Source organism: Kribbella sp. (assembly GCF_035687465.1).
Classification (GTDB): Bacteria; Actinomycetota; Actinomycetes; order Propionibacteriales; family Kribbellaceae; genus Kribbella.
In genome coordinates, this window is sequence record NZ_DASRXP010000588.1 from 1 (window position 1) to 46,387 (window position 46,387).

A 46,387-nucleotide genomic window follows, 5' to 3' on the forward strand; every position below is an offset into this window, starting at 1 on the left:
CCGGCGAGCAACCGGGGCAGCCGCGAGGCGACCAGCACGTTGGCCGAGTTGTCCGTGCCCTGACCGATCACCAACCGGAGCAGGTCCCCGGCGTTCACCGAGGACGTGCCCTGGGTCAGGTGAATCCCCGCCAGCAGAACCACCGCGACCACCGCGATCAGGAACACACCGGCCACGCGGACCCGGCGTACGGGCTGCTGGGTCGCTGAGAGCTCCGGCCGCGTGGCGGTCAGCTGGGTCAAGAGGTGACTGCCTGCACGGTGGCGTCGATGAACTGCTCGGTCGACAGCGGTCCGCCGAACATCCAGATGCCGTCGGACAGCCGGTGGACCCGGCCGGACTTCACGAAGGGCAGGTTCTTCCAGATGGCGTTCTTGGCCAGATCCTCGCCGAATACGTCACCGCCGTCCGCCTTGGACGCGATGTAGAGGAAGTCGCCGTCCGGCAGCTTGGTCAGACCCTCGATGTCGGTCTGGGCCAGCCCGTAGTCCTTGTCGCCGGCGCCGGTCCAGCTGTTCTTCAGACCGAGCTCGGTGGTGACGGCGCCGAGCAGCGAGCCGGTGGTGAACATCCGGATCGAGATCGTGCTGCCCTGCTTGTAGCCGTCGGCCATGGTGAAGGCTCCGCCGGCCTTGCCCGCGTCGGCGATCTTCTGCTTGCCGTCGGCAAGGGCCTTGTCGAAGTCGGCGAGCACCGTGGTGGCCTTGTCCGACTTGCCGACCGCCTGGGCGATCAGCTCGATGTTCTTCTTCATCTGCGGGATCGCGTTCGCCGCGTCCGCGCCGCGGACGACCAGGACCGGCGCGGCCTTCTCGATCTGCGCGATGGTGCTCGCCGACTCGTCCGTGGTGACGATCACCAGGTCGGGGTTGAGCGCGACGATCGCGTCCACGCTGGCCTCGCCGCGGGTGCCCATGTCCTTGACCGACGGGTCGAGCTTCGCCGCGCTGACCCAGGTGGTGTAGCCCTTGGTGTCGGCGACGCCGACCGGCATCACGCCGAGGGTGATCAGGTTCTCGACCACGCCCCACTCCAGCCCGACCACCTTTGTGGCGGGCGCCGGCAGGTCGAGCTTCTTGTTCCGCGCGTCCGTCAGCGAGACGGGCTGGGCCGCGGCCGAACTGTTCGCCTCCGGGGTGACGTTCTCGCTGCTGCCGCAGGCGGTCAGCACAAGCGCCAGGACGGCGGCCGTCAGGGCGGTGACTCTTCTCATCAGGACCTCAGGTGTTTTGAAGGGTGGGTCGTTGCAGGTGCTTGCCGACCGGCTGGGTGCCGATCCGGCCGGTGCTGGGATCGGTGCTGACGTCGATCCGGATCCCGTAGGTCTCGGACAGCGCGTCCGCGAGCAGGACCTCGGCCGGCGTACCGGTCGCGCGGATCCGGCCGCCGTCCAGCAGCACGATCCGGTCGGCGACGTCGGCGGCCTGGTTCAGGTCGTGCAGGACCACCCCGACGGCGACCCCGTGATCGTCGGCGAGGTCGCGCATCAGGTCGAGGATCTCGATCTGGTAGCGCAGGTCGAGGAAGGTGGTCGGCTCGTCCAGCAGCAGGACGCCGGTGTCCTGGGCCAGGCAGGTGGCGAGCCAGACCCGCTGCAGTTCACCACCGGACAACTCGTCGACGGCCCGGTCGGCCATCGTGGTGACGCCGGTGACGTCCATCGCGTGCGTGATCGCCGCGTTGCCGTCGGGGTCGTCGTTGCGCCAGCGACCGCGGTACGGGTACCGGCCGTAGCCGACGACGTCACGCACGCTGACGCCGTTCGGGGTGGGGCGGGACTGGGAGAGCAGCGTCACCCTGCGGGCGAAGTCCTTCGCGGACAGGTCGAGCGCGGAGGTGCCGTCGGGGAAGGTGATCGCCCCGGCGTCGGCGCTGTGCAGCCGCGCGAGGGCGCGCAGCAGCGTGGACTTACCGCTGCCGTTCGGGCCGACCAGAGCGGTGACGCTCGCCGCCCCGATCTCGAGGGAGGCACCGGTCACCACTTGCTTGCCGTGATACCCGAGGTCCAGATCCTCCCCCGCCAGCCCCACTGACTCTCGCATGGCAGGAGGATAGCCTTACCTAAGCTGGCATGTCAGCCTCACGACTGGCGGTCGACCGCTCACTCCCCGTACTGCGCCTCAGAGGGCCGCGGCCAGCTCTGTGCCCTGGGCGATCGCCCGTTTGGCGTCCAACTCGGTGGCAACGTCGGCACCGCCGATGAGGTGGACCGACCGGCCGGCGGCACGAAGAGCCTCAGCCAGGTCGCGGACCGGCTCCTGGCCGGCGCAGATGACCACGGTGTCGACCTCGAGGACCCGCGCCTTCTCCCGCTTGGGGCCGAAGGTGATGTGCAGACCTTCGTCGTCGATCCGCTCGTAGTTCACCCCGCGCAACTGCTCGACCTGCTTGCTCTTGAGCGCCGCGCGATGCACCCAGCCGGTGGTCTTGCCGAGACCCGCGCCGATCTTGCCGGCCTTGCGCTGCAGCAGATACACCTGCCGCGGCGAGGGCTCCGGACGCGGCTTGGTCAGCGCACCCGGGGCGAGGAGCGGATCCGTCACGCCCCACTCGGCCTTCCAAGCGGCAAGGTCGAGCGTCGGCGACTCATCGGTGGTCAGGAACTCGCTGATATCCACTCCGATCCCGCCCGCGCCGACCACAGCCACCCTGGCTCCGACGGGCCGCCCGTAGCGCACGACCTCGACGTACGAGAGGACCTTCTCGTGGTCGATGCCGGGGATCGCCGGGATCCGCGGTGACACCCCGGTGGCGAGCACGATCTCGTCGAACCCGGTCAGGTCCTCGGCGACCGCCCGGTGACCGAGGTGCACCTTGACGCCGGTGAGCTCGAGCCGGCGGCGGTAGTACCGGATGGTCTCGGCGAACTCCTCCTTGCCGGGGATCCGCCGGGCGATGCCGAACTGCCCGCCGATCTCGCCGTCCGCCTCGAACAGCTCGACCTGGTGTCCACGCTCGGCCGCCGTCACCGCCGCGGACAGTCCCGCGGGCCCGGCGCCGACGACCGCGATCTTCTTCGTACGCCGGGTCGGCAGCAACTGGAGTTCCGTCTCGCGACCGGCCCGGGGATTCACCATGCAACTGGCCTTGCGCTTGGCGAACACATGGTCCAGGCAGGCCTGGTTGCACGCGATGCAGACGTTGATCTCGTCGGCCCGGTCGGTGGTTGCCTTGAGCACCCATTCGGGATCGGCCAGGAACGGCCGGGCCATGCTGACCAGGTCGGCGTCACCGCGGGCCAGCACCTCCTCGGCGACCTGTGGCAGGTTGATCCGGTTCGAGGTGACCACCGGGATCTTCACGTGCGGTCGGAACGAGGCCGTGATCGAGGTGAACGCGGCCCGCGGTACGGAGGTGACGATGGTCGGCACCCTGGCCTCGTGCCAGCCGATCCCGGTGTTGATGACGGAGGCACCCGCGGCTTCGATCTCCTTGCCTAGCGCAACCACCTCCTCCCAGGGCTGGCCGCCTTCGACCAGGTCGGCCATCGACAGCCGGTAGATGATCAGGAAGTCCGGGCCGACGCGTTCCCTGGTTCGCCGCACGATCTCCACAGCCAGCCGGCGCCGGTTCTCCGCGCTGCCGCCCCACCGATCGGTGCGCTTGTTAGTGCGCTCGGCCAGGAACTGGTTGATGAAGTACCCCTCGGAACCCATGATCTCGACCCCGTCGTACCCGCCGACGCGAGCCAGTGCGGCGCACTCGACGTACGCGTCAATCTGGCGAAGAATGCCGCGGTCCGACAGCGCTCGCGGGCGGAACGGGTTGATCGGCGCCTTCAGGGCAGACGCGGAGACGCTGAACGGGTGGTACGCGTAGCGGCCGGCATGCAGGATCTGCAGGGCAATCCGGCCGCCTTCGGCGTGCACGGCATCGGTGACCACGCGATGCTTGAGGGCTTGCCGGCGACTGGTGAGCCGGGAGCTGAACGGGGTCAGCCAGCCGGTGCGATTCGGGGCGTATCCCCCGGTGACGATCAGGCCGACGCCGCCGCGAGCCCGCTCCGCGAAGTGCGCGGCAAGCTTCGGCAGATCCTTGGCCCGATCCTCCAGACCGGTGTGCATCGAGCCCATGATCACCCGGTTCTTCAGAGTGACGTGGCCGAGGTCCAACGGGGCCAGCAGGTTCGGGTAGGGATCGTTCATCGGATGCCCTCCGATCGCAGTGCCTGGATGACTTCTTCACACCAGTCCACGAAGGACTGCTCAGCCCGTACGCCGCCGCGGAGTACGAGGTACTGATGGAGTTCGCGGCCGCTGAGCTTGTCCGGCTTGGGAAAGTCTCGTCGCTGGATCGTCAGATAGACCTCGAGCCGGATGTTGTGCTCGGCGCGGTGGCGCTCGACCTCCCGGAGTACGGCGGAACTGTCGCCGAGGGAGGCGCCGCGGAGCTTGATGCCGAGTTCGTCGCGCAGGGTAATGGGCTCCACCGGTTCGGCGAGCCAGCGGGTGAGCTCCGCCCGGCCGGCCTCGGCGACCCGGTAGACCTTCTTGTCCGGGCGGCCCTCCTGCGCGACCTCCGTGTGGGTGACCCAGCCGGAGTCCTCCATCCGGCGCAGCACCCGGTAGATCTGCTGGTGCGTCGCCGCCCAGAAGAACCCGATCGACCGGTCGAACCGCCGGGCCAGCTCGTAACCGGACCCGGCGCGCTCGGTCAGCGAAACCAGAATCGCGTGCTCCAACGCCATGTCGCAGACTCTACCTATGCAATCAGTTGCACTGCACCTGATTGCAAGCTGGATCACAGTCCAGGCCGTTGGGCCGTCCACGAGAGAATGGACCTGACCCCTTTGAAGTTCGGATCGGAGCACGATGGATTCCCAGGCCCACCCGACCAGGACCACGCTGCCGGGGATCGGGACTCGCTACGACCTCGTCACCGACGACGGCAAGCACATCTCGCTGGTGGCGCACGAGGACGGACGGCGGTTCCTCGGGTTCCACGATCCCGACGACGACGACAACTGCACGAACAGCGTGCCACTGGACCCGGCCGAGGCGAGCGCACTGGCCCAGCTGCTGGTCCCGGCCCCGATCACGCCCCTGCACAGCGGGATCGAGATCGACCTGATCACCGAGCAGATCCCGATCACCGCGCGGTCGCCGTACTCCGGGCGCACGCTCGGCGACACCCAGGCCCGCAGCCGCACCGGGGCCTCGATCGTGGCGGTACTGCGGCGGACCGGCGCGGTGCCGTCGCCGACCCCCGCCTTCCGTTTCGCGACCGGGGACACCCTGGTCGTGGTGGGGACCCGCGAAGGCGTCGGCGCGGTCGCCGACTTGATCGCCGGCGGGTGAGCTGATGCACGAGACCGCCTCGTTGCTGATCGAGCTCGGTGCCGTGCTGCTGGCGCTGGGCATTCTCGGGCGGATCGCCGTCCGGTTCGGCTTCTCCCCGATCCCGCTCTACCTGCTGGCCGGACTCGCCTTCGGGCACGGCGGCCTGCTGCCGTTGGACGCCAGCGAGGAATTCGTTGCCACCGGCGCCGAGATCGGCGTCATCCTGCTGCTGTTGCTGCTGGGTTTGGAGTACACGGCCTCGGATCTGGTCGGCACGCTGAAAACGCAGTACCTGTCGGGCATCGTGGACTTCTTCCTGAACGCGTTGCCGGGCGCGGCGGTGGCCCTGCTGCTCGGCTGGGGACCCGTCGCCGTGGTGGCGCTGGCCGGGGTCACCTGGATCTCGTCCTCCGGCGTGATCGCGAAGGTGGTCGGAGATCTCGGCCGGCTGGGCAACCGGGAGACGCCGGTGGTGCTTGGCATCCTCGTACTGGAAGACCTCTCGATGGCGGTCTACCTGCCGATCCTGTCGGCGCTGCTGGCCGGGGTCGGCCTGGCCGGCGGCAGCATCACCCTGCTGATCTCGCTCGGCACAGTGAGCGTCGTCCTGTTCGCCGCCTTGCGTTATGGGCGGGTGATCAGCCGGGCGGTGTCATCGGACAACCCCGAAATGCTGCTCCTGGTGGTGCTCGGCCTGACGCTGCTGATCGCGGGGATCGCCCAGCGACTGCAGGTCTCGGCCGCCGTCGGCGCGTTCCTGGTCGGGATCGCGTTGTCGGGCGAGGTAGCCAAAGGCGCGCGCAGTCTGCTCAGCCCGCTGCGGGACTTGTTCGCGGCAGTGTTCTTCGTGTTCTTCGGGTTGAGCACCGACCCGGCCGACATCCCGCCCGTACTGGCCGTCGCGCTGGGGCTGGCGGTGCTGACCGCGCTGACGAAGATCGCGACGGGCTGGTACGCCGCTCGCCGGGCCGGTGTGAAAACCGCCGGGCGATGGCGAGCCGGTGGAACGCTGGTGGCGCGCGGCGAGTTCTCGATCGTGATCGCAGGGCTCGCGGTCGGGGTGGAACCACGCCTTGGCCCACTGGCGACGGCGTACGTCCTGATCCTGGTCATCCTCGGCCCGATCGCCGCCCGCTACACCGAGCCGATCGCCCGCAAACTAACCACCCGCACCAAACCAACCACCAGCACAAGCACGATCGCCGACCGAGTAGACGACCCAGCAGACACCCGAACCTAGGGAAGATCCGCGCCTGACGGCGCGGGGTGGGCGGGGTGCACTCGACGCACAACCGCCTCAGGTGGGGTGGTTGGCTCGGCGGTTTTCTGTGGCGAGGGTGACGGTTTGGTGGATGCGGCGGGCGCGGGTTTCGGGGCGTTTGGCCAGGGTGATCCATTCGAGGATCAGGCGCTTCGAGGAGGGTGGGAAGGCCTGGAAGTGGTGGGCGGCGGCCGGGTTGCGGTCCAGCTCCAACTGGAGGTCCGCGGGAATGATGCCGTTCTGGGCTTCGGCTAGGCGGTCCCAGGTGCCGGTTTGTCGAGCACGGTCGACTACCTCTTGGCCGGCCTCCGCCATCAGGCCCTCGGCGATCAGCCGCTCGACCCGATCCCGGTTGCTCTGGCTCCAAGTACTGCGCGGGTTCCGCGGCGTGAAGCACTGGTACGTGCTCTCGGCATCGCGCCTTATCGTCTTGCTGTCCACCCACCCGAAGCACAGCGCATGCTCGACCGCCGCCACGTAGTCCAGCCCCGGCCCGTCATTCCGGTGCCGACGGACGACCACCCAAAGCGACCGCTCCGACTGCCCGTTCGCGGCCAGCCAATCGCGCCACTCCGCGACACCGTCGAACAGGACTGCCTCGTCGTCCGTGATCACCTGCGCGCTCATCCTCAGGCCCTGCTTTCCGTCGTCTCGATCCGTCTGAGCATCAGCATGCACCCGATAAGTGCTCACCAAATGAGCACTTTGTTCAGAAGAGTGACTCAGCCTTCAGAAGAGTGCGTCGGCCCGCTCGTGGTCCAGCAGGTGCTGCTTCCGCTCGAGCCCGCCGCCGTACCCCGTCAGGCTGCCGGTCGAGCCGACCACTCGGTGGCACGGGACGATGATGCTGATCGGGTTCTTGCCGTTCGCGAGACCGACCGCCCGCGAGGCCGCCAGGGACTTGCCCAGACCGACAGCGAGTTCCCCGTACGTCGTGGTCTCGCCGTACGGGATGCTCTTCAACGCGGTCCACACTTCTTGCTGGAAAGGGGTGCCGACCAACTTCAGCGGTACGTCGAAACTGGTGCGCTCGCCGGCGAAGTACTCCTTCAACTGCTGCACGACCTCGGGCAGAACGGAATCGTCGCGCACACCAAAGGTCTCCAGGGCGGGGAGATGGCGTTGCTGCTCCATGTAGAGGCCCATCAGTTCACCGTCGGCGGACGCCACCAGGGTCAGCTCGCCGATCGGGCTGTCGATCACCGCGTAGGGCACGGGGTCACGCCTCCCACTGGGTTCGCTTGATCCGGTAGAGCACGTGACGCTCCAGCCGGTGGCCCTTCTCTATCCGAGGGTGATCGAAGTCGTCCGCCTCGTCGTGCGTCATGCCGATGCGCTGCATCACCCGCTGGGACGGGAGATTGGTGGTCGCGGTGAAGGAGACGATCTCGTCCAGCCCGGCCGGGCCGAAGCCGTACCCGAGCGCCGCCCGGGCCGCCTCGGTCGCAAACCCGTTGCCCCAGGCATCTTTCGCCAGCCGCCAGCCGATCTCGACCCCCGGCAGGCCATTCTCGACCGTAGAGAGGAAGGGGGCCTCGAAGCTCGGCACCGACAGCCCGGTGAAGCCGATGAACTGCCCGGTCTCCCGGACCTCCAGCGCCCAGAATCCGAACCCTCGCTCGGCGATCATCTGGTTGAAGTAGTCGACCTGCTCATAGCTCGCCTCCCGCGCCACGGGCCCCGCGAAGTGCTCCACCACGGCCGGATCCTGGTTCAGGTCCGCGTAAGGCTCAGCATCGCTCTCCTTCCAGGGACGTAACAGCAGGCGGTCGGTGGTCAGCTCAGTCATCTCACTCCGTCGGAATCTTGTTGATGGCATGCTCTCCGGTCGCCCAGAGGTACTGCACGGCATAGGCCCGCCAGGGACGCCAGACGCGCGCGTGCTCGGTCAGTGCTTTGGGGGCCTCCGGCAACCCTAGGTCACGCGCCGCGTACCGGATGCCCAGATCGCTGCCCACAAAGGCGTCCGGGTCACCGAGCGCCCGCATCGCGATCGACTCGACGGTCCACGGGCCGATCCCCGGCAACGCCCCGAGCTGCTCGCGCGCCTTGTCCCAGTCGCTGCCGGCGCCGAGGTCGATCTCCCCGGCCGCGAGGGTGGCGATCAGCGTGGTCAGCGTCGTCCGCCGGGACTTCGGAAAGGCCAGCGATTCCGGATCGAGCTCGGCCAGTGCGTCCATTCGCGGAAACAGATGGGTCAACCCACCCGACGCATCATCGACTGGTTCACCATGCGCCACCACCAACCGGCTGGCGTGGGTCCGCGCCGCCGCCGTGGAGACCTGCTGCCCCAACACAGCCCGTACTGCGAACTCGGCGCCATCCACGGTCCGCGGAACCCGCCGGCCCGGCGACTTCTCGATCAGCGGCGCGAGCACGGCATCGGTCCGGAGTTGGTCGTCCACGGCGATCGGGTCAGCATCGAGATCGAGCATCCGCCGGCAGCGGCTGATCGCGATCGACAGGTCCCGCTGGTCCGTCAGCGAAAGCTGGCAGGCGATGTGGTCCGGCATCGGCCTGAGCGCGACCACGCCGTGCCCGTGCGGCAGCCGTAGGGTCCGCCTGTACGCGCCGTCACGCCACTCCTCGACCCCAGGCACCCCGGTCGCGATGAGATGGCCGAACAGGTTGTCCGGAGTCAGCGGCGCCCGGAACGGCAGCCGCAACGAGATCGTCCCTGGGACGGTCGCCTGCGTGCCGCGCTTGGCACGGCTTCGCAACTCGGTCGGCGAGAGCGCGAACACCTCCTGCACGGTCTCGTTGAAGGCCCGCACACTGGAGAACCCGGCCGCGAACGCGACATCCGCCATCTGGAGCGAACTGGTCTCGATCAACAACCGCGCGGTCTGGGCCCGCTGAGCCCGCGCCAACGCCAATGGCCCTGCCCCGAGCTCTGCCAGCAACTGCCGCTGCACCTGCCGCACGCTGTACCCGAGCTGGGTCGCGAGCCCCGGTACGCCGTCGCGGTCGACCACGCCGTCCCCGATCAGCCGCATCGCGCGAGCGACCAGATCGGCCCGCTGATTCCACTCGGGCGAGCCCGGGCTGGAGTCGGGCCTGCACCGCTTGCAGGCGCGGAACCCGGCCTGCTGGGCGGCCGCCGCGCTCGGGTAGAACCACATGTTCTCAACCTTCGGCGGCACCACCGGGCAGCTCGGACGGCAGTAGATCTTGGTGGTCAGGACAGCCGTGAAGAACCAGCCGTCGAACCTGGCGTCCTTCGACTGGACCGCCCGCACACACCGCTCGACACATTCGTACACGTGACCAGCATCCCTGCCTCCGCCGACACTTACTAGCGGATTTGCGACATGGTGATGGCGCCGGCGTCCGGACCGGGCGGCGCTGCGGTCGCGGGAATACGACGGCAGGATCCCGGGTCGCATTTCCGCCGGTAGCCGGTCGCGGTGACTGCTGAACTGAGGTCTCGGCCTCAGCACACCAAGAAGAACGGAACTTCTGATGACGTCAGACCTGACAGGCAACTCAGCCCTGGTGACCGGCGGCAGCCGCGGTATCGGTGCGGCGGTGGCGATCGCCCTCGCCGTACAGGGCGCTGATGTCGCCTTCACCTACAACAACGCAGCGGACGAAGCAGCCCGCGTGGCCAAGGAGATCGAGGCGGCCGGTCGGCGGGCGATCCCGATCAAGGCCAATGCGGCTGACGCGGACGCGATCAAGGCGGCGGTGAGCCAGGCCGCGGACGAGTTCGGCGGGCTGAACATCTTCGTGAACAACGCCGGGATCGGTGCGGTCGGCATGATCAGCGAGGTCGCGCTCGAGGACCTGGATCAGGTGCTCGCGATCAACGTGCGCGGCGTGTACCTGGCGGCGCAGGCGGCCGCGGCGCGCCTGTCCGACGGTGGGCGGATGATTCACATCGGCAGCTGCATCTCGGACCGCAACGCCGGTCCGGGGATGACGCTGTACGCGATGAGCAAGTCGGCGATGGTCGGGCTGAACAAGGGTCTGGCCCGCGATCTCGGCAGCCGCGGGATCACGTCGAACGTCGTACAGCCTGGTCCGACGGACACGTCGATGAACCCGGCAGACGGTCCGTTCGCAGCCCAGCAGCGGTCGTTCCTCGCACTGGATCGCTTCGGAACCGTCGACGACGTAGCCGCCGCAGTTCTCTACTTGGCCGGCCCGGGTGGCTCGTACGTCACCGGCACAGAACTGAACGTCGACGGCGGCCACGCCGCCTGACCTCCGCCAGGCGGATCTTGTCGGTAGGGCCGGGTAGCTTCTGGCTATGCGGTTCTCGGTGACGGTGGGGGCGGTGGGGCCGGGGCGGGATCCGCGCGGGCTGGCGGAGCTTGCCCGGGTGGCGGAGGACTCCGGCTGGGATGCCGTGTTCCTGGAGGACTATCTCGTCTACCAGGGCGACACCTCGATGCCGACCTACGACCCGTGGATCTGCCTGGCCGCGATGGCGGCGGCCACGTCGACGATCAAACTCGGTACGACGGTGACGCCGGTGCCGCGGCGGAGACCGTGGAAGCTGGCGGCGGAGGCGGTCGCGCTGGATCACCTGTCCGGCGGCCGCCTCATTCTTGGCGTCGGGATCGGCGATCCAGGCGATCCGTTCCTGGCCGGCGCCGGGCAACCGTCCGACCCCCGCGTGCTGGCCGGGAAGCTCGACGAGTCCCTGGAGATCATCGACGCGCTGTGGACCGGGGAACCTGTTCACTACCGGGGCGCCCACTACTCCCTCGACGGTGCCCAGCTGACAGCTTGCCCTGTGCAACGACCCCGGATCCCGATCTGGGTCGGCGGCAACCTCCTGGTCCCGGCGGTCCGGCGCCGCATCCTCCGCTGGGACGGCTCCTGCGCCTACAAAGGTCCCACTGACGCACCTCAGCAGCTGACCCCGGACGACGTCCGCGCCCTCGTCGCCGATCACGCTGGGGCGAGCACCGACGCCGGCCGGGACCCCGCAGTACGGGCCTTTGACATCAAAGTGAGGTTTGGTGACGGGGATCCGGCGGAGTTCGCCGAGGCTGGTGCGACCTGGTGCGGCCGGTGGCTTCCGCCCGGGCCGGCGGCCACCACCTACGAAGCGATCCGGCCCGGCCCACTCCGCCTCGCCTGACCTACCGCCAGCCGTTGACAGGTGCCCGGAGGGCGGGTGAGACTGCGAGGAGTTTTAACGTTCAAACGGGCGTCCCGGGAGCGAGGAGGTCGTGGTGGCTACGCTGAAGCAGGTTGCCGCTCATGCGGAGGTCTCGGTCCAGACCGTCTCGAACGCGCTGAACGCACCGCACCGCCTCCGGCCGGACACGTTGCAACGAGTCACCCGGTCGATCGAGCTCCTCAACTACCGCCCCAATCGTAACGCCCGCAGCCTCCGCACCAGCGCGGTCGAACTGATCGGCTACTGCGTACCGAGTCTGCCGAGCGGCCAGGCGCACCTGGTGATGGACCAGTTCCTGCACGCGCTCTGCACCGCGGCCGAGGCCACCGGCCAGCACATCCTGCTGTTCACCGCGCCCCCTGGGGTCGAGGGCATGCCGGTGTACGACGATCTGCACGCGCGCCGGATGGTCGACGGGTTCGTGCTCTCGCAGACGCAGACCCACGATCCACGGCACGGCTGGCTGAAGGAACAGGACATCCCGTTCGTGTCGTTCGGCCGGGTTTGGAAGGAGACCACCCAGCCCGGCCCGTACGTCGACGTCGATGGCGCGGCTGGTTGCGCGGACGCGGTGCAGCACCTCCACCAGACCGGGCGGCGGCGGATCGGCTTCCTCAGCTGGCCGAAGACGTCCGGCCTCGCGGAGGACAGGTTGAGTGGCTGGCGCACTGCCTGCAAGGAGCTCGATCTCCCGACCGGAAGCCTGGCGATCCGCTGCCGCGAGGACACGATGGACGAAGGCGCCCGCGCGACCGCCGAACTCCTGGACGCAGGCGAAGGTGTCGACGGGATTGTTGCCATCAGCGACATCCTCGCGCTCGGCGCCCTCCGTGAGCTCAGCCGTCGCGGTCTGACTGCCGGCGCGCAAGTAGGGGTCGTCGGCTTCGACGACTCCCCTCTCGCCTCGGTCGTCTCCCCCGCCCTCACCAGCATCCGCCAGCCGATCGACCAGATCGCCACCCAACTCATCAACATTCTCACCGGTCTGCCGGCCGGTCCGGAGACCGCCGAGCAGGCAGACGTCTCGACCGAGCGTCTGCTGTTACCCGAATTGGTGATCAGGGGTAGTTCGGCCCCTGGCTGATGTGGTGTGCCGCACCACGAGAAGGAGGTAACCCGTCATGACATCCCGCCCTGTCGGACGAACCACCAGACGGACCGCTGGTCCACCCGGATCGCGGTTCCGCTCCCGTCGAAGTAAGGCGAGTGGAGCCGGCCTCCTCGCCGCCGCCACAGTGCTCGCTCTCGCCGGCGCCGGCTCCACCGCAGTCGCGGGCCCCACCGCAGTCGCAGGACCGAACGCAGTCGCGGGGTCGAACGCGGGGGCAACTGCCTCGACAGCGGTCGGGACCGGCGGCGGCGCGAGCGGAGTACCGGCTGAACTGTCGGAGACTCGGCGGTTGAGTGAGCGGCGGTCGCTGGTGGTCGGCGACCGGGCTTATGCGATGGGTGACGAGAGCGGCCTGTATCCGGCGACCGGCTGGCATATCCGTGGCGAGATGGGCGGCTTCTGGACGCAGCCGGTGAAGTTGCTCGACGGTCTGTGGTTCGGTCTCGACGGCGCCTGGCTCGGCAAGGACGTGGCGGCGGCGAAGTACACCAGCGGCCAGGGCTACCAGCGGATCGACTACGGCGGTGACGTCACCGTACGCCGGACCGACTTCGTGCCCGACGACATCCGCGCGACCCTGGTCGGAGTGACGCTGCAGTCGAGCACAGCCAAGACCGTCAAGCTCGACGTGGACGCCCACTCCGAGCTGATGGCGTCGTACCCGTGGGGCTCGACCACCCCGAACGCGGGGCAGGCCAACCTCCCCGACACTGGTTCCTACAGCGACGGCACCCTGCAGTTCAGAGATCAGGGCACACCGCCGATCACCAACGCCGCGGCGCACGACTACACCGCACTCGTCGGATCGTCCCTGCGTCCGACGAGCCACGCCCTCGGCGCGAACTACCGCGGCCCGCAGGACCCGGCCGTCATCTGCCCGGCAGACGGTACGCCGCCACCGCGCTGCGACGACTCCGCCTTCGGCAAGGGCACCGGTGGCCGCGTCAGCTACGACGTTGCCCTGAAGGCGGGTCGGCCGACCACCATCTGGTTCGCGGTCGCGGGCTCGGACCAGAGTGGCAACGAAGCCCAGCGCGAGTACCGCAAAGCGCTCAGCAACCCCGAGAAGTTGCTGAAGGCAAAGATGAACGACCGCGCGGACGTCGCCGCGATGAGCGCAGTGGACCTGCCTGGTGACCGGCTACTGCAGCAGAGCGTCGAGTGGAGCAAGCAGAACCTCGCGGACTCGGTCCAGGAGGCGCACGACCTGCAGATCCGCGACGTCAACGAAGGCAAGGCCTACCCGGCCCCGGTCGGCACGGTCGACACCGCCCGCTGGTTCGGCGCCGGCTTCCCGGACTACCCGTGGCTGTTCGCCACCGACGGCGAGTACACCTCGTACGCCGCGGTCGCGGCCGGGCAGTTCGACACGGCGAAGGCACACCTGCGGGCGCTCCGCGACGTCAGCGACCTCCTCAACGCCCGGAGCGGCAAGGTTGCCCACGAGGTCGTCCACACGGGCGACGTGTACTTCGGTTCCAACACGAGCGCGGGCAACACCGACGAGACGGTGAAGTTCCCGAGCATCGTGGCGCTGCTGTGGCGATGGACCGGCGACGACCGGTTCCGTGACGAGATGTACGACTTCAGCGTGCGCAACCTGCAGTACGTCTACCGCGAACTGGACGCCGACGGCGACGGCTGGCTCGAGGGACTCGCGAACGTCGAGCGCAGCGGCATGGGCAGCGAGAAGCTCGACAGCACGGTGTACCTCGCTCGCGGTCTGCGCGATCTCGCCGACCTGGCCGGGTCTCGCAAGGACAAGCCGATCCAGCAGTGGGCGACCGCGAAGGCCGACGACCTCGAGAAGCGGTTCGAAAGCCAGTGGTGGGTCACCCAGGCCGTCGGCTACGCCGACTCGATCGACGACCCGGCGAACCCCGCCAACGACAACACGCCGATCTTTCAACGGCACTGGACCGGCGTCACCCCGATGGAGGCCGAGCTGGTCCGCCCAGGACAGCTAGTGTCTCCGCTGGCGAGTCGGGAGCACGCAGCAACGGCTCTTACGCAACGTGAGAAGGCTTGCTACACAGGCGAATTCGGCTTGTTCCACACAGGCACGGGCCCGACCGCCGACGCAGCCGGCAACCCCGGTCCGTCCTGCGACACCGTGGTCTCAGCGGTGAAGAGCGAACGCAGCATCTTCTCGCTGAACACCTCGATCATGGCCGTTGCTGAAGGCAACTTCGGTCGCCTGGGCCAGAACCAGCAGCAGGTCTACACCACCGGCAACGCGCGGATCCAGCTCGACCCGTCGGTCTGGGAGACCCCGGGCGCGATGCCGGAGATCGCACCGTCGCCGGACTCGCCGGCGAACATCGACCGGCCGTTCACCGACCGCTCGATGACACTGCAGGCGTGGGGCGCGTACGGCGTTCTGTGGCCGGTGGTGCACCAGCAACTGGGTGTGAGTCCGGATCTCGGACATGGTCGGCTGTCGATCGTGCCGCAGATTCCGGGCGGTCAGCAGAAGGTGGCCGGTAGCAACATCCGACTCGGCCGTGGCGCTGCCGATGTCTCCGCACGCCTTGTGGGTAAGGAGTTGCGGACCGATGTGAAGGTGAAGGGGATCAAGGCAACAGTCACGGTCGGCGCGGTTCTGCCGGTCGGCGCGAAGGTTGCCGGGGTATCACTCGACGGCCGCGGCACGGCGTACAAGCTGGTGTCGACGGCCCGCGGTACGGAGGTGCAGGTGACAGCGCGCGACTCTTCGTCGTCGCTGAAGATCACTCTGCGCTGACAGCTCGGACGGACGGCCCCGGTGCAGATAGTGGTCTGCACCGGGGCCGTCCGTGCTGAATGCGAGCCCCCCGCCCCACCGCCCCGATCTGGCTGCGCTGGAAAGACCTGGAAAGAGCAGAGCCCCTCCGAGTATGAGTCGGAGGGGCCCCACAAGTAGCTGAAGGAAAGTGACGTCTCCAGCCTCCCGAACGGGTCCGGGGGTCCGGCAGACCCCGTCACCGGTCTACCTCGGTGGGGATCCCCACCGCTAGGGGCCTCGGATTCCGCTCGACCCGCCGCTCCTAGTGGAACAGCGTGTCGACATTTCTACAGCCCGGGCAGGGCACCGCACAACCCTTTCCAGCCAACAGATCCCGGCAATTGCTCAGGTTCCGCGTGTCGTCCACAGTGTGTGCGCGACCATCCACAGAAACGGCCCGGGTTATGCACACCCCCTGTGCATAACAACGCTCATCTGTCGTCACGGACAACGAGAGCAAACCATTGACTCGCAGCTCACTCCCAGCGGAAGTAGCGGGCAGCCAGGGCGAGGCAGGCGGCGGTGACGGCGACCATAGCCACCAGGTGGACGGTGCCCGGCCAGTTGCCGGCCCACGCGTCTTGCATCGAGCTCATGCCGGCACCCATCGGGGTGATGTCGCGCAGCCAGCGCAGCGACTCCGGCATCACGTCGCCCGGGGTCCAGACGCCCGCGAAGAACATGCTCGGGAAGAACAGGATGTTGCCGACGACGCTCGCACCCTTGGCCGTCGAGACCAGGCCGGCGATGAGCAGACCGATGGACAGCTGCGAGACGCAGTACAGCAGAGCAGCGAGAGTGAACATCAGCGGCGAACCAGGCAATGCTGCACCGAAGGCGACCTTGCCGACGAAGAGGATCAGCAGGATCACCGCGACGGCAGCGGCTACGTGCAGCAGCAACTGGGCGATCAGCAGCTTGACCGGACGAACCGGAGTGGTCGACATCCGGCGCAGTACGCCTTTCTCGCGGTAGCCGGCCAGGATCATCGGCAGCGACGCCAGCCCGAGGATGCCGACCCCGATGCCGATCGCCATCGTCGGCAGGAAGCTGACCGGGATGCCGTCCGAGCCGTCGTTGCCGAGCAGCGAGAAGATGGTCAGCAGCCCGAGCGGCAGCGCGAACACGAAGAACAGTCCGGACCATTCGCGGACGAACAGCTTGGTCTCGATCCGGGTCAGGGTCAGGGTCTGGCTCATCGCTCCGCTCCTTCGAAGTTGCGGCCCGCCAACGCGAGGAACGCGTCGTCGAGAGTGGTCTGTTCGGTGTGCAGGTCGACCGGCGCGAGCCCGCGGCCGGCCAGTTCGGTGACGACGGCGACCAGCAGGTCGTCGTTGCCGGTGACAACGACCCGGTCGCCGTCGTGGTGCACGGAGGTGACCGCCGGGAGTCCCTTCAGGATCGCGTCGTCGAGCTCGCCGGCGACCCGGAAGGTGATCCGTTGCCCGGAGCTGGCCGCCTCGACCAGGCCGGCCGGGGTGTCCAGCGCGACCACCCGGCCGGCGTCGATGATGGCGAGCCGGTCGCAGAGGTACTCGGCCTCCTCCATGAAGTGGGTGACCAGGATGATCGTCACGCCGGAGTCGCGGATCTGCTTGACCAGCTCCCAGGTGCCTCGGCGCGCCTGCGGGTCCAGGCCGGTGGTGAGCTCGTCGAGGATGGCGATCTTCGGGTTGCCGACCAGCGCCAGCGCGATCGACAGGCGTTGCTTCTGGCCGCCGGACAACTTGGCGAAGGCCGTGTTCCGCACCTTGGTCAGCCCGAGCCGCTCCAGCAGCTCGGCCGGATCCGCGGGGTTCGGGTAGAAGGACGCGTACAGCTCGAGAGCCTCGTGCGCCTTGATCCGCTCCGGCAACTCGCTCGCCTGGAGCTGCACCCCGACCAGCGAGGTGATCTCGGTACGCCGCTTGCGGGGGTCCAGGCCGGCCACCCGGACCGTGCCGGCGTCCGGCGTACGGAGTCCGGCGATCGACTCGACGGTGGTGGTCTTGCCGGCCCCGTTCGGGCCGAGGATGCCGAAGATCTCGCCCGCACGGACGGTCAGCGAGACATCCTCGACGGCGACGGTCGTGCCGTAGCTCTTGCGGAGGTGGTTGACGACGACAAGGTCGTCTTCGGGCCTGTTTTCGGGCATGGCAGAGCCTCCCTAGAGACTGCAGGGTGTTGGGTTCGGGTGGACTCAGCCCTTGGCGGGTTTGAGCCCCATCGGACGGAGCAGCAGGTAACCGAAGTACAGGCCGAGTGCACTGATTACGAGCACTCCCGGTACGCCGATCGCGAGCGGTGGACGGTGGTAGCCGGTGTTGCGCAGGGCCTCGGCAAGCCACTGTGCGACCAGCAGGAACTCCGCGGCGACAGCCGGCAGGAGGCCGAGCGGCAGCAACAGGAGTCCTTTCCAGAAGCCGAACCGGAAGAAGCTGATGCCGATCAGCCAGCCGGCCGCCTCGTGCGACAGGATCAGCAGGAAGAACTCGGTGAAGATCAGTCCGGCCTGCGAGGTCTTGGTGAACAGATGCGGGTTGTCCAACAACTGGGTCAGCCCGGCCAGGTCGTAGAGCCCGCGCTCCGCCTGGTAGGCGAGCACCCAGATCACCGCGGTGGCGGCCGCCGCGCCGACCAGAAGGATGCTGCTGGCAACGGCGAACATCCGCCGGGTCACCCCGTGCGCCACCATCAGGGCGAACAGTGCCGGGGTCAGCGTGATGCCGACCGCCGCGGAGAAGTACTTCGGCGACTGGGTCCCGTAGTCCCAGACACTGTGGCCGTTCCCACCGGTGACGAGCTGCGTGATCAGCCCACCCACCAGGAAGGCCACCAACATCACCAGCCAGTAGCCACCGATCATCGGACGCAGCCCGAGCGCCATGGCCTGCAGTACCTTTCCGAGCCGCTGCGTCGCGGTCACTCCGCGCGGCAGCGTCGCGGGGCCAGGTCGGGTCAGGACGGCGGTCATCGGTCACTCTCCTTCACGTGGGCCGAGCCGGTCAGGTGGACGAACAGCTCCTGCAGACCGACCGGACCGATCTCCAGTCCGGCCGACCGCGCCTTGGCCAGCAGCGGCTCGTCCAGATCGCCGAGCACGGTGCTGGACTTGGTCCCGCCGAGCCGCTGCTCGGCGAGCACGGTCAGGCCGGCGGTCAGCTCGTCGACGGCCGCGGCCGGGCCGACGATCGAGGCACCGCGGCCGCGCAGCGCGTCGACCGGCGACTGGGTGATCAACTTGCCGTTGTCGAGGATGACGACCTCTTCCAACAGCGCGCTGACCTCGCTGACCAGGTGGGTGGACATCACGATCGTGCGAGGCACCTCGGTGTAGTCGGCGAGCAGTGCGTCGTAGAAGAGCTCCCGCGACGGCACGTCCATCCCCAGGTAGGTCTCGTCGAAGATCGTCAGCGGCGCGCGACTGGCCAGCCCCAGCACGACACCGAGCGCAGACTTCTTCCCCCGCGACAGTTTCTGCACCTTCTTGCGGACCGGCACCTCGAACTTGTCCAGCAGTTCGCCGGCCAGCTCCGCATTCCAGTACGGCCGCAGGCTGCTCGCCAGCGCGAGGATGTTCCGGACCGGCTCGGAGCCGACCAGGTCGCCGCCGGACTCGCGGATCAGGCAGACGCGGCTCGTCACGACCGCGTCCTCGTACGGCTCGCGCGCCTCGCCCAGGTCGCCGCCTTCCAGCAGCACCCGGCCTTCGTCGGCCTGGCGGAAACCGGCCAGCACCGCGGCGAGCGTGCTCTTGCCGGAGCCGTTCCGCCCGAGCAGTCCGTGGATCTTGCCCGGCGTGAGCAGCAGGTCCAGGCCGTCCAGCGCGGGGGCTCCCCCGAACCGCACCGTCAGGTTCTCGATCCGCACTCCCAGCCCGTTCACTGTGCCTCCTTCTGGATGTGCCGGACGATGTCCTGCAGCGGTACGCCGATCGCCTCCGCCTCGCGGAGCATCGGATCCACCACGTCGGCGAAGAACGAGTCCCGCCGGCCGGTGCGGAGCAGGTCGCGGGCGTTCGGGGCGACGAACATGCCGATCCCGCGCTTCTTGTAGAGCACGCCCTCGTCGACCAGCTGGGCGAAGCCCTTGGCCGCGGTGGCGGGGTTGATCCGGTAGAACGCCGCGTACTGGTTCGTCGACATGACCTGTTCGTCCTCGGCGAGGGCACCCGTGACGATGTCGTGCTTGATCTGCTCCGCGATCTGCAGATAGATCGGGCTGCGATCGTCGAACACGGGTCCCTCCTGACTCGGTGGTGGGCGGTGCTTCCTGGGCGGTGCTGCCTGGGCACTGCGAGGTTCTTCGGTTCGTAGGTTCATTACTTGACTAACGAACCGTAGCACCGACTGGCCGGGGGCCGTCAAGTGCGGACCTGCTGGGAACCGGACCACTAGCCTCGGCAGCACCTCACAGGCACGGGACAAGGCGGAACCAATGACTTCAATTCACGACGAGGCCCTGCAGGCAGCTCGCCAGTACGCCGCTCAGGCGGCCGATGTGGCCGGAAAGCTCAAGCCCGGCACCTACGACTCGGTCGCCGCACTGGCACTCACCTCGATCGCCCACAGCCTGAGCGTGCTCGCCTCCCGGTCGGCCGGGGACCCGGACCGCCCCAACGGCTGACCCGATCAGCCCCCGCCGGCCGCAGCCGCGGCCGAGGCCTGGACCGACTTGCGAAGCGCCGGTACTACGGGTCCTACGCGGACAGCGAGTTGCGCCAGGCGATCCTTGTGGCGATCTCGCTGGTCCTTGCTGACCACCGTGCGGAGATCACCGGTCGCCGCCAGTACGACGAGGGCGGCGTCGCGGAGGTCGATCCGGGTGACCAGTCGGGCCGGCCGCAAGGTATCCGTTGCCGCCTGCAACAACTGACGGCGTACCAGCGGTTGGCGAAGGGTGATCCGCTCGGCCGGGAAGAGACCGAACCGGCGATGGGGTTCGACCTTGATCAACCTGGCGCGCTCGAGTTCGTCGCGGACCTCCCGAAGGATCCCGCGATGATGCCGGTCGATCCAGTACCGCCACTTGCGTGGTGACGACGCACTGATGTCGTCCAGCATGCTCGCGGCGATCGGATCGTGCGGACGCCCACGCTGGACCTTCACCTGCGCACGATCATCGTCGTCGCCGAGATGACCGCTCAGCTGAAGATCGATCAACGCGGCCGCGCGCAGCATCTGGCCGAGCCTGGACCGCGACGCCAACCGCCCGGTCGCGGGATCGTAGGCCAGCAGGAAAAGCCTTGCAGGCAACGCATCCGGAAGCTTGCTGGAGGCAACAGGCCGTACTGCGGGTCTGCGGGTGAGGCGTGGTGGCATGACTACTCCTCCTCTTTGGGCGGACGGCCCTGGGGGCGCATCTTGCCGACGTTGCCCGGCAGGCGGCCGGCATCGGCGAGGGCCCGCCGGAGCAGGAACTCGATCTGGGCGTTGGTGCTCCGCAACTCGTCAGCCGCCCAGCGGGCGAGCGCGTCGTGCACCACGGGATCCAGCCGGAGCAGGATCTTCTTCCGCTCGGTCGCCACGGGTCAGCTCACTGGTACAGCGAGCCGGCGTTGACGACCGGCTGCGCGTCACGGTCGCCGCACAGCACCACCAGCAGGTTGCTCACCATCGTCGCCTTGCGCTCCTCGTCCAACTCCACCACGTTGTGCTCGGACAGCCGCTCCAGGGCCAGTTCGACCATGCCGACCGCGCCTTCGACGATCCGCTGCCGGGCCGCCACGATCGCGCCCGCCTGCTGCCGGCGCAACATCGCCTGGGCGATCTCCGGGGCATAGGCGAGGTGGGTGATCCGGGACTCGATCACGTGCACGCCCGCGGCCTGGACCCGGACACCGATCTCGGTGGACAGCGTCCCGGTGATCTCGTCGGTGCTGTCGCGCAGGGACAGCCCGCCCTCTTCGGTGTGCACGTCGTACGGGTAGCTGTTCGCGATGTGGCGGACGGCGGTCTCGGTCTGGATCGCGACGAACTCGACGAAGTCGTCCACCTCGAACGTCGCCTGGGCGGTGTCCTCGACCTGCCAGACGACCACCGCGGCGATCTCGATCGGGTTGCCGTCGGCATCGTTCACCTTGGCGACAGCCGTTTCGTGGTTGCGGATCCGGGTGGAGATCTCCTTGCGGGTGGAGATCGGGTTCACCCAGCGGAGTCCGTCGGTGCGGATCGTCCCGGCGTACCGGCCGAGGATCTGCAGGACCCGGGCCCGGCCGGGCGAGACCGGCGTGAGGCCGCCGGCGAGGATCACGCCGGCGACGAAGAGGACGATCGCGACGACCACGAGGGCCGTGTTCTCGCCGTCGAGACCGACGATGAAGAGCACGACGGCTGCCGCCACCGCGACGACCGCCAGTCCGAGGACCGGCCAGCCGTTGAGGTCACGCGCGGACCGCTCGACGACCTTCGGCTTGGGCATCTCGACCATCACATCGACATCGGCACTCATGGTTCTGCTCCTTCGCTGGACTAATAGCCCGAAGGTAGCATAGTGATATCAGTTTTTGAAAGCTGACGTCCGAAGAACTGGAGGGACGTCCCGCCAGTTCTTCGGACGCAAGGGGGAACTAGAGGGGGTGGGAGAGGGCGAGGAGGGCGTGTTGCCAGTCGGTGGAGTGGGAGGCGGGCAGGGGGTCGATCGGGCCGTCGTTCCAGGCATGGATCGGGCGGATGCCGTGCAGGGCGTTGAGGAGCCAGACCTCGCGGTCCATCAGGTCGGCGGGAGTGCGGGAACGTTCGGCGGACTCGATGCCGCGGGTGGTGGCGAGGTCGCGGAGGAGCGCGACGGTGACGGACGGGAGGAGGGGGCGGTCGGCGGGTGGCGTGCAGAGGGTGTCGTCCTCCCACCAGACCACGGCGGAGTAGGCCGCTTCGAGCACCGTGCCGTCGGCATCGAGCAGGAGGATCTCGTCGGCGTGCTGGGTCGCGGCCGCCTCGGCCTTCAGGGCTCCGAGCATTTCCAGGTCGGGACCTTTGACGCGCGGACTGGTACGAGGGTCCGGTTCCTCATGGACGGCGACCCGCACCCGTCCACCTTGCGGCGGCGCAGGACGGGCTTGCAACGCCAATCGCCGCCCGTCATCCGTCAACCCGTCGGACCAGAGTTCGAAGCGGGGGAACCAGCGGCCGAAGCCGGGGAGGCGGGTGACGTGGTCGTCCCAGTAGTCGCCCGCGCCCTCGAAGCCGAGCGCCTTGCAGGAGGTGGTGAAGCGATGCCGGTGCAGGTCCAGGCCGCGGACGGTGCCGTTGGCAACGAGGAAGGAATCAGCGACCAGCAAGGAGTTCACGATGACCTGCCGTGGAGAGTAGCGGTTGCCTTGAGCACCATTTCGTCGTACTCGTCGGCCGGGTCGGAGTCGAGCACGATCGCGCCGCCGGCGCCGACCACGGTCTGGTCCGGCGTCATCACCGCGGTCCGGATCACCACGCTGAGGTCGGCCCGGCCGTCGACGGTCAGATAGCCGAGCGCACCCGAATAGACCCCGCGCGCACTCCACTCCAGCTCGTCGAGCAATTCCATCGTGCGGATCTTCGGCGCTCCCGTCATCGATCCGGGCGGGAAGCAGGCGCGGACCGCATCCAGCGCATCCACCCCTGCGCGCAACCGGCCGCGGATGGTGCTGACCAGCTGATGCACGGTCCGGTAGCTCTCGACTTTCATCAGTTGCGGGACCTGGATCGTGCCGGGTTCGCTGACCCGGCCGAGGTCGTTGCGGATCAGGTCGACGATCATCAGGTTCTCCGCGCGGGTCTTCTCGTCCTCGGCCAGCCCCTTCGCGATCAGCTCGTCCTGGTCGGCATCCTCGGAACGCGGTGCCGTGCCCTTGATCGGACGGCACTCGGCCCAGCCGTCGGCGTCCACGGTCAGGAACCGCTCGGGTGACGAGCTGGCCACCGCGAGCGGGCCGTACCGGAGGAAGGCTGAGTACGGCGCGGGGTTGCGTTCGCGTTGCCACAGGTAGAACTCGAACGGGTCGGCGACGGCCGGCAGCCGGACCCGGTTCGTCAGGCAGACCTCATACGTCTCGCCGGCCTCCAGCGCGAGCCGGCAGGCGTCGATCCCGGCCAGGTAGGTCTCCCGGTCCTGCTCCAGCAGCGCCTCGAGCTCGAGCTCGGCGATCGCGGGCCGCGCGGCCGAACCCATCGACCAGGAGGCCGCGGAGTTCTCGGCGCGGTCCAGCCAGGCCGCGGCCTCGGGATCGCCGGGCGAGTGGACTGCCACCAGGAAGGACAGACCCCGGTCATGGTCGACGACGGCGAAACGATTCGCCCAGATCCACAAGGCATCCGGCGTCGGCGCCTCGTGCGCGACCGAACCACCGGTCAGCGCCTTCAACTCATAGCCGAAGTACCCGACATAGCCACCGCTGAAGACATCCCGCAACGACTCCGGCACCTCGCCCAGATCCTTGCCGGCGAGGAGCTCCCGCAGCTCACCGAAGACATCACCATCGGCCACATCCCGTACGACGACCTCCGCGCCGGCGCCGGTCGTCGTACCGAGGACCGAGACCCGGCGGTCGCTGGGGGGATGGGTTCCGCCGGGCCGGCCGCGGTCGGCGAGGCTGCCGTCCAGCCAGAAGGCCGCGGGCTCGTCGGCGAGCAGTTCGCGGTAGAGCGACTGGCCGTCCAGCTCGTGATCCAGCAGGCGGATCGACCAGGTCAGGGCAGGCACACCAGAACCGTACCTACTCGCCGCCCCGGTTACTCCCCCCAACCACCCACCGAACGGTCGGGTCAGGCGAGGGCGAGGTTGGTGCGCATGGCGGTGATTCGGCGGACTGGGATGGCGACCTCGAGGCCGTCGCGGGCTTCGGCTCGTTCTGCCAGCCAGTGGGCAGCCGACTCGCGGCGGCGGTCCGGGGTGCCGGGGAGGTAGAGGGCGCCGACCATCAGGCGGGCATCGTCGATCGACCGCACGGTGTAGGCGTACCGCTCGCGCTGGCTCTCCATCACGTCGAATCCGGCGCCGCGCAGTTGTTCCTTGAGCCCGGTGATCTCACCGCTGGCCGGGAACTGTGGCGCCGACCTCAGCCGTGTCGTCAGACCGGTGAGCGTGCGGATATCGCCCCGGCGGAGTGGACGGACGGCGGGGATGGTCGCGGCGAGCACCCCGCCGCGGCGCAGTACGCGGGCGGCCTCGGCGAGCACCTCCGGCAGCGGCTGCAACACCATCAGCCCCATCGAGCAGGTGACGACGTCGAAGGCTTCGTTCGCGAACGGCAGGTGCCGGGCGTCGGCCTGCACTCGCGGCCCGGGCGCGCCCGCCAGCTGGACCGGGTTGTTGTCCACCCCGATCACGTGGCGGCCGGACAGTTCGCGCGCGACCGGCCCGTTCCCGCAGGCGAGGTCGAGCACCCGGCGAGCCTCTCCGGACACGGCTCGCACCAGCCAGCGGTAGGGGGTGTGATCCCCCGCCACGGCTCGGGACAACAACGCTGATGTACTACCCGGGGTCGCGGTGTGGAACTCTCGCAGGTAGCAGGGCCAGTCGATCTCGTTCTCAGACATCGTGGACAGACGTTACTGCCTGACCACAGCGAGTACAGCATCGAGAGCTGGCTGTGGCCGTTCTTAATGCAGCTCTGAACAACCGGAAGCCAATCGGTGGCCCCGGGCTCAGGCGGAATCAGACCACGCTGACGAAGATGTGGCCCGCGGTCTCGTCGCTGATCACACCGCCGGCCTCGCGGCTGCCGAGCAGCACACCCTCCGCGTCCAGCGTGGAGTCGACCTCGCGGCCCGGCAACGCACCGGCCCGACGGAGCACCGCCATCGCGCTGTCGTCGGTCTGCACCGGCTCGGCGATCCGCCGTACCAGCACCCGGACCGCCACACCGGTCGCCTGGTCCAGCACCTGGTCGAGCGGCTCGACGCCGATCCGGAAGTCTCCGATCGCGGTCGCCTGGCCCTCCTTCTGCAGCTCCTCCAGGCCCGGGATCGGGTTGCCGTATGGCGACTCGGTCGGGTTGTCGAGGATCTTCATCAGCCGGAGCTCGACCGCGTCGCTCATCACGTGCTCCCAGCGGCAGGCCTCGGCGTGCACGTCCTCCCACTCCAGCCCGATCACGTCCACCAGCAGCCGCTCGGCGAGCCGGTGCTTGCGCATCACCCGGACCGCCTGCATCCGGCCGACAGCGGTCAGCTCGAGGTGCCGGTCGCCCTCCACCGTGACGAGCCCGTCGCGCTCCATCCGCGCCACCGTCTGGCTCACCGTCGGGCCGGACTGGTGCAGTCGTTCGGCGATCCGGGCGCGCAGCGGCAGGATGCCTTCTTCTTCCAGCTCATAGACGGTCCGCAGGTACATCTCGGTGGTATCGATCAGCTCGCTCACGCCACCCATTCTCACCTATGTAGGCAACCCTTACCCAATCTCCTCTGCCAGCACCTCAAGCGAGGTTCAAATTCGGTGCGACGGCGGTACTTGACCATCACCCCCATCAGCGGCGTATTGTGCTAGTTAACTAGATGAATGGGGTTGACGATGATCGAGTTCCATCTGGACGGCCGGTCGGGGGTGTCGCCGTACCAGCAGATCGTTCAGCAGGTGCGGAACGCGTTGCGGCTCGGACTGCTGCGCGAGGGCGACCAGCTGCCCACGGTGAAGGACGTCGTCGCGTCCCTGGCGATCAACCCGAACACCGTGCTCAAGGCCTACCGCGAGCTCGAACACGAGGGTCTCGTCGCGGCCCGTCCGGGGCGCGGCACCTTCGTCACCCGAACGCTGACCGACTCCACGCTCGCCGCGCACGGTCCGCTCCGGCAGGACCTCCGCCGCTGGCTGATCAAGGCCCGTAAGGCCGGCCTCGACGAAGAGAGCATCGAGGCACTCTTCCAGACAACCTTTCGGTCCGCCGCTCAGGAGGAAATAGCATGACCGACGCTCTGCGAGCCCAGGGACTGGGCAAGAAGTACGGCCGTCGCTGGGCGCTGACCGACTGCAGCATCGAGGTGCCGACGGGGCGAGTGGTCGGCCTGGTCGGCCCGAACGGCGCCGGCAAGAGCACCCTGCTGAACCTGGCCGTCGGCCTGCTCACCCCGACCACCGGTTCGGTCGAGGTCCTCGGCGGGCCGGCCGGCACCCAGATGACGAAGATCGGCTTCGTCGCGCAGGACACACCCACCTACAGCAGGCTGAGCATCTCCGACCACCTCAAGCTCGGCGCCCGGCTGAACCCCGGGTGGGACGAATCGATCGCGAGCGACCGGATCACCAAGCTCGGGCTCGACCCGCAGCAGCGGGCCGGGAAGCTTTCCGGCGGCCAGCGCGCCCAGCTCGCCCTCACCCTCGGGATCGCCAAGCGGCCCGAACTGCTGATCCTCGACGAACCGGTCGCCTCCCTCGACCCGCTGGCCCGCAGGGAGTTCCTGCAGGATCTGATGCAGGCGGTCGCCGAGCAGGAGCTCAGCGTCGTGCTGTCCTCGCACCTGGTGTCCGACGTGGAGCGGTCCTGTGACTACCTGATCGTGCTGGTCGACTCCCGGGTCCAGGTCAGCGGCGAGATCGACACCCTGCTGGCTACGCACCACCGGCTGGTCGGCCCTCGCCGCGACGAGAAGAGCCTGCCCGCCGACCAGTTCGTCATCTCGGCCAGCCACACCGACCGGCAGTCGACCCTGCTGATCCGGACCGACCAGCCGATCCTCGATCCGGCCTGGACGGTCACCCAACTCACCCTGGAAGACCTGGTCCTGGCCTACATGGGCCGCCGCCCGACGACGACCGAGCAGAACGGCCGCCCGCTGCTGGAGGTACAACGATGATCTGGCTGACCTGGCGGCAGTTCCGCCTGCAGGCACTGGTGGTCCTCGGTGTCGTCGCCGCGCTCGCCATCATTCTGGCGATCACCGGCCCCGGCCTGCTCGACAACTACCAGTCCAACAAGACCGACTTCCTCAGCCGGGCCGCCTACGACCAGATCAACCAGATCCTCTACCTGGCCGGCATTGCTCTGCTGTACGCCGCTCCGCCGGTGATCGGCGCGTTCTGGGGCGCGCCGCTGATCGCGCGTGAACTGGAAGCGGGCACCCACCGGCTGGTCTGGAGCCAGAGCATCAGCCGGTCCCGCTGGCTCGCGATCAAGGTGGGTCTGACCGGACTCACCGCGGTCGCCGTCACGGGTCTGCTCAGCCTTGCGGTCACCTGGTGGAGCGACCCGATCGACGACGCGGTCGGCAGCGGCGAGGAGTCCGGCATCTTCAGCATGCCCCGGCTGCTGCCGACGATCTTCGGCGGCCGTGGCGTCGTCCCGATCGGGTACGCCGCCTTCGCCTTCGCGCTGGGCGTCACGATCGGGCTCCTGGTCCGCCGCAGTGTGGTCGCGATCGCCATCACCCTGGCGGCCGTCGTCCTCGTCCAGATCCTCTCGCCCTTCTTCCTCCGTCCGCACCTCATCACGCCGGCCGAGACCACCGTGATCGTGACGATGGAGAACATGAGGGGACTGCAGATGTCGGGTCCGGAGGACGACGCAACGGTGATGCGCGTCGAGGCGAAGCTTCCGGGCAGCGGCTTCTGGAAGCTCTCCGAGAACACGGTGAACGCTTCCGGCCAGGTGCAGTCGACCCTGCCGGGCTATCTCGCGAGCTGCGGCTCACCTCCACCGGGTCTTCCCGCGGCCGAGGCAGCGAAGCCACGGCCGAGCATGGACTCCTGCTTCAAGCGGCTGGCGGATGAGGGCTATCGGCAACTGATCACCTACCACCCGGCCAGCCGGTTCTGGGGTCTGCAGTGGCGCGAGGCAGGGATCTTCTTCGCCCTGGCCTTCGCTCTGACCGGCTTCTGCTTCTGGCGGATCCGCCGCGATCTGTCCTAGACAGCCTTCAGCACAGTCAGCAGGCGAGCCACCTCGGCCCCGACCGCAGTACGGGCGGGGCCGAGGTACTTGCGGGTGTCGACCAGGGCGGGCTGATCGGCGAGCACCTGGCGGACCACCTCGGTGAAGACGTTGTTGAGGTGGGTGGCGATGTTGACCTTGGTCATGCCGGCCTCGACCGCACGGGTGAGGTCCTCGTCCGCCACCCCGGACGACCCGTGCAGAACCAGCGGCACCGGTACTACGGACCGCAGCCGCGCGATCAACTCGAAGTCCAGCTCTGCGGTCCGTTCCGTCATCGCATGCGAGGAACCGACGGCCACGGCCAACGCATCCACACCGGTCGCCTCGGCAAAGGCGAGCGCCTCGTCCGGACGGGTGCGGGCACCGGGTGCGTGGACACCGTCCTTGCCGCCGACCTCGCCGATCTCGGCCTCGACGAAGACGCCGTGCTCGTGGCAGAAGGCGGTCACCTCGGTGGTGGACGCGACGTTGTCCGCGTAGTCGAGCTTGGAGGCGTCATACATCACCGACGTGAAGCCGAGCGACACTGCCTCGGTGACCAGGTCCCGGTCCATCGCGTGATCCAGGTGGACCACGACCGGGACGGTGGCGGCCGACGCCGCGGCGAGGGTGGCCACCCCGATCGGCTTGAGCGCGCCGTGGTACTTCACGGCGTTCTCGCTGATCTGCAGGATGACTGGTGCGCCCACCTGCTCGGCCCCGGCGATCAACGCGGTCGCGTGCTCCAGTTGGATCACGTTGAACGCACCGACGCCACGACCGGCCTTGGCGGCGGCCAGCACGACCTCGGCTCCGGAAACCAACGGCATGAGCGAATTCCTCCTACTTGACGGTGACGTGGGGCTGCCAGCGCCGATAGGCGGCCAGATCGATGTCACCGGCAACCGGTGTCAGCACGGCCGCGGCTGACGCAGCCACAGCACTCTTCAGTACTTCGGACCAGTCGGGCTCAGGTGATTCCGCGACGGCCGCGGCGACAACCGCAGTACAGGCGTCTCCGGCTCCGGTCGGGTTTCCGGCCACTTGTTCCACAGGCGATGCGCGCCAGACGCCCTTATTGCTAGCGGCAACCATTCCGCGTGGTCCGTCGGTGATCACGGCGGCCGTGGCGCCGGTGTCGATCAGTTGCCTTGCGCCCTCTTCCACGTCGACCTCACCCAACGCCTCGCGCAACTCGGCCGCGTTGGCGCGAACTACGGCACCCGCTCTTGCTGCGACCAGCAGCGCATCACCGCCGACATCGATCACCGACAGGACGTCGTGATGGCGAGCCCGAACCGCCAGTTCCGCATACGCATCCGCGGGAAGCCCGGGCGGCAGGCTGCCCGAACAGACGAGCACACCCAACCTCGCCCACGGCATCCGGTCGTTGAACGCACGCCACTCGTCGGCCGAGACGGCAGGGCCCTGCTCGTTGAAGATGGTCGCGTCGCCGTCGGCACCGTTGACGATGGCAACGGTCCGGCGGGTCTCCCCCGCGATCGGGGTCAGCAACGCGGTCAGGCCCGCGTCGAACAACTCTTCCGCGACGATCTCACCGGTCAGGCCGCCGACGAACCCGAGTGCGACCACCTGATGTCCCAGCGTGGCCGCCACCCGGGCGACGTTGACGCCCTTGCCGCCGGCCCGCTGCCGGACCTCGGTGACCCGATGGCTGCCGCCGACCAGCAGTTCATCCACGGCGTAGGTGACGTCCAGCGCGAGGTTGAGGGTGACCGCCCCGATCAGTCCAGCCATGCGCCGGCCCGCATCACCTTGCGGACGGCGTACTCCTCGTCCAGCAGGACCAGGTCAGCGCGCCGGCCGGTCTCGATGCCACCGACGTTGTACCAGCCGAACGCGTCGGCAGGAGTGCCGGAAGCCATCCGGGACGCGTCGACGAGCGAGACCCCGGCCTTTACCGCGTTGGCGAAGGCGACGTCCATCGTCAAGGTGCTGCCGGCAATCGAATGGGTGCCGTGGGCAAGCGTTGCCAGACCGTCCTTGACGTCGACCTCAAGGGTGCCGAGCATGTACCGCCCGTTGGGCATACCGGTGGCAACCATCGCGTCAGTGATCAGGGCGATCCGGTTGACCCCGGCCGCGGCCAGCGCGACCCGGACCACCTGGGGGTCCAGGTGCATGCCGTCGTTGATCACCTCGAGCAGCAACCGCGAATCGTTCAGGGCCGCACCGACCGGGCCTGGGTCGCGGTGGTGGAACGGCCGCATCCCGTTGAAGAGATGGGTTGCCACGGTCGCTCCCGCGTCGGCTCCGGCGATCATCTGGTCGTACGTCGCGTCGGTGTGCCCGAGCGCCGCGACCACGCCGGCGTCGACCACCTGGCGAATCGCATCGAGCCCACTGGGCAGCTCCGGCGCGATCGTCACCATCTTCACGGCATCGCTCAGTACCTTCGCCACATCGTCCTCGACCGGGTCGCGCAGCAGCGAGGGCTCATGCGCACCGCAGCGGGCCGCGGACAGGAACGGCCCTTCGAGATGGACTCCGGCGATCACCCCGTCGGTGACGAGATCGGCGAGGCAGGCAGTCTGCGAGACGAGGTCGTCCAGCGGCGCGGTGACCAGGCTGGCCAGGGTCGTCGTGGTGCCGTGCTTCGCATGGAAGGCCGCGACCTTGCGCGCCTCCTCCGGATCAGTCGTCGAGTACGTCGCGCCGCCGCCACCGTGCGTGTGGATGTCCACGAAGCCGGGCACCACCGTGACGTCGCCGAGGTCCTCGGGGCGCTGCCCGTCCGCGGGCATCCCGTCCGACCGGCGCCCGAACGCGAGGATGTCCTCGTCCACCACCTGGATCCAGGCGTTCTCCAGTACGTCGTCCGGCGTGACCAGTCGGCCCACGCGATACGTCGTCATCCCGGCGTCCCTCCGCTCTGGTCAGCAGTCACCCGGTCCCAGGCCATCAGCGCGGCACCGAGACAGCCGGCCTCCTCGCCCAGCACGGCGGCCACGATCTCCGGGCCGCGCTGGAAGGTCAACCTGGCAGCAACACCTTCGCGCAGCGGTGCCAGCAAGGTCTCACCGGCTCCCACCAGACCGCCGCCGATAGCGATTCGGGTCGGGGCAACCAGCGTCGTGTAGAGGACCAGCGCGTCGACCAGAGCGGCCAGTGCTTCGTCCCAAACGGCTGCTGCATCGGGATCCCCTGCAGCAAGCAGTTCGAGCACCTCCCGTGACCCGTCCACACTCCTGCCGGTCCGTACGCCGTACCGTCGCGCCAGGGCGGCAGCAGAAGCCACAGTCTCGAGGCAACCCCATTGCCCGCAGGCACAGAGCTCGGCCGAGTCCCCGTGGACGAACCGGGTGTGCCCGAGCTCCCCGGCATACCCGTCGCCGCTCACCAGCGAGCCGTCGACCACCATCGCTGCGGCGATACCTGTACCCAACGGGAGGAACAGCGAGTTCGTCGTGCCCTGCAGACTGCCCTGACGGAGCTCCGCGTAGCCACCTGCGCGGACGTCGTGGGCGAGCACGATGGGCTGGTCCTCCCCGATGGCCGCCTTCAGTTCGGCGAGCACCGGTGTACGGACCCATTCGAGATTCTCAGCGCTTGCGGTGCCGTGATCGGCGTCGATGATGCCGGGCACGACGACGCCGACCGCGCGGACCCGGTGACCGTCCGCGGCGGCCTTCTGACCGAGTTCGACCACGGTCTCGATCAGTGCGTCGAGTACGGCGCGGCCGCCGCCCCCTGAAGCAGACACAGCCCGGGGTGTCGGCCTGGTCTCCCGGTGCAGCACGGCACCGTCCGCGGCGACCAGGCCGCACTTCATCCGGGTTCCACCGAGATCGACGGCAACCACGACTTCACAGGGGTCCACGGAGCGCCATTATGCAGCGTTACCCGGCAGTCCGAACATCCGTGAGCATTTTCTGGACGCCTTCAGGCAGGCGCCCGGCCGCCTTCAGGCCCGCAGCCCCCGGTCGAACGCCGCCACCAGGAAGGCGATCAGGTTCTCCGCGAGTTTGCCCGGATCATCGAGGTCCTCCGTCCCTGGTGCCCGGGTCAGTGCCTGCGACTGGTGCAGCGCGAGCAGCCCCAGCATGTTGACGTAGCCGAAGGCGACCGACTCCGGCGCCGCTTCCGGTAACGCCGCCTGCAATGCGGCCAGGTAGCGCGCCTCGACCGGATCCGACTCCGCCGCGTACAACTCCCGGATCCGAGGGCTCGGGTCGAACGCGACCCGGCCGATGAATCTCGCTGCGATCGCGCCGCGATCGCCACGTCGCAGTACGAGATCGAGGCCTGGCTCGATGAAGGCCCTGATCAACTGCTCGGCGCTCGGCCGGCCCTTGGCCTCCAGTTGGTCCAGTCGACGACGACGCTCGGTGTTGACCGGCGCCATCGCGCGGGCCACCGCGGCCCGCAACAACGCTTCCTTCGAACCGAAGTGATAGTTCACCGCCGCGATATTCGCGGCCGCCGCGACCGTGATGGCCCGCAGCGAGGTTCCTTCGTAACCCCCCTCGCCGAACCTCTGCTCGGCGACGTTGAGCAACCTCTCCCGGGTCGATTCCACGGGTGTGTCCACAGAGTTCTCCTTCCCCCCAGCCACCACCCGTTCAGGCACCCCACCTGCTTACGCGCCGTAGCCTGAGGTCAGCATAGTTCAAACGGTCGTTTGAACAGGAGTGATCAGCGCAGTAAATCTCCAGACTTCAGGGAAAACCCTCCGAATTGCCCGAATTCGGGGCGACTGGTGCCCTGCGAGCGCTGTTGTCGACGCGCCACTAAGGTCGTTGCCTATGAGCGCGCGTGAGGTGCTGCGGATCGAACGGCGGTTCCGGGGACCGGAGCAGTCGGGCAATGGTGGCTACACGGCGGGGCTGGTCGGAGCGGCATTGGCCAAGCTCGCGCCGGACGGCACAGTGCCGCGAGTGACCTTGCGGTTACCTCCGCCGATGGACGTGGACCTCGACCTGCTGGTGGACGGCGACCACGCCAACTTGTCGGCAGCGGATGCTCTTGTTGCCGAGGGCGTGACCGTTGCCGCGGACAGCCTGGCCGACGCCACGATCGACGCTGTCTCGCCGGCTGAGGCGCGGGCGGCGGAAGCGTCGTACCGGGGGCTTGTGGACCATCCCTTCCCTAACTGCTTCGGCTGCGGTCCGATGAACGCCGAGGGTCTGCGGCTCCGCCCCGGCGCGCTCGGCGACGGCCGAACGGCATGCACCTGGCATCCCGCCGCGGACCTGGTCGGTGCCGACGGCCGTATCGATCCCGTCTACATCTGGACGGCGCTGGACTGTCCGGGCGGCTGGACGCTCGACCAGGAGGGACGGCCGTCGGTCCTCGGCCAGATGACTGCCTGCATCGACGCCCGTCCGCCGGCCGGCGAGTCCTGCGTGATCATGGGCCGACTGCTGGCCGAGGACGGCCGCAAGACCCACACCGCCACCACCCTGTACGACGCCGACGGCCGCGTCCTCGCGCGTGCCGTCCACACCTGGATCAGCGTGGACCCTGCCCTCTTCAACTGAGCTGGATCCTGAGGGCCACACTGGGAGAGACCACACCCAGACGGACTGCTGGAGGGCAGCGATGACACAGGAACCGTTCGACCCCACCGAAGACGCCCACCGCGACCGGCGCGAACACGGTGGCGCCCCGTCCCTGCACCCGGACGACGACGCCCTGGCCCGCCGTACCGAAGAGGAGCGGGTCGAGGCCGGCGTGGACGACTACGACCCGGACGAGGTCCCACCCGCCACCGACGACCCGGTCCCCACCGACCTGACCCAAACCGAGGACTACGCCGAAGAACAGGCCGAGATCAAACGCGAAACCGAGGAAAGCGAGCTCTACCCCCTCACCGAGAAACACCCCTTCCCCCCAAGCCACTACGACCGCGACTGACCCGAGGGCTTCGGCTCAGCGCGGGGCCTGGGGCGGGGTTGTGGGCAGGGTTGGGGCGGGGATGGTGACGTTGCCGTTTTGGGGGATCACCATGAACTGGATCTTGCCTGACTCGATGGCGGATTTCAGTAGGTAGCCCTGGGCGCCCAGCATCGCGACCTGTTGCTTGACCGACTGCAGTTCCACGTTGACCTGTTGGTTCTTCTGCTCCTGCGCCTGCTTGGCGAGCTCGGCGCGCTGCTTGGCTTCGAGCCCGTCGATGATGCCCTTGTCGAGCGGCGTCGGCTTCTGGATCGTGAAGGACAACTCACCGCAGGCGTTGCCGCCCGTGTACGACGGACCGCAGAAGTAGTCGCCACCGACGGCGGCCGGCAGCAACCGGGTGAACTCCTTGGCCGCGGCGGTCTGGAACTGCGACTTCTTCGCCTCGTTGTTGTAGAGCTCGGCCCAGTTGTAGTTCGTCCCGACGGCGGCCAGCGCGCGGTCGATCTGCGGCCGGAAGTAGGACTGCAGCATGTCGTCCCAGCCGGATGCCGTGTAGGCGTCCGTCTTCAGGCCGATCCGCTCATGGAAGGACTGGATCACCGGCTGTTCACGGTTCAGCGTGAAGTAGACCTGCACGCGGACGCCGAGCCGGACGTTGTCCTTGCTGACCACGGTGACCTCGTCGGCGTCCTCTGTGTCCGCGCCGGCGCCGCCGATGATGTAGGACCGCTGGTCGATCGGGTAGCTGTAGACCGTGTCGCCGGGGCCGATCAGCTTGTTCGTCGAGCCGGGCGGGATGATCGACTTGAACTTCTTGTCCTCGATCACGCCGCCGCCGTAGTGCAGTCCGATCTTGTTCGCGTCGGTGTCGGCGAAGTTGAAGAGATTGGCGAGCACGATGATCACCACGACCAGCAGGACCACCCCGCCGATCACCTTCGCCTTCACACTGCCGCCCTTCGCGACCGCTGCCGCAGTCCCCAGCTTTGCCATCAGTGGTCGAGCTCCTTGCCTTCGGTGAGTCGCCGGACATCGGCGAGGGTCAGGTCCGCGGTCAGCGCGACGTCGCGCGGCACCGACGGATGGGAGCTGAGCGTACGCAGCCCCTGCTCCGCAGCCGCGACCGCCTTCTCGAGCGACCGGACCTGCTGGAGCAGCGCTTTCGTCTCCGCTGTCAGCTCGGTCACGGCCCGCTCGGCGTCGGCGGCCCGGCGGTACGACGACCACGCGACCCAGGCGGTTCCGACGAGCAGGATCAGGACGGGCAGGCCAAGTCTGAGAACCATGTCCCCAGGGGATCACGAGCGGGCGTTCATCTGTCGGCGAAAAGTGGTTGAACGTGGAACGCCCGCGACGTAGGTTCTGAGTACACGCGAAGGGAGGTGGTCCAACGCATGAATTGCAATCGGACTCGTGAGGTGGCGGCGGGCTAACCCGCCAACCACTAGTTAGTGGGCACGTGGTCGGCCAGTTCAGCGCCGCCACCGGACCCGCGGGCAGTCAGGTCAGTCCGCCTGACCCAGAGTTCGGCCACCCGGTCGTGTCCCTGGAAGCGCTCGCGGGTTTTTTTATGCCCTGGTTCTTCTGCGCTGGTTGCCTGCGGGCCGATCAGGGCTGGAGCCGGACCAGCTCCCATTTCGAGGTCGCGTCGGTACGCCGGTACGCCAGCCGGTCGTGCAACCGGCCGGTGCGGCCCTGCCAGAACTCGAAAGCCTGGGGCTCGATGCGGTAGCCACCCCAGAAGTACGGCGTGGAGATCTCGGTGCCCTCCGGCCACTGCCGCTCGTACGACGCGTACTGCAGGTCCAGCTCTTCCCTGGAGTCCACCGGCTGGGACTGTTGCGACGCCCATGCACCCAGCTGGGAACCACGGGGCCGGGAGGCGAAGTACGCGTCGACCTCGTCCTGCGGGAGTTTGGTGGCGCTGCCTTCGACCCGGACCTGGCGTTCCATCGCGTGCCACGGGAAGACCAGAGCGCAGTACGGGTTGGCGGCGAGGTCGTCGGCCTTGCGGGACTGCTGGTTGGTGAAGAAGACGAAGCCTCTGGTGTCGAGGCCCTTCAGCAGCACGGTTCTGGCCGAGGGCTTCCCGTCGGCGTCCGCAGTGGCGAGCACCATCGCATTGGGCTCGGCCAGGCCGGCCTCGGTGGCCTGGGCCAGCCAGGAACCGAACTGCACGATCGGGTCGGGGTCGACCTGGCTCTCCAGCAGTTCACCGAGCCCGTAGGTCTGCCGCATCTCTCCTAGGTCCACCCCCGAAACCCTAGTCGCCAGCGGCACGCTCAGCCGGGGAAGGTCCCGCCGGGCTGCTGCGGATAGGTCGGCGGCTGACCCTGCGGCGGCCAAGTCGGCTGCCCCGGCGGCGGGCCTTGCGGCCGCTGGCCCTGCGGCGGGTAGCCCTGCGGTGGGTAGCCCGACGGTGGGCCCTGCGGTGGGTAGCCCGACGGCTGGCCGTCCTGTGGTCCGGGGGCTTGCCGGCCCGGGTAGTCGCCCCACGGACCGGGCTGTTGCTGGGGTGGGTAACCAGGCTGGTAACCCTGCGTCTGTGGTCGAGTCTGCTTCGCGTCAGCGATCCAGCGGCGTACGCCGAGCACCAACAGGATCGCGCCGACGAACAGCGCCGAGCCGTCCCACACCAGGTAGCCGCCGACTCGATCCGCGCCAGGCATCTCGAAGACCTTGGCCAGGTCGAAGGCCTGACGGATCGGCAGCAGTTGCACAGCGAGTCCCACGCCGGTCAGCAGCGCGCCCGCCCCGACCAGAGCCCCGGCGGAGATCACCGGCAGCGACAGGATGATGCCGAACGCCACTGCGACACCCAGTACCAACAGAGCCCAGGGCAGGCTGTCCGAGAGACGATCGTCGAGCCTGACCATGAGGATCACATTCAGCTTGGTCCCGGCGTGCGAGACCAGGACGGTGCTGATCCACGCTGCCAGAGCGCCGACGAACAGTCCGATCCAGGGGTTCGGCTTCGATGCCATGCCCGCGAGGGTAATGGCCCAAGCGGTCACCCTCACAGTCCTGGCAACTGTTCCGGGCGGAGGCGCGGGGCCTATGCTGCCTGGGCGCCGAAAACCTGACAAAGGAGTCACGGACAGATGTCGTCAGATCCGAAGACCGAGGTCCAGCATGGTCTGGAGGGAGTCGTCGCGTTCGACACCCAGATCGCCGAGCCGGACAAGGAGGGGTCGGCGCTGCGCTACCGCGGGGTCGACATCGAGGATCTGGTCGGCCGGGTGCCGTTCGAGAACGTCTGGGGCCTGCTCGTCGACGGGGCCTTCATCCCGGGCCTGCCGCCGGCCGAACCGTTCCCGCTCCCCGTCCACAGCGGTGACGTCCGGGTCGACGTCCAGTCCGCGCTGGCGATGCTGGCCCCGGCCTGGGGACTGCGGCCGCTGTACGACATCGACGAAATCCAGGCTCGCGACGACCTGTCCCGCGCCGCCGTGATGGCACTCTCGTACGTCGCCCAGGCAGCTCGTGGCATCGGGCAACCAATGGTGCCGCAACGCGAAGTGGACAAGGCGACCACGATCACCGAGCGGTTCATGATCCGCTGGCGTGGCGAGCCCGATCCGAAGCACGTCAAGGCGGTCGACGCGTACTGGACCTCCGCGGCCGAGCACGGCATGAACGCGTCCACCTTCACCGCCCGGGTGATCGCCTCCACCGGCGCTGACGTCGCCGCGGCGTTGTCGGGTGCGGTCGGCGCGATGTCGGGTCCGCTGCACGGTGGTGCCCCGGCCCGGGTGCTGACGATGATCGAGGGTGTCGAGAAGAGCGGTGACGCCCGGGCTTACGTCAAGGGACTGCTCGATGCCGGCGACCGCCTGATGGGGTTCGGGCACCGCGTGTACCGGGCGGAGGACCCGCGCGCCCGTGTTCTCCGGCGTACTGCCCGCGAGCTCGACGCCCCGCGGTACGAGGTCGCCGAGGCGCTGGAGAAGGCCGCCCTGGCCGAGCTCCGCGAACGCCGGCCGGACCGGGTCCTGGAGACGAACGTGGAGTTCTGGGCCGCGATCGTGCTCGACTTCGCCGAGGTCCCGCCGCCGATGTTCACCTCGATGTTCACCTGCGCCCGTACTGCGGGCTGGAGCGCCCACGTCCTCGAGCAGAAGCGCACCGGCCGCCTGATCCGCCCCTCCGCCATCTACTCCGGCCCGGCGTCCCGCCCCGCCACCGCCATCGAAGGCTGGAACGACTCCTGGGCTTGACCCTCCTTACGTCCGAAGAACTGAGGGGCCTGCCCCCCGGCTCTTCGGACGTAAGCTCTGTGGGGTGAGTCCTCATCCGAAGCAGGAGTCCGATGAGCTGCTGGTGATCTCGCCGCTGAAGGCGTTCACCTGTGCGGATTGCGGGACGGCCGAGGCGGAGCTGCTGCGGCTCGAGGACGATGCCCCGCACTGCCTTTCCTGTGTTGATCTCGACCACCTCGTGTTCCTGCCGTCGGGCAACACCGCGTTGACCCGGCGGGCGCGGAAGGCGAGCACGTTGTCGGCTGTCGTCATCCGGTGGAGCCCTCGGCGTAAGCGGTACGAGCGGCAAGGCGTGCTGGTCGAGCAGCCTGCGCTGGAGGTCGCCGAGGAGCAGTGCCTCGCCGACGAGGACGTCCGTGAGCGTCAGCGGGAGCGCGCTCGTGCGAGGCGCGCGGTCGAAGATGTCGAGTTCCAGCAGCGGATGGCGGCCGAGATCGCGCGGCTGTTCCCGCGCTGTCCGGCCGATCGGGCTGAAGCGATCGCGCGGCATGCCGGGACGCGGAGCAGTGGACGGGTCGGCCGATCAGCCGCGGGCCGCGCTCTCGAGGAGAACGCGGTGACCCTGGCGGTGGTGGCATCCATTCGCCACGAGGACACGCCGTACGACGAACTGCTGATGGCGGGCGTATCCCGCGTCGACGCTCGCGAACGGATCCGCGCGGAGCTCGACGAGGTGCTCGAGCAGTGGCGCGGGTGATCAGGAGCGACTGTTGCTGGGTGAGTGGCCGGTGTGTTGTTTGTACTGGCGGCTGAAGTAGGGGACGTCGGTGTAGCCGAGGGCCGCGGCGATCTGGGTGACGGTCATGCCGGTCTCGGTCAGTAGTTGGTGTGCGCGGTCGATCCTTGCCTTGATCACGTACTGCGCGGGCGCGGTGCCGTGCTGGGCCACGAACCTCCTGGTGAACTGGGCTCGCGACAGGGCAGCCGCCGCGGCCATCTGCTGGACGGTCCACTCGCGCCCGGGGTCCTGACGGATGCTCTGGGCAACTTCCTCGATCGCTGTGTCGGACGCAGTCTTCCGCGGGCTGTCGGCCGCCTCCCAGATCAGGCAGAGCAACTGCTCCAGGCACAGCTCGGCCTGCCGCTCCCCCAACGGATCCCCTCGCCTGTACGCCGTGTCCGAGCTGCGGGCCAGCGCGTCGAGCAGTACCCGGTCCGGCAGGTCACACCACCGCTGCTCCGGTACTACGTCTGAGGGGGTCGCCTGGAAGTGCATGCCGAACACCAGGAGGCGCCGGCGTGGATCGTGACTGGCGGTGGGTGCATCGCCGGGGGCGAAGACCGCGCAGGTCCCGGGGGCCAGGTCGCAGGTGTCGCCGTTGAGTTCGAGCCGGCCGATTCCGTCTAGCACGCACCAGAGGAGGTAGTTCGGCAGCGGGCGGGAAACCCAGGACCAGCTGGGCTCACACCGCCAGAAGGTCGGCGGGGACAGCAACTCAAGGTGCAAGGGGGCGCCTCGAGCCAGGGATGCGCCTTCCGTCAGGGGAGCGTCTGTTGTCAGAGCTGGGCTATGCGTCAAAAGCTCAACTCCTTGCGTCGATCGTCTGTGGCTCCGCGGGGTCGTTGGCTCGGAGAATTGCCTTGCCAGGGAAATGGTAGGCGGTGGCGCCAGGTTGGCGTCGAGTCAAGGGTGAGGACAACGGATGAGCGTTTCGTTCAAGGACGAGTTCGAGGTGAACGGCTATGCGTTGGCGCATGGCCTGTTCGGCGCGGACGAGGTCGAGCGGCTTCGGGAGCACTACATGGCGCTGCGCCGCCGTGGTTCGTACCCGGGCGACGTGGTCGGCGTACAGGCTGACAGCCGGGATCCGTTGCGGCGGTACCCGCGGATGGCCCAGATGCATCGGTGGGATGACCTTTCGTTGCAGTGGCTGATCGACGAGCGCCTGGACGACGTGATGATCACCTTGCTCGGCAGGTCGCCGTACGCGGTGCAGACGATGATCTACTTCAAGCCGCCTGGGTCGCGGGGGCAGGCGCTGCATCAGGACAACTTCTATCTGAAGGCGGAGCCCGGTACGTGCGTAGCGGCGTGGATGGCGCTGGACCGAGTGGACCGGGAGAACGGGTGCCTGGAAGTGGTGCCGGGCAGTCACCGGTGGCCGATTCTGTGTACGGAGAAGGCGGATACGAAGGTGAGCTTCACCGATGTGACAGTGCCGCTGCCGGATCCGGAGGCCGCAGTACCGGTAGAGATGGAGCCGGGCGACGTGCTGTTCTTCCATGGCGCTCTTGTGCATGGCAGTGCGCCTAATGTGACTACGGACCGCTTCCGGCGCGCGCTGATCGGGCACTACATCGAGGGCGAGGCACAACAGGTCGCGGAGTACTACCACCCTGCACTGCGGATGGACGGCAGCCCGCTGGAACTCGGCGTCGCGGAAGGTGGCGGTGCTTGCGGCGAATGGGTCAGCACTGAGGGCGGACCGATTGCTGTGATGACAGGTCGGCAGACGATCACTCGCAAGCACGAGTAGACGAAGCTGGCCGGGGTCCGGGGTTTGGGCCTGCTGGGGTGGTGTGTCGGGCGTGTGGAAGACTGGGGTTGCTGACAGCGTCGTCGGCGAGGATCCAGCCAGACGACGAAGGGAACACGCTGGTGACCAGCGCCATTCAGATCCCCGCAGAACTCAAGCCCGCCGACGGCCGGTTCGGTGCCGGTCCGTCGAAGGTGCGCCCCGAGGCTGTCGCGGCCCTGGCGACCGAGGGCGCCAAGCTGCTCGGCACCTCGCACCGCCAGGCCCCGGTGAAGAACCTGGTCGGCCGGGTGCAGCAGGGTGTGGCCGACCTGTTCCAGCTGCCGGACGGGTACCAGGTGGTGCTCGGCAACGGCGGCTCGACCGCCTTCTGGGACATCGCGACCTTCGCGCTGATCCGGGAGAAGAGCCAGCACCTGAGCTTCGGTGAGTTCTCCTCCAAGTTCGCCAAGGCCGCGCAACTCGCGCCGCACCTGGGCGAGCCGAGCGTGATCAAGTCCGAGCCGGGCAGCCGTCCGGTCGCGGTCGCCGAGGCCGGCGTGGACCTCTACGCGTGGCCGCACAACGAGACCTCCACCGGGGTAATGGCACCGGTCAAGCGGGTCGAGGGAGCTGACGCGGGTGCTCTGGTGGCGATCGACGCCACCTCCGGCGCGGGCGGTCTGCCGGTCGACATCAGCGAGACCGACGTCTACTACTTCGCGCCGCAGAAGTGCTTCGCCTCCGACGGCGGGCTGTGGATCGCGATCCTGTCGCCGGCGGCGCTGGCGCGGGTCGAGGAGATCACCGCGTCCGGACGGTGGATCCCGGCCTTCCTGGACCTGGCGACCGCGATCGACAACTCCAGCAAGAACCAGACGTACAACACGCCGTCGCTTGCCACGCTGTTCCTGATGGCGGAGCAGACCGACTGGATCAACAGCCAGGGCGGGCTGGAGTGGAGCGTCGCGCGCACCACGGACTCCAGCAACCGGCTGTACAACTGGGCCGAGAAGTCCGACTACGCCACGCCGTACGTCGAGGACGCGGACGCCAGGTCGCTCGTCATCGGCACCATCGACCTGGACGAGTCGATCGACGCCGCCGCGGTCGCCAAGACGCTGCGCGCGAACGGCATCGTCGACACCGAGCCCTACCGCAAACTCGGCCGCAACCAGCTCCGCGTCGCGATGTTCCCCGCGGTAGACCCGGACGACGTAGAGAAGCTCACCCAGGCCATCGACTTCACGGTCGACGCCCTCCGCTAACACCCCCGACAGCCGCCGACCAAGCAAACCGGTCGGCGGCTGTCGCATGTCCAAGCGGGGCGTGCCCGGCAGGGCGGGCGCGGTGGTCTCACCGGGCGTCAAGCGACGGAACCGCGCGGCGCCTGCGCGGGTCCGCGACGCCTGCGCGAGTCCGCGGCGCCTGCGCGGGTCCGCGACGCCTGCGCGAGTCCGCGGCGCCCGGGCAGGTCGGCCGAGCGGTGGGCGGCGAAGCCGGGTGCCGGCTAGACGGAGGTTCTGCGGCGGTGGCGGTCGGGGGGTGGTTGGCCGGTCAGGCGGGCGTTTTCTGCCATTCGGTCGTGGCGTTCGCGGCGGCCGGCGGGGAAGGTGACGATGGTGATGATCAGGGCGAAGAGGGCTGCGCCGATCAGGATCCAGCGGAGGTTGTGGTTCGACTTGGGCTCGCTGCTGCTGTCCGAGGCCGGTGCCGGTTTGGGGGTCGAGGTCGGAGTAGCTGCGGCCTTACGTGGCGGGACCTGGACCTGGTAGACGACCGAGTTCGACCCTTCGCTACCGACCAGCAGGTCGCTGCCCGAAGGACCGACCGCCACTGACTCACCTTGGGCGAGCGGCACGGCACCGCGGCCCACCACATTCGGCTTCTCGCCCCAGGCGACCGTGGCGACGTCCACGTAGCTGCGCAGTACCACCTGCTTACCGTCCGGCATGAACGTGCCGTCGGTCACTCCGGCCGGTGCGTCCGCCATCTTGGTGAGCGGGTTCGTCCCTTCCCGGGACGATTCCTCGGGCGCCGAGTAGAAGCCGGCCTTGCCCTTCGCCACCTTGGTGACGAAGTACAGCCGGTTGGTGGTCGGCTCGACCAGCAGGGTCTCCGCGTCGTGTGCCCCGTCCGGGTACTCGAAGTCGTACCGGTGGAACTTCACGCTGTCCTCGTCGGCCAACTCCTCCGGCTCGGGGATCGTGTAGACCTCGATCATGTCGCGGTTGGACTTGTTGTCACCGATGTCCGCGATGTAGATCGTCCCGTCGCGATCCACCGCGATCGCCTCGACGTCCTTCACCGGCGCACTGAAGCTGAGCACCGCCTGGACCTTGCCCTTGGTGTCGATGCCGAACACCCGGGCAGTGTCACCCGAGTCGTTCACCGTCCACCAGATGCCCTCGTACTTCTGGCTCTTGGCCAGCCCCGAGGACTCGTCCACCCGATCGTCGGTGATGGTGAACATCTTCTTCGGCGCCGGCGGGTCGGCTGCCGGCGGCTGACCTGCCGCAGAAGCGCCGCGAACAGGGACAGCGGTGCCCGCCAGACTGAGCAGGGCCACCGCGGTCACGGTCAGGACTTTCCCCAGCTTGCTCAAGACACCGCCTCGCGGTCGGGTTCAAGGACCAGCGCCGCCAGCCGTGGCTTGACCTGCCACTCGCCGACCAGCGCGTCGTACTCCGCCCGGACCTCGGGCCCCGCGGCTGCTCCGGTCCGGGCAGCTCGCAGCAGCAAGTTGCGCGGCGTGTGTTCGCTGTCCACGAACTGCACCACCTCCACCCGGTATCCGACCTGCCGTAGTACTGCCGCGCGCAACGAATCCGTCAACACGTCGGCGAACCGCTCCCGAACGATGCCATATCTGGTCAGAAGCCCGTAAGGCGGCGGTGGTTCGACGCTCTTGAGCTGTTTCTGGATGTCGTGATGGCAGCAAGGGGCCGCAAGGATCAACGGCGCCTCCCAGCCGACCGCCCGGGCCAGCGCGTCATCGGTGGCGGTGTCGCAGGCGTGCAGGGCCAGCACGACGTCCGGCTGGAACTCCAGCTGGGCGTCCGCGATGGTCGCATCGACGAACCGCAGGTGGTCCTGCCAGCCCAGCGCCGCCACTCTCTTGGAGTTCCGAGACCGCGCCGCGGGGGTGCGATCGATACCAGTCATTCGTACGTCATGCCCGGCCGCCGTGAGCAGGTGGTACGCCGCCAAAGTCAGGTACGCGTTCCCACAGCCGAGATCGACCACCTGCAGCGGTCGGCCCGACTCGATCCGCCCAGCCGCGAGCGCCTCGTCCAGCGCAGGCGCGAGCAGCTTGCAGAACTCGTCGATCTGCTTGTACTTCGACTGCCGCGACGGCTTCACCCGGCCGAGGTGGTCGCTGATGCCCAGCTCGATCAGGAACGGAGCCGCCGGATCCAGTGCCCGCTGCTTCGTCCGGTCGTGGTCCGTCTGCTGCTCCCGGCTGTCACTCTGCCGGTGCAGCAGCAGCTTGCCCTTCTTGGTGTACCGCAGCCGCAGCGTCTCCGCCGTGGTCTCCACATGCCAGTTCCCGTACGACGCCCCCAGCAGCTCATCCGCCGCCCGCCCGACCGCCGGATCGTCGGCGGGGACGTTGCGGGTGTGGGCCTGGCGGTCGTCGTACTCGGTGATCTGCAGGTGCCGGCCGCCCTTCAGGTCGACGTAGCGCAACTCGACCCGCTGGTACGCAGGTGGCTCCGCACCCCGGCGCCGACCTGATCCGACTGCCCTGACCAGCGACTTCTCGTCCAGCAGCACAGCCCGCACCGACTCCAGCGCCCCGGACTCGTCGGCCTCGTCGGGCCGGCCCGGCTGCTCCGCGGGGCCCGCCTGGTTCGGCTGGGGCGCGGGCCGGCGCGGGGCCGTGTTTGACTGCATCGCGCCATTGTCGCCGACTGCTCCACCGCATCACAAAACGGTCTCGCTGGATCACCCTCCGTTCCCACCTCGCCCGGACTGCAGTCGAGCGCGGATCATCTGAGTTTCTCGTCCTCCGACAGCAGCCCGAGGCTGCGGAGGCGGGTCTCGATACCGCCCGGCTGGCGACCGAGTGCGTTGACCAGCTCACCCTTGGTGGCGTTGTTCTTGTAGAGCTCGGTGAGCAGGTCCTCCTGCTCCTGGGTCCAGCCGCGATACGCGTTCGGGTAGTTCTTGCGGGCCTCCTCGATCCGGCGGCCCGTCGAGCGGGATCCCAGCACCTCGAGGGCGCGGATCCTGGCCTGGCGGTGCCGGCCCACCTCCTCGCCGTCGCGCCAGAAGACGACGATGCCGTCGTCGAACGTCATCAGATCGGCTGGGACGTCGCAGTAGTCGGCGTCCTCGAGCATCACCCGCACCATGGTCCATACCTCCGTCTCAGAGCGGGCCGCCCGGCCACCGTGGCCGCATCCGGTTCCCTTCTCACCAGAGAAGATGCCGCTCTTCCCCGCCGCTCCCGACGACGACTTCAGATCTGTGGACAACTCACAAGAACCACAAAGGCAGTTTGCAAAATCTCTTTGCAAACTGTCTTTGCAGTCGTAGCATCGTTGGCATGAGCGAGGAACAGAGCCAGGCGGAACAGGCGCAGGCAGAGCAGGCAGAGGGCCTGGCCGTAGGTGGCGGAACGGTTCGAATGGATGCGCGAGTACTGCGAGCGCTGTCGCATCCGATGCGGAACCGGATGGTGGGGTTGCTGCGGGTCTACGGACCGCAGACCGCGACGAGTCTCGCCACCCGACTCGGGGTGAACAGCGGGGCCACCAGCTACCACCTGAGGCAGCTGGCTGAGGCCGGACTCGTGGTCGAGGACGACCAGCGCGGCAACGCGCGGGACCGGTGGTGGAAGGCAGCTCACCAGGGGACCGAGTTCGACGCTGCCGAGATGCTCGAGACCGAGCCGGATCTGGCGATGGGCTTCCTGCACGGCCTCGCCCAGACCTACGCCGAGAACACGTTCCGCGCGATCGACAGCCTGCAGACGCTGTCCCCGGAGTGGCGCGACGCCACCCTGCTGTCGGACTACATCTTTCACCTCACCGCGGCCGAGCTCAAAACGATGATGACCGAGGTGACGGACGTCCTGGAGAAGTACCGCACCACGGACCTGACCGCCCCGCTGCCCGAGGGCACCGAGCAGGTCTCCGTCCAGCTTCATGCCTACCCCCGCGAAACCCGGACCTGACCACCGAGAGGAGCAGCAAGATGATGATCAGCGAGAACGAAGAGGTCGCCCGGTGCCGAGTTGCCGACCGCCTCCGCGCCGCCGAGACAGACGCCCTGCGCCGACAGGACAAGGCAACCCGTCGCGCGGCTGGTTCGACCGGCCCCCGGCACCACCTCGCCGCAGTACTACGGCACCTCGCGAACCACCTCGAACCGCAACCACGCCGTCGCAGTACCGGGTTGTCCGGCATCCTGCGGAGCTAGACGGGATCCGACGGGTCCTCGGGGAACGGCGGGCC

The 46,387-nt window shown here is 68.4% G+C and carries 51 protein-coding genes and 1 pseudogene; 18 read left to right on the plus strand and 34 right to left on the minus strand.

Annotated elements, in window-relative coordinates:
- The 5 genes and pseudogenes from VFG33_RS31030 to VFG33_RS31050 form a co-directional block, all read right to left on the minus strand.
- A pseudogene (locus VFG33_RS31030) lies at positions 1-242 on the minus strand (ABC transporter permease); the annotation flags it as partial.
- Positions 239-1,213, minus strand: coding sequence for an ABC transporter substrate-binding protein (locus VFG33_RS31035; RefSeq protein WP_325056541.1), 975 nt, complete (start codon positions 1,211-1,213; stop codon positions 239-241). The pseudogene VFG33_RS31030 and the gene VFG33_RS31035, both read right to left, overlap by 4 nt.
- Before the next feature lie 7 nt (positions 1,214-1,220).
- Complete coding sequence (locus VFG33_RS31040) at positions 1,221-2,042, minus strand: ABC transporter ATP-binding protein (protein ID WP_325056542.1); 822 nt, start codon at positions 2,040-2,042, stop codon at positions 1,221-1,223.
- Positions 2,043-2,120: 78 nt separating this feature from the next.
- Positions 2,121-4,145, minus strand: coding sequence for an oxidoreductase (locus VFG33_RS31045; protein WP_325056543.1), 2,025 nt, complete (start codon positions 4,143-4,145; stop codon positions 2,121-2,123).
- Complete coding sequence (locus VFG33_RS31050) at positions 4,142-4,687, minus strand: PadR family transcriptional regulator (protein ID WP_325056544.1); 546 nt, start codon at positions 4,685-4,687, stop codon at positions 4,142-4,144. Before VFG33_RS31050 ends, VFG33_RS31045 begins: the two co-directional genes overlap by 4 nt.
- A gap of 124 nt (positions 4,688-4,811) precedes the next feature.
- Here VFG33_RS31050 and VFG33_RS31055 point away from each other — a divergent pair, with 124 nt between their 5' ends.
- Both VFG33_RS31055 and VFG33_RS31060 read left to right on the plus strand, forming a co-directional pair.
- Positions 4,812-5,297, plus strand: coding sequence for a cation:proton antiporter regulatory subunit (locus VFG33_RS31055; protein WP_325056545.1), 486 nt, complete (start codon positions 4,812-4,814; stop codon positions 5,295-5,297).
- Between the two features lie 4 nt (positions 5,298-5,301).
- Positions 5,302-6,519 carry a cation:proton antiporter gene (locus tag VFG33_RS31060; RefSeq protein ID WP_325056546.1) on the plus strand — a complete coding sequence of 406 codons (1,218 nt, stop codon included), beginning with the start codon at positions 5,302-5,304 and terminating at the stop codon, positions 6,517-6,519.
- Between the two features lie 57 nt (positions 6,520-6,576).
- Here the strand turns inward: VFG33_RS31060 and VFG33_RS31065 are convergent, their stop codons facing one another.
- From VFG33_RS31065 to VFG33_RS31080, 4 genes are all read right to left on the minus strand, one after another.
- Positions 6,577-7,167, minus strand: coding sequence for a YdeI/OmpD-associated family protein (locus VFG33_RS31065; RefSeq protein WP_325056547.1), 591 nt, complete (start codon positions 7,165-7,167; stop codon positions 6,577-6,579).
- Positions 7,168-7,269: 102 nt separating this feature from the next.
- A complete protein-coding gene (locus tag VFG33_RS31070) occupies positions 7,270-7,755 on the minus strand; it encodes a methylated-DNA--[protein]-cysteine S-methyltransferase (RefSeq protein WP_325056548.1) in 486 nt (161 codons plus the stop codon).
- Positions 7,756-7,759: 4 nt separating this feature from the next.
- On the minus strand, positions 7,760-8,329 hold the full coding sequence (locus VFG33_RS31075) for a GNAT family N-acetyltransferase (protein ID WP_325056549.1): 570 nt from the start codon (positions 8,327-8,329) through the stop codon (positions 7,760-7,762).
- Position 8,330: 1 nt separating this feature from the next.
- Positions 8,331-9,803, minus strand: a complete 1,473-nt coding sequence (locus tag VFG33_RS31080) for an AlkA N-terminal domain-containing protein (RefSeq protein WP_325056550.1) — start codon at positions 9,801-9,803, stop codon at positions 8,331-8,333.
- A gap of 199 nt (positions 9,804-10,002) precedes the next feature.
- Between VFG33_RS31080 and VFG33_RS31085 the strand changes: the two genes are divergently transcribed.
- From VFG33_RS31085 to VFG33_RS31100, 4 genes are all read left to right on the plus strand, one after another.
- Entirely contained in the window at positions 10,003-10,746 is a 744-nt protein-coding gene (locus VFG33_RS31085; RefSeq protein WP_325056551.1) for an SDR family NAD(P)-dependent oxidoreductase, read from the plus strand.
- Positions 10,747-10,792: 46 nt separating this feature from the next.
- Positions 10,793-11,632: an LLM class flavin-dependent oxidoreductase gene (locus VFG33_RS31090; RefSeq protein ID WP_325056552.1), complete on the plus strand. Its 840-nt coding sequence runs from the start codon at positions 10,793-10,795 to the stop codon at positions 11,630-11,632.
- Between the two features lie 94 nt (positions 11,633-11,726).
- A complete protein-coding gene (locus tag VFG33_RS31095) occupies positions 11,727-12,758 on the plus strand; it encodes a LacI family DNA-binding transcriptional regulator (protein WP_325056553.1) in 1,032 nt (343 codons plus the stop codon).
- A gap of 37 nt (positions 12,759-12,795) precedes the next feature.
- Positions 12,796-15,528 (plus strand): glycogen debranching protein, encoded by a 2,733-nt coding sequence (locus VFG33_RS31100; RefSeq protein ID WP_325056554.1) that lies wholly within the window; start codon positions 12,796-12,798, stop codon positions 15,526-15,528.
- 497 nt (positions 15,529-16,025) lie between these two features.
- Here VFG33_RS31100 and VFG33_RS31105 read toward each other — a convergent pair whose 3' ends face one another.
- From VFG33_RS31105 to VFG33_RS31125, 5 genes are read right to left on the minus strand one after another with little or no spacing between them, the layout of a single operon-like run.
- A complete protein-coding gene (locus VFG33_RS31105; protein WP_325056555.1) occupies positions 16,026-16,748 on the minus strand; it encodes an ABC transporter permease in 723 nt (240 codons plus the stop codon).
- Entirely contained in the window at positions 16,745-17,683 is a 939-nt protein-coding gene (locus tag VFG33_RS31110; RefSeq protein ID WP_325056556.1) for an ABC transporter ATP-binding protein, read from the minus strand. Before VFG33_RS31110 ends, VFG33_RS31105 begins: the two co-directional genes overlap by 4 nt.
- Positions 17,684-17,728: 45 nt before the next feature.
- Positions 17,729-18,502 (minus strand): hypothetical protein, encoded by a 774-nt coding sequence (locus VFG33_RS31115; protein WP_325056557.1) that lies wholly within the window; start codon positions 18,500-18,502, stop codon positions 17,729-17,731.
- Positions 18,499-19,413, minus strand: a complete 915-nt coding sequence (locus tag VFG33_RS31120) for an ATP-binding cassette domain-containing protein (protein ID WP_325056558.1) — start codon at positions 19,411-19,413, stop codon at positions 18,499-18,501. The genes VFG33_RS31115 and VFG33_RS31120 overlap by 4 nt, the downstream gene beginning before the upstream one ends.
- Complete coding sequence (locus VFG33_RS31125) at positions 19,410-19,766, minus strand: GntR family transcriptional regulator (protein ID WP_325056559.1); 357 nt, start codon at positions 19,764-19,766, stop codon at positions 19,410-19,412. The genes VFG33_RS31120 and VFG33_RS31125 overlap by 4 nt, the downstream gene beginning before the upstream one ends.
- Positions 19,767-19,965: 199 nt before the next feature.
- Here VFG33_RS31125 and VFG33_RS31130 point away from each other — a divergent pair, with 199 nt between their 5' ends.
- Positions 19,966-20,154: a hypothetical protein gene (locus tag VFG33_RS31130; RefSeq protein ID WP_325056560.1), complete on the plus strand. Its 189-nt coding sequence runs from the start codon at positions 19,966-19,968 to the stop codon at positions 20,152-20,154.
- Positions 20,155-20,159: 5 nt separating this feature from the next.
- Here the strand turns inward: VFG33_RS31130 and VFG33_RS31135 are convergent, their stop codons facing one another.
- The 7 genes from VFG33_RS31135 to VFG33_RS31165 all read right to left on the minus strand — a co-directional run bounded on the left by VFG33_RS31135 (position 20,160) and on the right by VFG33_RS31165 (position 25,872).
- On the minus strand, positions 20,160-20,849 hold the full coding sequence (locus VFG33_RS31135) for a GOLPH3/VPS74 family protein (RefSeq protein ID WP_325056561.1): 690 nt from the start codon (positions 20,847-20,849) through the stop codon (positions 20,160-20,162).
- Positions 20,850-20,851: 2 nt separating this feature from the next.
- Positions 20,852-21,055 (minus strand): type II toxin-antitoxin system antitoxin, encoded by a 204-nt coding sequence (locus tag VFG33_RS31140; RefSeq protein ID WP_325056562.1) that lies wholly within the window; start codon positions 21,053-21,055, stop codon positions 20,852-20,854.
- A gap of 8 nt (positions 21,056-21,063) precedes the next feature.
- Positions 21,064-21,978, minus strand: a complete 915-nt coding sequence (locus tag VFG33_RS31145) for an SPFH domain-containing protein (RefSeq protein WP_325056563.1) — start codon at positions 21,976-21,978, stop codon at positions 21,064-21,066.
- 118 nt (positions 21,979-22,096) lie between these two features.
- Positions 22,097-22,816, minus strand: a complete 720-nt coding sequence (locus VFG33_RS31150) for an aminotransferase class IV (protein ID WP_325056564.1) — start codon at positions 22,814-22,816, stop codon at positions 22,097-22,099.
- A complete protein-coding gene (gene pabB, locus VFG33_RS31155) occupies positions 22,813-24,204 on the minus strand; it encodes an aminodeoxychorismate synthase component I (protein WP_325056565.1) in 1,392 nt (463 codons plus the stop codon). Before pabB ends, VFG33_RS31150 begins: the two co-directional genes overlap by 4 nt.
- Positions 24,205-24,266: 62 nt before the next feature.
- Positions 24,267-25,040 carry a class I SAM-dependent methyltransferase gene (locus VFG33_RS31160; protein WP_325056566.1) on the minus strand — a complete coding sequence of 258 codons (774 nt, stop codon included), beginning with the start codon at positions 25,038-25,040 and terminating at the stop codon, positions 24,267-24,269.
- 118 nt (positions 25,041-25,158) lie between these two features.
- The gene (locus VFG33_RS31165) at positions 25,159-25,872 is read right to left on the minus strand and encodes an iron-dependent transcriptional repressor DtxR (protein ID WP_524538159.1); all 714 of its coding nucleotides are present in this window, start codon (positions 25,870-25,872) and stop codon (positions 25,159-25,161) included.
- Between the two features lie 141 nt (positions 25,873-26,013).
- Between VFG33_RS31165 and VFG33_RS31170 the strand changes: the two genes are divergently transcribed.
- From VFG33_RS31170 to VFG33_RS31180, 3 genes are read left to right on the plus strand one after another with little or no spacing between them, the layout of a single operon-like run.
- Positions 26,014-26,406 (plus strand): GntR family transcriptional regulator, encoded by a 393-nt coding sequence (locus tag VFG33_RS31170; protein WP_325056568.1) that lies wholly within the window; start codon positions 26,014-26,016, stop codon positions 26,404-26,406.
- Complete coding sequence (locus VFG33_RS31175) at positions 26,403-27,293, plus strand: ABC transporter ATP-binding protein (protein WP_325056569.1); 891 nt, start codon at positions 26,403-26,405, stop codon at positions 27,291-27,293. The genes VFG33_RS31170 and VFG33_RS31175 overlap by 4 nt, the downstream gene beginning before the upstream one ends.
- A complete protein-coding gene (locus VFG33_RS31180; RefSeq protein ID WP_325056570.1) occupies positions 27,290-28,345 on the plus strand; it encodes an ABC-2 membrane transporter-related protein in 1,056 nt (351 codons plus the stop codon). The genes VFG33_RS31175 and VFG33_RS31180 overlap by 4 nt, the downstream gene beginning before the upstream one ends.
- Here VFG33_RS31180 and VFG33_RS31185 read toward each other — a convergent pair.
- From VFG33_RS31185 to VFG33_RS31205, 5 genes are all read right to left on the minus strand, one after another.
- Positions 28,342-29,178, minus strand: coding sequence for a class II fructose-bisphosphate aldolase (locus VFG33_RS31185; RefSeq protein WP_325056571.1), 837 nt, complete (start codon positions 29,176-29,178; stop codon positions 28,342-28,344). The two genes, VFG33_RS31180 and VFG33_RS31185, sit on opposite strands and share 4 nt — an antisense overlap.
- 13 nt (positions 29,179-29,191) lie before the next feature.
- Positions 29,192-30,106 (minus strand): 1-phosphofructokinase family hexose kinase, encoded by a 915-nt coding sequence (locus VFG33_RS31190; RefSeq protein WP_325056572.1) that lies wholly within the window; start codon positions 30,104-30,106, stop codon positions 29,192-29,194.
- A complete protein-coding gene (nagA, locus tag VFG33_RS31195) occupies positions 30,094-31,224 on the minus strand; it encodes an N-acetylglucosamine-6-phosphate deacetylase (RefSeq protein ID WP_325056573.1) in 1,131 nt (376 codons plus the stop codon). The genes VFG33_RS31190 and nagA overlap by 13 nt, the downstream gene beginning before the upstream one ends.
- Positions 31,221-32,189: an ROK family protein gene (locus tag VFG33_RS31200; protein WP_325056574.1), complete on the minus strand. Its 969-nt coding sequence runs from the start codon at positions 32,187-32,189 to the stop codon at positions 31,221-31,223. The genes nagA and VFG33_RS31200 overlap by 4 nt, the downstream gene beginning before the upstream one ends.
- An 84-nt stretch (positions 32,190-32,273) precedes the next feature.
- A complete protein-coding gene (locus tag VFG33_RS31205; RefSeq protein WP_325056575.1) occupies positions 32,274-32,900 on the minus strand; it encodes a TetR/AcrR family transcriptional regulator in 627 nt (208 codons plus the stop codon).
- 214 nt (positions 32,901-33,114) lie between these two features.
- On the opposite strand from VFG33_RS31205, the gene VFG33_RS31210 reads away from it, so the two are divergent.
- Positions 33,115-33,849, plus strand: coding sequence for a hotdog fold domain-containing protein (locus tag VFG33_RS31210; protein ID WP_325056576.1), 735 nt, complete (start codon positions 33,115-33,117; stop codon positions 33,847-33,849).
- Positions 33,850-33,910: 61 nt separating this feature from the next.
- Complete coding sequence (locus VFG33_RS31215) at positions 33,911-34,225, plus strand: hypothetical protein (RefSeq protein WP_325056577.1); 315 nt, start codon at positions 33,911-33,913, stop codon at positions 34,223-34,225.
- Between the two features lie 15 nt (positions 34,226-34,240).
- On the opposite strand, the gene VFG33_RS31220 is transcribed toward VFG33_RS31215, so the two are convergent.
- The 4 genes from VFG33_RS31220 to VFG33_RS31235 form a co-directional block, all read right to left on the minus strand.
- A complete protein-coding gene (locus VFG33_RS31220) occupies positions 34,241-35,203 on the minus strand; it encodes an SPFH domain-containing protein (protein WP_325056578.1) in 963 nt (320 codons plus the stop codon).
- Positions 35,203-35,496, minus strand: coding sequence for a hypothetical protein (locus tag VFG33_RS31225; protein WP_325056579.1), 294 nt, complete (start codon positions 35,494-35,496; stop codon positions 35,203-35,205). Before VFG33_RS31225 ends, VFG33_RS31220 begins: the two co-directional genes overlap by 1 nt.
- Positions 35,497-35,818: 322 nt before the next feature.
- The gene (gene pdxH, locus VFG33_RS31230; protein WP_325056580.1) at positions 35,819-36,448 is read right to left on the minus strand and encodes a pyridoxamine 5'-phosphate oxidase; all 630 of its coding nucleotides are present in this window, start codon (positions 36,446-36,448) and stop codon (positions 35,819-35,821) included.
- A gap of 44 nt (positions 36,449-36,492) precedes the next feature.
- Complete coding sequence (locus tag VFG33_RS31235; RefSeq protein WP_325056581.1) at positions 36,493-37,194, minus strand: hypothetical protein; 702 nt, start codon at positions 37,192-37,194, stop codon at positions 36,493-36,495.
- Positions 37,195-37,311: 117 nt separating this feature from the next.
- Here VFG33_RS31235 and VFG33_RS31240 point away from each other — a divergent pair, with 117 nt between their 5' ends.
- Together VFG33_RS31240 and VFG33_RS31245 are read left to right on the plus strand one after the other, a co-directional pair.
- The gene (locus VFG33_RS31240; protein WP_325056582.1) at positions 37,312-38,427 is read left to right on the plus strand and encodes a citrate synthase 2; all 1,116 of its coding nucleotides are present in this window, start codon (positions 37,312-37,314) and stop codon (positions 38,425-38,427) included.
- Between the two features lie 64 nt (positions 38,428-38,491).
- On the plus strand, positions 38,492-39,166 hold the full coding sequence (locus VFG33_RS31245) for a DUF2293 domain-containing protein (RefSeq protein ID WP_325056583.1): 675 nt from the start codon (positions 38,492-38,494) through the stop codon (positions 39,164-39,166).
- Here the strand turns inward: VFG33_RS31245 and VFG33_RS31250 are convergent, their stop codons facing one another.
- The gene (locus VFG33_RS31250) at positions 39,167-39,916 is read right to left on the minus strand and encodes a helix-turn-helix domain-containing protein (RefSeq protein ID WP_325056584.1); all 750 of its coding nucleotides are present in this window, start codon (positions 39,914-39,916) and stop codon (positions 39,167-39,169) included.
- A 196-nt stretch (positions 39,917-40,112) separates the two neighbouring features.
- Here VFG33_RS31250 and VFG33_RS31255 point away from each other — a divergent pair, with 196 nt between their 5' ends.
- Together VFG33_RS31255 and serC are read left to right on the plus strand one after the other, a co-directional pair.
- Positions 40,113-40,946 carry a phytanoyl-CoA dioxygenase family protein gene (locus VFG33_RS31255; protein ID WP_325056585.1) on the plus strand — a complete coding sequence of 278 codons (834 nt, stop codon included), beginning with the start codon at positions 40,113-40,115 and terminating at the stop codon, positions 40,944-40,946.
- A gap of 122 nt (positions 40,947-41,068) precedes the next feature.
- Positions 41,069-42,193, plus strand: a complete 1,125-nt coding sequence (serC, locus tag VFG33_RS31260; RefSeq protein WP_325056586.1) for a phosphoserine transaminase — start codon at positions 41,069-41,071, stop codon at positions 42,191-42,193.
- Positions 42,194-42,435: 242 nt separating this feature from the next.
- Here the strand turns inward: serC and VFG33_RS31265 are convergent, their stop codons facing one another.
- The 3 genes from VFG33_RS31265 to VFG33_RS31275 form a co-directional block, all read right to left on the minus strand.
- Complete coding sequence (locus VFG33_RS31265) at positions 42,436-43,530, minus strand: YjiK family protein (protein ID WP_325056587.1); 1,095 nt, start codon at positions 43,528-43,530, stop codon at positions 42,436-42,438.
- Positions 43,527-44,822: a methyltransferase gene (locus VFG33_RS31270; RefSeq protein ID WP_325056588.1), complete on the minus strand. Its 1,296-nt coding sequence runs from the start codon at positions 44,820-44,822 to the stop codon at positions 43,527-43,529. The genes VFG33_RS31265 and VFG33_RS31270 overlap by 4 nt, the downstream gene beginning before the upstream one ends.
- 95 nt (positions 44,823-44,917) lie before the next feature.
- Positions 44,918-45,283, minus strand: a complete 366-nt coding sequence (locus VFG33_RS31275; RefSeq protein WP_325056589.1) for a hypothetical protein — start codon at positions 45,281-45,283, stop codon at positions 44,918-44,920.
- Between the two features lie 194 nt (positions 45,284-45,477).
- Here VFG33_RS31275 and VFG33_RS31280 point away from each other — a divergent pair, with 194 nt between their 5' ends.
- A complete protein-coding gene (locus VFG33_RS31280) occupies positions 45,478-46,107 on the plus strand; it encodes a helix-turn-helix domain-containing protein (protein WP_325056590.1) in 630 nt (209 codons plus the stop codon).
- Positions 46,108-46,127: 20 nt separating this feature from the next.
- A complete protein-coding gene (locus VFG33_RS31285; RefSeq protein ID WP_325056591.1) occupies positions 46,128-46,352 on the plus strand; it encodes a hypothetical protein in 225 nt (74 codons plus the stop codon).
- Positions 46,353-46,387: the final 35 nt, after the last annotated feature.

Coding starts and splice junctions, on each gene's coding strand:
- VFG33_RS31270 (WP_325056588.1), bottom strand. CDS start 44,822: ATGCAGTCAAACACGGCCCCGCGCCGGCCCGCGCCCCAGCCGAACCAG.
- VFG33_RS31090 (WP_325056552.1), top strand. CDS start 10,793: ATGCGGTTCTCGGTGACGGTGGGGGCGGTGGGGCCGGGGCGGGATCCG.
- VFG33_RS31085 (WP_325056551.1), top strand. CDS start 10,003: ATGACGTCAGACCTGACAGGCAACTCAGCCCTGGTGACCGGCGGCAGC.
- VFG33_RS31190 (WP_325056572.1), bottom strand. CDS start 30,106: ATGGCTGGACTGATCGGGGCGGTCACCCTCAACCTCGCGCTGGACGTC.
- VFG33_RS31175 (WP_325056569.1), top strand. CDS start 26,403: ATGACCGACGCTCTGCGAGCCCAGGGACTGGGCAAGAAGTACGGCCGT.
- VFG33_RS31180 (WP_325056570.1), top strand. CDS start 27,290: ATGATCTGGCTGACCTGGCGGCAGTTCCGCCTGCAGGCACTGGTGGTC.
- VFG33_RS31045 (WP_325056543.1), bottom strand. CDS start 4,145: ATGAACGATCCCTACCCGAACCTGCTGGCCCCGTTGGACCTCGGCCAC.
- VFG33_RS31055 (WP_325056545.1), top strand. CDS start 4,812: ATGGATTCCCAGGCCCACCCGACCAGGACCACGCTGCCGGGGATCGGG.
- VFG33_RS31285 (WP_325056591.1), top strand. CDS start 46,128: ATGATGATCAGCGAGAACGAAGAGGTCGCCCGGTGCCGAGTTGCCGAC.
- VFG33_RS31240 (WP_325056582.1), top strand. CDS start 37,312: ATGTCGTCAGATCCGAAGACCGAGGTCCAGCATGGTCTGGAGGGAGTC.
- VFG33_RS31215 (WP_325056577.1), top strand. CDS start 33,911: ATGACACAGGAACCGTTCGACCCCACCGAAGACGCCCACCGCGACCGG.
- VFG33_RS31060 (WP_325056546.1), top strand. CDS start 5,302: ATGCACGAGACCGCCTCGTTGCTGATCGAGCTCGGTGCCGTGCTGCTG.
- VFG33_RS31050 (WP_325056544.1), bottom strand. CDS start 4,687: ATGGCGTTGGAGCACGCGATTCTGGTTTCGCTGACCGAGCGCGCCGGG.
- VFG33_RS31210 (WP_325056576.1), top strand. CDS start 33,115: ATGAGCGCGCGTGAGGTGCTGCGGATCGAACGGCGGTTCCGGGGACCG.
- VFG33_RS31040 (WP_325056542.1), bottom strand. CDS start 2,042: ATGCGAGAGTCAGTGGGGCTGGCGGGGGAGGATCTGGACCTCGGGTAT.
- VFG33_RS31160 (WP_325056566.1), bottom strand. CDS start 25,040: ATGTCTGAGAACGAGATCGACTGGCCCTGCTACCTGCGAGAGTTCCAC.
- VFG33_RS31035 (WP_325056541.1), bottom strand. CDS start 1,213: ATGAGAAGAGTCACCGCCCTGACGGCCGCCGTCCTGGCGCTTGTGCTG.
- VFG33_RS31280 (WP_325056590.1), top strand. CDS start 45,478: ATGAGCGAGGAACAGAGCCAGGCGGAACAGGCGCAGGCAGAGCAGGCA.
- VFG33_RS31170 (WP_325056568.1), top strand. CDS start 26,014: ATGATCGAGTTCCATCTGGACGGCCGGTCGGGGGTGTCGCCGTACCAG.
- VFG33_RS31220 (WP_325056578.1), bottom strand. CDS start 35,203: ATGGCAAAGCTGGGGACTGCGGCAGCGGTCGCGAAGGGCGGCAGTGTG.
- VFG33_RS31185 (WP_325056571.1), bottom strand. CDS start 29,178: ATGCCGTTGGTTTCCGGAGCCGAGGTCGTGCTGGCCGCCGCCAAGGCC.
- VFG33_RS31225 (WP_325056579.1), bottom strand. CDS start 35,496: ATGGTTCTCAGACTTGGCCTGCCCGTCCTGATCCTGCTCGTCGGAACC.
- VFG33_RS31235 (WP_325056581.1), bottom strand. CDS start 37,194: ATGGCATCGAAGCCGAACCCCTGGATCGGACTGTTCGTCGGCGCTCTG.
- VFG33_RS31065 (WP_325056547.1), bottom strand. CDS start 7,167: ATGAGCGCGCAGGTGATCACGGACGACGAGGCAGTCCTGTTCGACGGT.
- VFG33_RS31145 (WP_325056563.1), bottom strand. CDS start 21,978: ATGAGTGCCGATGTCGATGTGATGGTCGAGATGCCCAAGCCGAAGGTC.
- pdxH (WP_325056580.1), bottom strand. CDS start 36,448: ATGCGGCAGACCTACGGGCTCGGTGAACTGCTGGAGAGCCAGGTCGAC.
- VFG33_RS31075 (WP_325056549.1), bottom strand. CDS start 8,329: ATGACTGAGCTGACCACCGACCGCCTGCTGTTACGTCCCTGGAAGGAG.
- VFG33_RS31275 (WP_325056589.1), bottom strand. CDS start 45,283: ATGGTGCGGGTGATGCTCGAGGACGCCGACTACTGCGACGTCCCAGCC.
- nagA (WP_325056573.1), bottom strand. CDS start 31,224: ATGACGACGTATCGCGTGGGCCGACTGGTCACGCCGGACGACGTACTG.
- VFG33_RS31255 (WP_325056585.1), top strand. CDS start 40,113: ATGAGCGTTTCGTTCAAGGACGAGTTCGAGGTGAACGGCTATGCGTTG.
- VFG33_RS31165 (WP_524538159.1), bottom strand. CDS start 25,872: ATGGGTGGCGTGAGCGAGCTGATCGATACCACCGAGATGTACCTGCGG.
- VFG33_RS31115 (WP_325056557.1), bottom strand. CDS start 18,502: ATGACCGCCGTCCTGACCCGACCTGGCCCCGCGACGCTGCCGCGCGGA.
- VFG33_RS31100 (WP_325056554.1), top strand. CDS start 12,796: ATGACATCCCGCCCTGTCGGACGAACCACCAGACGGACCGCTGGTCCA.
- VFG33_RS31105 (WP_325056555.1), bottom strand. CDS start 16,748: ATGAGCCAGACCCTGACCCTGACCCGGATCGAGACCAAGCTGTTCGTC.
- VFG33_RS31110 (WP_325056556.1), bottom strand. CDS start 17,683: ATGCCCGAAAACAGGCCCGAAGACGACCTTGTCGTCGTCAACCACCTC.
- VFG33_RS31130 (WP_325056560.1), top strand. CDS start 19,966: ATGACTTCAATTCACGACGAGGCCCTGCAGGCAGCTCGCCAGTACGCC.
- VFG33_RS31135 (WP_325056561.1), bottom strand. CDS start 20,849: ATGCCACCACGCCTCACCCGCAGACCCGCAGTACGGCCTGTTGCCTCC.